The sequence below is a fragment of the Endozoicomonas sp. ALC020 genome (genome assembly GCF_049275935.1).
Taxonomy (GTDB): domain Bacteria; phylum Pseudomonadota; class Gammaproteobacteria; order Pseudomonadales; family Endozoicomonadaceae; genus Endozoicomonas_A.
Genome location: NZ_CP184830.1, coordinates 4,312,672 through 4,368,431, shown reverse-complemented (window position 1 = coordinate 4,368,431; position 55,760 = coordinate 4,312,672). Strand labels below are relative to the sequence as shown.

Genomic DNA, 55,760 nt, shown 5'->3' with positions numbered 1-55,760 from the left:
TGGGCATTTTGCCATTACTGGCCCTGTATTACCGCTAAAGGGAGTCATGCTGCACTGGAAGGCATGGCCCTGATCCACAAAGCCATATCTTCCAGAACCCGGTGATGACTCAGATGACCTGACTCAGAAAAGCCTGCAGGCGTTCACTGTCAGGACTCCCAAAAAAGCTATCAGGAACACTGTCTTCCAACAGCTCACCGGACTCCATAAACAGAACCCGGTCGGCCACTTCACGGGCAAAGCCCATTTCGTGAGTGACCACAACCATCGTCATACCTGAGCGAGCCAGTTGTTTCATCACCTCCAGAACCTCACCGACCATTTCCGGGTCCAGTGCTGAAGTCGGCTCATCAAACAACATGATCTTCGGCTGCATGGCCAGTGCCCGGGCTATGGCTACACGCTGCTGCTGACCACCCGATAATTGAGGTGGAAAACTCCTGGCTTTGTCAGACAAACCGACTTTGGCCAACAATGCTAAGGCCCTGTCTTCAGCGTCGCTTCTGGAGATACCACGCACTTTCATCGGTGCAAGACAGATGTTGTCCAGTACGCTCAGGTGAGGAAACAGGTTGAAGGACTGGAACACCATGCCCACTTCTTCCCTCAACTTATTGACATCACCGGGCGTGGTCAGGGAGATTCCGTCCACGACAATTTCACCGGCATTGATAGTTTCCAGCTGATTCAGGGTACGCAGAAAAGTCGACTTGCCCGAGCCACTGGGCCCAACCACAACCACCACCTCTCCTTCCCTGATGGTCTGACTGACATTTTTCAGGGCATGAACCCCATTGGGGTAGACCTTGTGAATGCTCGTCACGGAAATGATAGCGTCAGTTTCTTGCAGCATACTTCACCTCCATTCTTCTGACGACAAACGACAGGATACCGGTCAGTACCAGGTAAAGTACCGCAACCGTGAACCAGACTTCAAAGGGACTGAAGGTACTGCTCACCGTTTCCCGACCGGCTTTGGTCAGATCGGTCAGGGAAATCACCGAAACCAGTGAAGAGTCCTTGATCAGGTTAATAAACTGACCAGCCAGCGGTGGCAGAACACGTTTAAAAGCCTGGGGCAGAATGATATAGCGCAGGGTTGCACCACGACTCATTCCAAGACTGCGCCCAGCCTCCATCTGACCTTTGTGAATCGACTCAATACCGGCTCGAATAATCTCTGCAATGTAGGCGCCGGTGAAGATCGACAGTGCTGCAACACCGGCTGTAAAGCGATCCAGATGAAGAACCGTACCAATAAAGAAATAAACAATGAAAATCTGCACCAGCAACGGGGTGCCACGAATCACCTCGATATAGAGTATCGAGAGATTTCTCAACGCCGGATTGGGAGAAATTCTCGCCAACCCTGAAATCACTCCCAGGAGAATGGCAAAGACAATAGAGACCAGCGACAGCTTTATGGTCATCACCAAACCATTGGCTATGGGTCCGGCCTTCCATTCATAATTGACAGCCAGCAAATCCCCTTCAAAGACCAGATCACCGTCATAAACCTGAACGTCGGCAAAGCCTTTAATGACCGTCTGCTCTGAGTCATCAAAGTCATTCACCAGAACAAGTTGTCCACTGTCGTTGGTTTTAACAGTGCCGTCGTATTCAGCCCTGAGTGGATTTTCTGCCTTGAAGAAAACGTACTGAGGAATGCGCTCCCAGCGCCAGATATACTCAATCGATTGGCTTGACTTATAGATACCCACGCCCATCAGCAGCAATAACGCACCGAAAACCAGGTTCCACAAAACCTGGTTCGGTTGTTTTTCCATTTGCAGCGGACGGCCGGTCAAGGGTTTACTGCTCAGCACTTAGTTCAGAGTCTTCTGCCATTCGGAGCTTTGGAACCACTTGGCATAAATCTTATCGTAGGTGCCATCGGCCTTGATCTGACTCATAAAGTTATTCAGCCAGTTTTCAAAATCAGGATCACCTTTACGAATACCCCAGGCCAGAGGCTCATGAGTGAAGGCGGTGTCCAGATGAGTCAGCTTTCCTTCGTTCTGGCTGGAGTAAATCGCATTGAAAGGAAAGTCATAAACGAAAGCATCTGCCTTGCCGTTAGCAACTTCCAGAGCACCATCGGCTTCTGTTTCAAACAGGCGAATATTGGCTTTACTCAGGTAACGTTTGGTCGCCTGTTCACCGGTAGTACCCAATTTGGTAGCAACAGTGTACTTCTTGTTATTCAGATCCTTGTAGCTCTTGATTTCACCTTCCAGCCCCTTGCGCAGCAGGATACTTTGACCGACGACAATGTAAGGCTGGGCAAAGTTGATCTGCAGGTTACGCTGAGGAGTCAGGGTCATGCCGGACATAATAATATCAAACTTGCCGGTCAGCAGGGCAGGAATGATTCCATCCCAAGCAGTGTTGACCAGTTCCAGCTCAACACCCATGGCTTTGGCCATCTGACGGGCAATGTCTACATCAAAGCCGACAATATCACCGCGTTTATTGGTCATTTCAAAAGGCATGTAGCCCGCTTCCATGCCAACACGGAGGGTTTTGCGCTCAATGATTTCATTCAGGGTAGACTCTTGCCAAAGCTCTGTGTCAGAAGCAAAAAGGCTGGTGCTAAAGGCCAGCATAAACGTCAGAAATACCATTATTTTTTGCATTATGTTTCACTCCAGGGTCCCGGTTTGGCCGGAACTCAGTCACTACCAGTTTTTTATAATGTGAAATATGCTGTCAGAGACAGCACAGTATCTCGCTTATTTGTCGTTTTGTTTGGCCTTCAACAGAAGGTCAAATGCGCACAAGACCAGGGTATTCTACATAGACATGTCGATTTGAACAGTACTTTAGTACTATTCAATACTGAACCAAAGCATTTCGCTAAAGAGGATGTCGCAAAACTCTGGTTCACATCTTCAGAGGGTGTCGCAAAACTCTCTCCAGCGTCGGAACGATTTGACTCCCGTCATTCCCGGCTTCATTCTCGTCATTTCCGGCTTCATTCTCGTCATTCCCGGCTTCATTCTCGTCATTCCCGGCTTCATTCTCGTCATTCCCGGCTTCATTCTCGTCATTCCCGCGAAGGCGGGAATCCACACTGACTCACCACCAGAACCATACTGCCCGGTGCCCCTGGCCTTGTCATCCCCGAGAAGGCAGAGATCCACTGTTGGCGCTGGATTCCCGCCTTCGCGGGAATGACGACCTAAGAGCATGGGAACGAGCTGTTGGAGTTTTGCGACACCCTCCTTCAGCGTGGGAACGATAAATTCAGGACTAAGTACCTGGCCAGTTGGTTTCGCATATTCTGGCGAGTGGATTTTTTCATCCTTCAAGGCGCAACGACGGGCGCGTAGCCATAGCTACGCAACCAGAGTTGGAACGCAGAAGGATGGAAAAAGCCGCCGTCCAGAATATGCGAAACCAACTGGTTAGGTACTTACCACCTGTTTTTCTGTCTTTGACTTCAGGATGGTGTAAAGTGCACAAGCCATTGATGCCATCTGGAGAACATTTGCCATGCTGAGCCTGATTTTATACTTCCTGATCAATGGTCTGGCTGTTTTTATCACCGCCAGAATCCTTAAAGGCGTAGAGATTGAAAACTACGGAAGTGCGATATTAGTATCTATCCTGCTGGCTGTGGTGAATACCTTTGTCAAACCGATTCTGTTTTTCCTGACCCTGCCCATCACCATCCTGACTCTGGGTTTATTTATCCTGATACTCAATGCCTTTATGTTGATGATCGTTAATTACTTTATGGACAGTTTTCATGTGAAAAATTTTGGCTGGGCACTGATCATGAGTATTGTACTTTCTATCATCAATTCAGCGCTGTTCCTAGTGATACCCGGCGTAATGATTCCTTAGCATCATGCCGACTGTTCAAATTGGAGAGGATGTCAAGTTTTAAACCTTACAGTCGAGACATATTTGCAGAGACTCTGACGAAAGGAACACTGATGAAAAGGATCACTCTGGTACTGGCCAGCCTCTGCGTCCTGCTTATTTCGCCAATGACCCAGGCCAGCGCCCAGGAAGCGGCCCTGAACTTTTATTTTCAAAAAGATCCGGGCACCAGGGGGTACGCTGTCACGCTGCCACTGATGCTGAGTCCTACTTCCAGAGATCAGCCCATGGAAATCAATGAATTCCCAGCTTTCAAAGTGTCTGTTCAGCAGGGTATACGGGGGCTGGACATCCTCTTCTTCGACAAACTTTCCGGCAAGTTACTGGCCAAGATGCGCTACCCAATGTTGAATCGTCTGAAGAATACTTTTCAGACACAGGGATTTACCGGGCTTCAATATATCCATCACCCCAATGGAGCTGTGCTCCAGTTTATTGGAATGGTGAAATAGACAACAGTGACTGAATATCACTCTGGACTATCCCCATCCTCAAACTCGTAATCAGTATTTAAGCCTCCCCGATTCTGATCTGACCCGGAGAGACGCTCAACTCTTGAACAGGTATTATCAATATGCTCCTGGACGACCACACTATCACAACCCTGCAGTGCCCGAGAGCATATCGGACAACTGATCTGACAATGGAAAAACGCCCAGTGATTAACCACTGCCATTTCTGACATCAGTGGCAGATCAACCGTATAATCCGCATTGTCGAACTGTTGCAGATGACCTCCCATCAGAAGCACTCGAAGCAGGGACTCAGCCCCCTCATCACCCTGGCATGAACCACAACGGTATGACTCGATATGACGGGGCAGATGAGCTTGCAGGACTTGCTGGTTGTTGAAAGTTACAGCACAAAAACAACAGCTGTATTGCAAATGGCTATTCATGTGGAAAGCGGAAGGCTGGTGAATGCGCCCGAACTGATTAAGAGTGCAGCCTGATACCGGACATTCCGCCTGCCCCTGATGTGAGGACTCAAAATGAGCAGTGTTGTCTGTTTCTGCTGTTAAAACACTCTCACATCGGGGAAAAATACAGGCGGTAAAACAGTGTTGCAGCAAAGCATTCATGAGCTGTTGCCGGGGAAGATTTAATTCCAGGTTCTCGCTACAATGCCGACACATTTCATGGACTCTTCCTCTGGACCACTGTTGCAAATGCTCCGAAAAAAAATGAGCCCTGCCCCCCCCCTGATCAAGTACAATAGTTCTATGCTCAGGAGGGCAAAGATTACAGTGAACCCTGGGCCTTCTGCTCTTGCCACAGCATGGACACCTGGCAGGTGAGGCTCCAAAGAACCGATAGCAGTCTTCACAAAGACATTTGCCACAACAGGAGTATTTCCAGCGAATCGCCTTTTTCTGGCAATACCAGCACAGATGAGAAATCTTTTTATCTCCAGGTCCCGAGCTTCGTCCATCGCTATTATCCTCCTTGTGATCCTCCCCCCCGGTCGCAACAAGCCTATCTGGCTCAGACGACGCCTCTTTCGTACCTGTGCCTTTTCTGTTACCCCCCCCGCTATTCTCATCAGTTGAGCTCTTATCACTGCACCGGCTCACATCGGCGCCGAACTGCAGAATTCCGTTCAAGGCACCATAAAAAGAGTTCAGATTACTGGCCGCCTCAAAAACCCTATCCTGAGAGCTGCCGCCTATCGCCCGGATCGTATTTGGCATCAGGCCGTTATAAACAGGAATATGGGCGCTAAACAAGGGAGTCAGAAAAATCAGCAACAAGGCTTCATGACAAAAAGCCACTCCCGGCTGTCCTTCCCCTGAAGCTTGAGCAGGGCCCCACCAGACCAGAAAAACCAGCGGCAGAAATATCAATATCTTCAAGACTCTTCGTGCCATCAAAAAGGTGAATGGTTTTAATAGGACAGTCAGTTTCAGTCGGCCAATAAAACCTTTTGCAAAATAATGATTTTTATCAGCCTTATTTCTGCCTGCTACCTATACTCCTCTGTTGAATAAAAAGCGCTGTCCAGTAAAAACGATATTACCTGGTTGAGATTAAACCAGTAGTCCTGACAGGGCATGAATGATTGTCTGTAGAAAACGCTTTTACTCTACGAGCAATGTTGTCTAACGAGGAAACGATGAAGCTTTTACTGTCTCTTGGCATTCTCGCTCTTATAACGGTCCTGTCTGCTGAATCTTGTCCGGCTTTGCCGACAATACCAACAAGTCAAACCACTGCCGCAACAAGTGAACTTAGGCTTTACGAGCTCTGCTCAGGAAATATCGAGAATCAGGAACTGCTCAGCACTGTGGCCATGAAAAGGGCAACGGTAAAGGCTCTGGAACAGGTCCTGGCCAGGTCTACACAGCCCATCGACCGTTGTGTTATCGAGACCCCGACCAAGGGAAACTATCTTGATGAAAACATCAATGGATTCAATACCAACAAATCAAGAGAAGACACCGCCAATACCGCTTTCCTGCTGGTAGGTGTCGGCATAAAATCAGAACCTGTCAGAGCAGCAGAGGACTGCGCTTCGACGAAACCGGTCATTGCCGGAAAACAGAAGGGGCAGCCTTCGGTTTTACCCAGGGACTGGCTTGAACAGTTTCAGCTCAGAAAAACCATTTATTTAAAACCGGGACAGATGCTGATCGGGGTGCCACTGGACCGCAGCAACGGTGCATTTGCAAAGGGTTATTTTGCAGGTCTAAAGAGAAAAATTGACCCGGCAAATAACTGCTCCAAACACTTATACAACCTCAGAAGTCTTTTTTACAAAGGGGAGATGATTCATTTTAGTGGTACAAACATCCTGATTACTGGTTTAACCACGTTACCATCATTCACTGGTACTTATCAGGCTGACCTCCAAACAAAAACTCTTTGCGATCGGGATTGGCTTAATACACTTAGAGCCGCTCCAGGCCACGAAATGCACACTGAAATACTGAAAGGAGAGCTGGACCTGAAATCGCCGGAAGTTCCGGATGAAGGCGACATAGTCAATATTTTCGGGAATGAGCTCTTTCAAATCCTTCAGCCCGCCGTTAGCATTTCTCTGGCGGATGAATCCCGAGACGTAGATTCAAGGTTATTTAACAACAGAACCCTGATTGATTTTTCGAACAATCAGGTCTATTCCTGCTACCCGGGGCAGGTTGAAACGGCCGTGAATATTAACATTGCCTATCAGAATGCCTCACCAGAGTCCGGGGTCATTCAGGCTCTGGAATTTAATGACAATCACATCCTGGGAAATGCAGCGCAAGCCATAAACCTTGTGCTTCCGGAACAGGTTAAAGCCAGCATTATCAACAATCTTTTTGTGACGACAAAAGTCAGTGACAAGGATACAAAAGGTATCAGTATCAATGGCCCGGACCAGAGCAGCAAAAACTGGCAAGCCTCATTAACCCTTAATGTAACCGGAAAACTTATAAAAGGTTATCAGGCTGCATTGTCTCTGGCAGGTCATCAAAAGCGGGGGTTGTATCCTGATCCATCATCCAGCAGTAAATCAACCCCCGCTTTACTCAGCGCCGTGACTGAAATACAGGCAGCATTCAGCGATGCAACAGAGAGCACTTATTTTCAGTTCTCTGCTTATACAGAAAGTAACAACCCGGAAGACTCCAACGCCTGGCCACTCACAGCAATGGTCATTGGCGGAGTTTCGATTGCGACCCTGGGTGTTATTGGCGGATACCTTAAGTACAAAATAAGAAACTATTACTTGGCGAGATTTGGTTCTGAAATGGCACTATCAGGACCAAAATCCAAGTTCTGAGCAATGCAAACAGGTCACCGGAATACCCTGCCTCCAGTCAAATCATGAGGCAGGATACAGGCGAGGTTTCGCTGTAAATCACTCACCCCTGAAGAAAATGTTTTTGCGCCAGTATTTCGATCAATTCTCAAAAAAACCTACCAATGGATAACACCGTCTATACTCCCTTAGCAAATAAAAACATTATCTAACAAAAACAACAGTACCTGCTTGATATTGAGCAGCCATTTTTCGGCATGAATGATTGCCTGTACTAACCGTTTTTGTTTTACGACACTTATTGTGTAATGAGGACGCCATGAAATACTTACTGTCTCTCTGCATTATTATTTTTATAACGGCCTTATTGGCTGAATCTTCCCCAGCTTTCCCCACCACTGCAACAACCGCAAGCCCCACTTACAGTGCCAGCCAACCTCAAACCACTGTCGCAACAGGCAGACTGGAACTTTCCGGGTTGTGCTCAGGGAGAGTCGTGAACCTCGACCTGCTCACCTCAGAAGCCATGAAACAGGCAACTGTAAAAGCACTCCGGCAAGTCTCTGCCAGGACCAGACAATCCTTTGACCGATGTGTTATCTACACCCCGACCGAAAAAAGCTATCTCGACGAAAGCAAAATCAACTATCTCGACGAAAGCATTGATGAGTTCAATTCTGACAGACCATGGGAAGAGACCACCAACACCGCATTTCTTCTGGTGGGTGTCGGCATGAAGTCAGAACCTGTTTCCGCTGGTGAAGACTGCGCTTCGAAACGGCCGGTCATTGCCGGTAGCCACGACGATCTGCCTTCGGTCCTACCCAGTAACTGGCTTGAACACTTTCAGGTCAGAAAAACCATCAATTTAAAAGCAGGGCAGATGCTCATCGGGGTGCCACTGGACCGCAGTGACGGTTCATTGGCAGACGGCTATTTTGCTGCCCTGAAGAGAAAAATTGAGTACAAACATTATTGCAGCGATGGCTGGTACGGTGGACGCAGCCACACTCATAGCCACAAAAGTTTTTTCAAAGATGAGCTGATTCATTTTAACGGTGCAGGCATCCTGATCACGGGTTTGACCACGTTACCTGCACTGGACGCCTTTAAGGAAGATGCTGGCAAACATTGCGAAGCTGATTCGAAGATTGTCACTACTGCCAGCCACGAAGTGTACACTGAGATGCTGAAAGGAGAGTTGAACCTGAAGTCCCTGGAAGTCCCGGACAATGGCTACATGGCCAATATTTTCAGGAATGAGTTCTTTCAGATCCTGAAACCGGCTATCAGCCTTTCTCTTGCCGATGAATCGGAAAACGTCTATTCAGCACTTTTCAGGAACAGAACCCTGATTGGCTTTTCGAACAATCAGGTCTATTCCTGCTACAACAAAGGAAATCTCAATCCCGTTGAAACAGCTGTGGATATTGACCTTACCTACCGGGATGCCACACCCAAACCTGAATTTATTCGGGCTCTGGAATTCAAAGATAATTACATCCTCGGGAATGCGCCAAAGGCTATGAACCTGGCTCTTCCCGAACACGTTAAAGTCAGCATTAGCAACAGTGAGTTTGTGACAACAGAAGAGGATGAGGTGAATACAAGAGGCATCAGCATTGATGGCCCGAACCAGAGCAGCGAAGAATGGCAAGCCCCGTTGACCGTCGATATGACGGGCAATCTTATCGAGGGTTATCAGGCAGCACTGTCTTTGACCGGCTATCAAAAGCTGGTGTTGAAATCAAACCGGCTTCTTGGCAAGCGGGTGTCCATAGAACGTCGGAGCGATCTGACACTGCCTGTCACACTCTCAGGCGACAGAAACAACCAGTTTAATACCTTAGGTAATGATCCCTGCCACCAGCTTGAACATACTACCATCATCGGTGGCTTTGTATTTTCTGACGGGACGACTTCCTGCCCGGGAGGGTTTGTCATTCCAACAACAGGACTCCCCCCGTCTGAGCTGTCAGACTCCGACAAGCGCAGGAATCACTTTCCTGGAACACCCTCTTCAGACAGCCGTCGCTTTTCAGAAAAGCCTACAGAAACAAGCTATGAGAGCAGTTTCAGAGAGTCTGCAACGCATTCTGTCACAACACCCGATCTGAGCTCCCGGGCAGAGAAACCAGTGACCTCTGGCTTATCCCTCAGAAGTAAATCTGATTTAGAGTCGATAACGGCAAGTTCACACAAAAATTTCAATGGCACATCACCGCCGACTTCGCCAACCCCACTAAAGTCTACCGATAAACGCAGCAACAGTAGCAAGGATAAAATTTCCGAACATATAAATACCAGGGGTAACAGCACCAGAGAACATCCAGATTCATCACCAGCCAGCAGCCTGCCCACCCATTCACAAAGCCTCGTGACACAAATACAGCCAACCAACAACAATTCAACTCCGGCAGGTCTTGAGTTTTCGGACGACAGGAAAAGACTCGACTCGTCAGGTATGCATGACTGGCAAACCGCTCTGATAACCACTGGCGTAGTTGCCATTGTCGGTGCGGGCATTGTTATCAGCTACGTCAGGTACAAAAGCAGACGTTCTCTCCAAAGGGAGCCTCTTATCAAAATGAATGCTATTGCAGAAGATCCTCTACCCGAGTAACTTGCAAACAGTTCGCCAGAACCCCACCCCACGTCAAACGATGAGCAGGGCGGGGGGGGGGCATAAAATATCTTATGCACAAAAGCACAATCTCAGTTAAACTGCCGGGATATTTCCTGGTATAAGAGCGCTGAGATTCAAACGACTCGAGTGTCCGCAAGCACCGGGACTAGCGCACAAGTAGCGGGCAAAGCGAAGCACTTTTGCGACAGTCTTGCACCCTGACGGCAATCTTCACTCAATACAGCCTTCAGCAGGATAACCCTTTCCGGGCTTTACTGCGAATGAGCAAAAGCCTTTCGATTTTATGTTGACCTGAGACAAGCATGAAGCTTTCCACATTTGGCACGAAATTTACCAGTCATTCGGGCATTCTCCAACTTATGGATGACCTGGGAAATGCACTGGCCGGCGGCCAGGATATGATCATGATGGGTGGAGGCAATCCGGCCCATATTCCTGAAGTGGAAGAGGCTTTTCGTCAGCGACTTCGGAAAATTCTGGATAGTCAATCTGAGTTCACCCGTCTGATCGGGACCTATGACCCCCCCCAGGGAGAAAAAGAATTTATTCATGAGACGGCTCGCTTTCTGAACCGTCAGTTTGGCTGGCAGCTGGGGCCGGAAAACATTGCTCTGAGCAACGGCAGTCAGGCGGCATTTTTCATGCTCTTCAATATGTTTGCTGGTGATTATGATGATGGCAGTCATCGTTGTATTCAGTTACCACTGGCGCCTGAATATATTGGTTACGGTGATGCAGGTCTGAGTGAAAATTTCTTCATCGCTAACAAGCCTGAAATCAGGATCATTGATAAATACATGTTCAAATACCATGTTGATTTCAGCAGCCTGAAAGTCGATGAACGGACCGGTGCACTCTGCGCTTCCCGCCCGACCAACCCAACCGGCAATGTCCTGACCGACTCGGAAGTCAGTCGGCTGGACGAAATAGCCAGAGCCCATAACATTCCTCTGATCATTGACGGCGCCTACGGCACCCCGTTCCCGAATCTGATCTTCAGTAATGCCAACCCGGAATGGAATGAGAACACCATTCTCTGCCTTAGCCTTTCCAAGCTTGGGCTGCCCGCTGCCAGAACCGGCATCGTCATTGCCAACGAACAGGTTATCAAAGCATTGTCTGGTATTAACGCCATCATGAATCTGGCTCCCAACAGCTTTGGTAGCCTGATTGTGCTGGATATGATCCGTGATGACAGCATCATAGATCTTAGTAAAAATGTGATTCGTCCTTACTATGAAGACAAGGTCAGATTTGCCGTTTCTCTATTACATAAGTATCTCAATGGCGTGAACTGGAAAATACACAAACCGGAAGGTGCCATGTTCCTGTGGCTCTGGTTTGAAGGACTACCCATTAGCAGTCAGGAACTTTACGAGCGACTGAAAAAACGTAACGTTCTGGTCGTCTCCGGCCACTATTTCTTCCCGGGCATGGATGATGACTGGCAACACAAGCATGAATGTCTGAGGATGACTTACTCACGCGATAATGAAACGGTAGAGCGTGGTATCCATGTTATTGCCGAAGAAGTCCGCAAAGCTTATCAAGATTGACTCTGCTCGCCCTGTCAAGGCTGTCGCAAAACACGGACTCCCATAAGCTGTCTTTGTTATCAAAGTCCGGTTCCCGGCCCTTATGCGCTCTCACGCGGAGCGAAGGGACGAGTTGTTAGAGTTTTGGACAGCCTTTATCGGGCGATGGTCAGTTAATATTGGAGAAGACTCAGGCTTGCATTCCAACCATTCAAATCTACATTAACAGCTAGTATATGGCTTCAATGAGTTTGACTGAAAACAAAACCATTCAGCCGGAAGCCTGTCGGAAAGATGTAAATTCATAATTCGGTTTTATGTTCCAGTTTGCATAAGACCTCTTCTGCGGCTTCGCATCTGCAATATAAAACGCAGGTACTGTGTTATGTACAGACAATTCCTGTCCTGTTTCTCTCGAGCCTTGATCCTGTCACTGATCATGTCGTTATTATTAGTGACTGACGGCAAGGCCGAATCGCCAACACCTGTGGAAGCTAACCACCTGTGGCCATTGGAACAGATCATCATTCAGATTCGAAAGAAGTACGGTGAGGTCATCATTCAGAGTGTACGTATGACTGAAGAAGACAAACGTAAGGTCAGGGTCATAGACTTCACTGACAGTATGAACAGAAACCAGCGTGCAGTGGTTGATGCCCGATCAGGCAGGATCATTGAAGTTGCTCAATTACAGTCGCCCATGCCGCTGCAAAAAATCATAGCCAAAGTCAAAAGTAAACATTCTGTTGTAGCCATACTGAAAACAAGGACCGACATGCAAAATGGCCAGCTGGTTCAAATCGTTGACTTTATAGACAAGAAACACAAGCGCTGGTCTACGACGCTTGATGCCTATACTGGCATGATCATTGACGAATACAACTACACAATGAAACCTCAGGGTAAACTGCTGTCCCTGAATCAGGTCATAACAAAGGCCAGGGATACTCACAAGAGCATGGTGATCCTGAAAACCCGTCTGGCTCGCTGGAAAAAACAGCCAGTCCGGGAAATTTATTATCTGGACGAAAGCCGCTATAAGAAAAGATTGGTCGTAAATGCCTCTACCGGAGATATCATTGAAGACCGCCTCTACCCATCGCCGCTGTAACCGTCTCTATTGAAAGCCTGGTGTTACCGGCTTCTCAACAAAATAATAGGACACCCTGAAAAAAAATAATAGGGACACCCTGAAAAAAAAAAATAATAGGACACCCTTATATTTGACAAAAAAATCAGTTCGTCTATCTTTTTCGTTGCTGAGTTTTAGTTCCGGCAGGAGAGGTTATGACCCGTGCACGAAGTTCTTTGATCGACCCAGGTTCCACGCCTTATTATCACTGCATAGCTCGATGCGTACGCAGAGCGTATTTGTGTGGAGAGGATTATTTAACAGGCAAAAACTACGAGCACCGTCGGCAGTGGATTGTAGATAAACTCAGAGAACTGGTTTCAATCTTTTCTATAGAAGTCTGCGCCTATGCTGTCATGTCGAATCACTATCATGTGGTTTTGCATATTAATCAAAAACCTGCCAGAGAGTGGACAAGAGACGAAATTTTGAGTCGATGGACAAGGCTTTTCACAGGGCCGCTTCTGGTTCAGAGGTATCTTGCTGCTAACCAGCTGAGTCATTCGGAACTGGCTCGCGTGGACGAATTTGTTGAAGAGTATCGAAATCGTTTAACGAACATCAGCTGGTTCATGCGTTGCCTGAACGAATATCTTGCCCGTGAGGCTAACCAGGAAGATGGCTGTAAAGGTCGCTTCTGGGAAGGGCGGTTTAAAAGTCAGGCGTTGTTGGATGAGGCAGCGTTGTTGACCTGCATGGCCTATGTTGACCTGAATCCGCTCCGTGCTGAAATGGCGGAAACTCCAGAAGGATCAGACTACACGTCGATACAAGAACGAATAGAAAATTTGGAAGGTTCTGATACCCGAAAGCAGCCAATCACCCTCATGCCTTTTCGATCACGGGGGCAAAATCCGGATAAGGCATTACCTTATATTCTTCACGATTATCTTGAGCTGCTTGACTGGAGTGGCCGTGCAGTCCGATCTGATAAGAAAGGTTCAATCCCTTCAGATATCCCGCCCATTCTGACCCGATTGGAAATTGATTCAAATGAATGGCTCAAAACCATGAGATGGAATAATCGCTTCTATCGGGCATTGGGCAGGCTGGAAGCCATGAAAACTTTTGCTCGGGAAATGGGGCAGCAATGGGTAAAGGGATTGTTTACCTGTAGTCGTTTATTTCGTTGCATAAGTTGATTGCCTAATTTTCCCGTTGTTATTTGCTTCTCCTGTCATCTGGGGAGCTCTGCTATTTCTGACTTCCCCCCCCCCTTTTGAGTGATTCGCTTGTTGTTTGTTATGATAAACGATTAATATCCTCTTTTGAGTGGCTGTCAGGGCTTAATGGACTTCTGGGCTCTCGGTTTTTGAACCGTATTTATTAGTTTATATTTTATATGGATTTATATGGATGTCCTTTTCTTTCTTCTTTTTTCTTTCTTTTCTTTTTCTCCCCAGGGATGAGGAGGCGAATAAAAGAAGCCTCCGTTGCCGACATCGGGAAAATCGGCGTTGCCAGCGGGCTTGCCTCTCGTCAATGTCAGGGTGCTATTGCGTGTTCTCCCATCATTGATTTCAATCCGAACCCTGTGACCATCGGGATGATGACGATCAATAAGGGTTGAGGAATAGCATAAGGGCACAACCATCATAGCCAGCATTGAAAGAACAAAAATACCAACCATGCCCTTCTCAATCATTCTTCCATAGTTCAGTAATCTTCACAATGCTGGCGGGACCATCAGATACTGGCAACAAACTTTGGGTCAGCACAAAGCGGCTATCGGCACTGAAGCTGGCTGAGGGGATTGCAAAGGGGTGGCGGATAGTGAATTGGATAGCGCCCTTCAGGTAATTGATTTTCGCGGTACCATCAACACCAAAGGTCATCACAAAGCGGCCATCGGCACTAAAGATGGCTGAAGCAACCCAACCCGTATGACGGATAGTGCGCCCTTCTTCCCATGATCCATCATTCTTGTGGCTATGGATTTTTGCCGTTCCATCATAACTGCTGGTTACTGCATGTTGGCTATCGGGACTGAAGGTGGCTGAGCTGACCCAATGATTGTGGTGGATAGTGATTTCTTCTTCCCATAATACATCGGTCTTTTCGCCGTAGATTTTTGCCTCTTTGTCGTAACTGGCGGTCACCACATGGCGGCTATCGGGACTGAAGGTGGCTGTGTTGATGCCATCACTATGGGAAATGATGGCTTTTTCCAGCCATGATCCATCGGCCCACTTGCCAACGATTTTAACAAGGTTATCCTTGCCGACAGTCAGCACATGTCGGCTATCGGGGCTGAAGGCGGCTGATGCGATCGGGCCATCGGTGCTAATGTGACCCATGGTAAATTCTTCTTCCCATAACTTGTCGTCTTTCTGGCCAATGATTTTTGCCATGCCATCGTTACTGGCGGTCAACACATAGCGGTTATCGGGGCTAAAGATGGCTGAGTTGACAGAGCCCTCATGGTGAACGATAAGTTTTACTTGCCATGATCCATTGGCGGATTTGCCTGTGATTTTTACCAGGTTATCTTTGTCGGCAGTTACCACATGGCTACCATCAGCACTGAAGCTGGCTAAGTGGATCAGACCATCATGGTTGATGGTCACTTCTTCTTCCCATGATCCTCCCTCCTTTTGAACATGGATTTTTGCTGTCCCATCGTCACTGGCGGTCAACGCGCGGCTGCTATCGGTGCTGAAGCTGGCTGAATTAATGGGCCCGTCGTGGCGGATAGTGATTTCTTCTTGCCATGATCCATCCTCCTTCTGAACATAGATTTTTGCTGTCCCATCGTCACTGCCGGTCAACACACGGCGACTATCGGCGCTGAAGCTGGCTAATTTGACCGGACCATCGTGGCGGACAGTGAGTTCTTCCTTCCATGATCCATCGGACTGATAAACATAGATTTTCGCAGTGCCATCGTCACTGGCGGTCACCACACGGTGGTTATTGGCGCTGAAGGTGGCTGAGTTGGCCTCACCTTTATGGTAAATCTTGGCTTTTGTCACGGGATGAAGGATGCGTCGCAAGAGTTTTACAAACTGTGAATCATCAGATGCCCTGCTGCTATGTCGGCAAAACTGGACAAAATGGTATAGGGTTTCATAACTTGTTTTTGCTTTATTCCATTCCTCAACTGCTCTTTCTGCAATAGCTAAAGAATGACAGCCGTCGTATTTTCTTAATAGTTCGTTAAATTCGGAAAGGTTTTTAGTTAAGGCATTTAATTCTGTCCGACATGAAGGACAATTTCTAATTGAACAATCGTGCTTCCTTTTTTTCAGCCACTGATTTAAACAACCTGCGTGATAAAGATGATTGCAGGGCGTTTTTACTATAACCATATTTGATGATCGTACAAACTGCTCCTGACATACCGTGCACTCTGCATCAATAATGTCTGCAGGTTCTTCTTTATCCACACGCAGTGCATTATCGTCGAAAGAATTGACAGCGATGTAATTATTTTGTATACGCAGTTCATTTGATAAGCACATTAATTCATGGAACGATGAGTGCTGGTTAAATTGTTTCAAGGTATCCAGAAAAGAGGTGGGGAGTGTTAATGATTGTGCATTATTTATAATCTCATTCTTTATGGCTAAATCCGATATTTTTTCTAACAGATTGCGAATACGCTCAACCGGGTTTGAATGAAGCAGGAACAATTGAATAAAGTAATCAGTAAAGCAACATTTTTCAAAATCCCCTATCTGTGGTTGTTGGTCGGATTGGTTGAGCTTGTGGATTATGTCCAGAACAATCTCAGACAAAATTATCTGGCGGTTGTTGCCAGCGGCTTCTATCAGCTGCCCGATAAATCGGTTGCGTGTTGAGTGTTCATGGGAAGAACGCGGCAGTGCCAATATCGCCTCTAGAGGAGTAACGGTATTGCCGCTGATGTTTGTGCCTTTTGTTTCCAGAACCTGCAAACGCTGAGGCATGTCCAGCTTCTCTAACATTTCCCTGAATTTAAAAGCGGCATTGGGTTCGTCGCTTTCAATGATGGCTAAAAGCTGGCTGGCAAGTAGCTCAAGGTCCTGAGGCGAAGCATTATTTTTACTCTGCTCTCCATTGTCGTCTTTTCTGTTATTGCCATCCCCGCTGCTACCATTAGCTTCTCCCGGTGATGTGTTCTCCCGATTTTCAGGTGCTTCTCTTTTTTCCTGTTGATGGTGTTGGTTAGTTGCGTCATTTGATCCCACATTGGGTTTGTTGCCAGAGGGTTGGCCATCCTCCGGGCAAGTCGTGGCGGCACCAGAATCCTTACCTATGGACATCAGCCAGTTGATGACGGGTTGCAGAATAGTCAGGTCAATTTCGAATAATCCCGATGGCCTGCCGCCTCCACCTCCCCAGGGAGGAGGAGGCGAATAAAAAAAAATCCGCTGGCGACACCGGGAAAATCGGCATTGCCAGCGCGCTGGCCTCCTGTCACTGTCAGTGTGCTATTGCGTGTTTTCCCATCGTTGATTTCAATCCGAAACTTGCGCCCATCGGGATGATGACGGTCAATAAGGGTTGAGGAATAGCATAACGGCACAACTAGCATAGCCAGCAGGGAAAAAACAAAAATACCCATCTCGCCCTTCTTGTTTGTCAGAAAATGCCAGAACAATCCGTGTTGGATGTTTGTTTTGGAAAAATAAAGGAACGCCATGGGTGAATCTCATTATTGGTAGTGCATCAGAGAATAGCCAAGAATTTCCGGGGTGCTACTGGAGTTACTCTTCTTTCCATAGTTCAATGATTTTCGCAATGTTTTCGGTACCTCTATCAAGTGACACTAAACCGGTGGTCACCACAAAGCGGCTATTGGCGCTGAAGGTGGCTGAGGATATCGGACCAGAGTTGAAGATAAAGAGTTCTTTTTTCCGTGCATTGTCCAGGATATTGATTTTCGCCGTAAGATATTCACCAAAGGTCATCAAATAGAAGTTATCGGCACTTAAGGTGGCTAAAGTGAAACCACCACCATGATGAAGGACAGTGATTCCTTCTTTCCATGATCCATCATTCTGGTGGCTATGGGTTTTTGCCGTTCCATCCAGACTGGTGGTTACTACACGTCGGCTATTGGCACTGAAGATGGCTGAGGAGACCCTATGATTGTGGTGGATCGTGATTTCTTCTTCCCATAATACATCGGTTTTTTCGCCGTAGATTTTTGCCTGTTTGTCGAAACTGGCGGTCACCACATGGCGGCTATTGGGACTGAAAGTGGCTGTGCTGATAAGATCACTATGGGAAATGATGACTTTTTCCAGCCATGATCCATCGGCCTGTTCGCCAATGATTTTAACCAGGTTATCCTTGCCGATAGTCAGCACATGTCGGCTATCGGGGCTGAAGGTGGCTGATAGGATCGAACCACCGGTACTCATGTGGTTAATGGTGAATTCTTCTTCCCATGATTCGTCGTCTTTCCGGCCAATGATTTTTGCCGTGCCATCGTTACTGGCGGTCACGACATAGCAGTTATTGGGGCTAAAGATGGCTGAGTTAACATGGTTCCTGTGGAGAACGATAAATTTTACTTGCCATGATCCATCGGCGGATTTGCCCTTGATTTTCACCACGTTATCTTTGCCAACAGTCACCACATGGCTACCATCAGGACTGAAGCTGGCTAAATGGATCGGATCATCATGGTTGATGCTCCCTTCTTCTTCCCATGATCCACTCTCCTTCAGAACATAAATTTTTGCTGCACCGTCACTGGCGGTCAAAACACGGCAATTATCGGCGCTGAAGCTGGCTGAATGAATGGACCCACGGTGGCGGATAGTGATTTCTTCTTGCCATGATCCATCCTCCTTCCACACATGGATTTTTGCTGTCCCATCGTCACTGGCAGTCAACACACGGCGACTATCGGCGCTGAAGCTGGCTGATTTGACCGGACCATCGTGACGAATAGTGAATTCTTCCTTCCAGGATCCATCGGACTGAAAGACATAGATTTTGGCAGTGCCACCGTCACTGGCAGTCACCACACGTTGGTTATTGGCGCTGAAGGTGGCTGAGTTGACTTTACCGTCATGGCGGATCTCGACTTTTACCTCGGGACGAATGAAACTTCGCAAGATAGTTAGAAACTTTGAATCATCAGATGCCTGGCTGCTATGTCGGCAATATTGGATAAAATGGTAAAAGGTTGCAAAATTTGTTTCTTCTGTATTTAATTCATTCGCTGCCCTTCTTGCAGTAGCTAAAGAATGATAACCGTCGTATTTTCTCAATAGTTTGTTAAAGTGGTAAAGTTTTGTTGTTAAGCCAATTATTCGTGTTCGACATGTAGGACAATCTTGAATTGCACGACTCTGATACCTATTTTGGAGCCACTGACTTAAACAATCAACGTGATAAAGGTGATTACAGGGCGTTTTCACTATATTTGACGAGCGTTCAAACTGCTCCTTACATACCGCGCACTCCGCACCAATAATTTGACTGGATTCATGTTTATCCAGAAACAGTACATTATTGCCCGAAGCAGTGATCGCTATGTAATCATTTTGCATACGCAATTCATTTGATAAGCGTATTAATTCATGGAACGATGAGTGCTGGTTAAATTGTTTCAAGGTATCCAGAAAAGAGGTGGGGAATGTCAATGATTGCGCATTATTTATAATCTCATTCCTTATGGCTAAATCTGATATTTTTTCTAATAGATTGCGAATACGCTCAACCGGGTTTGAATGAAGCAGGAACAATTGAATAAAGTAATCAGTAAAGCAACATTTTTCAAAATCCCCTATCTGTGGTTGTTGGTCGGATTGGTTGAGCTTGTGGATTATATCCAGAACAATCTCAGACAAAATCATCTGGCGGTTGTTGCCAGCGGCTTCTATCAGCTGCCCGATAAATCGGTTGCGTGTTGAGTGCTCATGGGAAGAACGCGGCATTGCCAATATCGCCTCAAGAGGAGTAACGTTATTGCCCCTGATGTTTGTGCCTTTTGTTTCCAGAACCTGCAAACGCTGAGGCATGTCCAGCTTCTCTAACATTTCCCTGAATTTAAAAACGGCGTTGGGATCGTCGCTTTCAATGATGGCTAAAAGCTGGTTGGCAAGTAGCTCAAGGTCCTGAGTCGAAGCATTATTTTTACTCTGCTCTCCATTGTCGTCTTTTCTGTTATTGCCATCGCCGCTGCTACCATTACCTTCTCCCGGTGATTTGTTCTCCCGATTTTCAGGTGCTTCTCTTTTTTCCTGTTGATGGTGTTGGTTAGTTGCGTCATTTGATCCCGCGTTAGGTTTGTTGCCAGAGGGTTGGCCATCCTCCGGGCAAGTCGTGGCGGCACCAGAATCCTTACCTATGGACATCAGCCAGTTGATGACGGGTTGCAGAATAGTCAGGTCAATTTCGAATAATCCCGATGGTCTTCCACCTCCCCAGGGAGGAGGAGGCAAATAAAAGAAGCCTCCGCTCCCGACACCGGGAAAGTCGGCGTTGCCAGCGGGCTGGCCTCCTGTCAATGTCAGTGTGTTATTACGTGTTCTCCAATCATTGATCTCAATCCGAACCTTGCGCCCATCGGGATAATGACGATCAATAAGCGTTGAGGAATAGCATAACGGCACAACCATCATAGCCAGCAGGGAAAGAACCAAAATATCAATCACGCCCTTCTTGTTTGCCAGAAAATAACAAGACAATCCGTGTTGAATGTCTGTTCTGGAAAAATAAAGGAACGACATAGGTGAATCTCATTATTGGTGGTGCATCAGAGAATAGCCCAGAATTTCCAGAACGCTGGTGGGGTTACTCTTCCTTCCATAGTTCAATGATTTTCGCAATGTTTTCGGTACCTCTATCAAGTGACACTAAACCGGTGGTCACCACAAAGCGGCTATTGGCGCTGAAGGTGGCTGAGGATATCGGACCAGAGTTGTGGATAAGGAGTTCTTTTTTCCGTGAATTGCCCAGGATATTGATTTTCGCCGTAGGATCTTCACCAAAGGTCATCAAAAGGCAGTTATCGGCACTGAAGGTGGCCGAAGTGAAACCACCATGATGAAGGATAGTGAATCCTTCTTCCCCATTCTTACGGCTACGGGTTTTTGCCGTTCCATCCAGACTGGTGCTTACTGCTCTTAGGCTATTGGGACTGAAGGTAGCTGAGGAGACCCTATGATTGTGGTGGTTAGTGATTTCTTCTTCCCATAATACATCGGTCTTTTTGCTGTAGATTTTTGCCTGTTTGTCGAAACTGGCGGTTATCACATGGTGGCTATTGGGACTGAAAGTGGCTGAGTTGATATGATCACTATGGGAAATGATGGCTTTTTCCAGCCATGATCCATCGGCCTGTTTGCCAATGATTTTAACCAGATTATCCTTGCCAACAGTCAGCACATGTCGGCTATTGGGGCTGAAGGCGGCTGATAGGATCGAACCATTGGTACCAATGTGGCTAATGGTGAATTCTTCTTCCCAAGACTGATCGCCTTTCTGGCCAATGATTTTTGCCGTGCCATCGTTACTGGCGGTCACCACATAGCGGTTATTGGGGCTAAAGATGGCTGAGTTGACATGGTCCCTATGGAGAAAGATAAATTTTACTTGCCATGATCCATTAGCTGATTTGCCTGTGATTTTTACCAGGTTATCTTTGCCGACAGTTAACACATGGCTACCATCAGGACTGAAGCTGGCTAAATGGATCGAACCATCATGGTGGGTGGTTCCTTCTTCTTCCCATGATCCACTCTCCTTCAGAACATAAATTTTTGCTGCCCCATCGTCACTGGCGGTCAACACACGGCTACCATCGGCGCTGCAGCTGGCTGAATTAATGGGCCCAGGGTGTTGGATAGTGAGTTCTTCTTGCCATGATCCACCCTCCTTCAGAACATGGATTTTTGCTGTCCCGTCTTCACTGGCGGTCAACACACGGTTACTATCGGCGCTGAAGCTGGCCAATTTGACCGGACCATCGTGACGAATAGTGAATTCTTCCTTCCAGGATCCATCGGACTGAAAGACATAGATTTTCGCAGTGCCATCGTCACTGGCGGTCACCACACGGTGGTTATTGGCGCTGAAGGTGGCTGAGTTGACTTTACCGTCATGGTGGATCTCGGCTTTTATCACGGGACGAATGAAGCTTCGCAAGATATTTTTAAACTTTGAATCATCAGATGTCTGGCTGCTATGTCGGCAATATTGGAGAAAATGGTAAAAGGTTGCAAAACTTGTTTCTGCTATATTCAATTCCTTAAATGCTCTTTTTGCAGTAGCTAAAGAATGACAACCGTCGTATTTTCTCAATAGTTTGTTAAAGTCGTTAAGTTTTTTTCTTAAGCCATATAATTGTGTACGACATGTAGGGCAATCTTGAATTGCACGATCCTGCTTCCTTTTTTTGAGCCACTGATTTAAACAATCGACGTGATAAAGGTGATTACAGGGCGTTTTCACTATATTTGACGAGCGTTCAAACTGCTCCTTACATATCGCGCACTCTGCATCAATAATGTGTCTGGATTCATGTTTATCCACACGCAGTGCATTATTGACCGAAGTAGTGATCGCTATGTAATCATTTTGCATACGCAGTTCATTTGACAAGCGCATTAATTCATGGAACGATGAGTGCTGGTTAAATTGTTTCAAGGTATCCAGAAAAGAGGTGGGGAGTGTTAATGATTGTGCATTATTTATAATCTCATTCCTTATGGCTAAATCTGATATTTCTTCTAATAGATTGCGAATACGCTCAACCGGGTTTGAATGAAGCAGGAACAATTGAATAAAGTACTCAGTAAAGCAACCTTTTTCAAAATCCCCTATCTGTGGTTGTTGGTGAGATTGATTGACCTTGTGGATTATGTCCAAAACAATATCAGACAAAATCATCTGGCGTTTGTTGCCAGCGGCTTCTATCAGCTGCCCGATAAATCGGTTGCGTGTTGAGTGTTCATGGGAAGAACGCGGCAGTGCCAATATCGCCTCTAGAGGAGTAACGGTATTGCCGCTGATGTTTGTGCCTTTTGTTTCCAGAACCTTCAAACGCTGAGGCATGTCCAGCTTCTCTAACATTTCCCTGAATTTAAAAGCGGCGTTGGGTTCGTCGCTTTCAATGATGGCTAAAAGCTGGTTGGCAAGTAGCTCAAGGTCCTGAGTCGAAGCATTATTTTTACCCTCCTCTCCATTGTCGTCTTTTCTGTTATTGCCATCGCCGCTGCTACCATTACCTTCTCCCGGTGATTTGTTCTCCCGATTTTCAGGTGCTTCTCTTTTTTCCTGTTGATGGTGTTGGTTAGTTGCGTCATTTGATCCCGCGTTAAGTTTGTTGCCAGAGGGTTGACCATCCTCCGGGCAAGTCGTGGCGGCACCAGAATCCTTACCTATGGACATCAGCCAGTTGATGACGGGTTGCAGAATAGTCAGGTCAATTTCGAATAATCCCGATGGCCTGCCGCCTCCACCTCCCCAGGGAGGAGGCGAATAAAAAAAAACTCCGCTGGCGACACCGGGAAAATCGGCATTGCCAGCACGCTGGCCTCCTGTCACTGTCAGTGTGCTATTGCGTGTTTTCCCATCGTTGATTTCAATCCGAAACTTGCGCCCATCGGGATGATGACGGTCAATAAGGGTTGAGGAATAGCATAACGGCACAACTAGCATAGCCAGCAGGGAAAGAACCAAAATACCCATCACGCCCTTCTTGTTTGCCAGAAAATAACAAGACAATCCGTGTTGAATGTCTGTTCTGGAAAAATAAAGGAACGACATAGGTGAATCTCATTATTGGTGGTGCATCAGAGAATAGCCCAGAATTTCCTGAACCTGGTGGGGTTACTCTTCCTTCCATAGCTCAATGATTTTTGCAATGTTTTCGGTACCTCTATCAAGTGACACTAAACCGGTGGTCACCACATAGCGGCTATTCAAAGCGGCCTTAAAACATGACAAATGATTTTTGATAATTTCCTGAAAACAGGTTTTGTCGTTTACATTACCACTGGCAGGAGCCATAAACACAGGGACACCATAGGCTCAAAAGAGCTGGTTTGCTGGTTATGGGGGAGTATGGGTTTAACGAGCTTGATTCAGAGGTATTGCAGGCTCTGTTAAGGCGGAATCATCCATCGGAGCGGATTTTCTTTGTTCGCAACCAGTTTGGCGAACCATTGAAAAAAAGACTTCAACGAGAAGCGCCAATTGAGGTGGGCACCCCTGAAGCGCTAGACTGTGAAAAGAAACTAAAAGATGAGCTTCAGCAAAGCCATAAAAAAATCCTGAAAATCTATAAAATTCCTGAAGCCTACCAACACCCACTTTTATTCACTACAGCGAAAGATATCCGCAACCTGCAAGGTCACCCAGAGCTGTTTTTAGAAATCCACTTACTCTGGTGGTCTTGGTGGTATAGAAAGCCGACCGAGAGTAGCGCAACCAGCCCCCCAGAAACTTTCTAAAATCTCAAGATGAGTAACCGCCTTCCACCACCCCGGTTGATATTTACCTAAAATCTGTTGTCAAAGAAATGGTGACTTGGGCTTTAAGGGACAGACACTGTACATGTACCCTGAGTTTTTTGATGGTAAGCCGACTGACCGCCTTATCAGGAAAGTTATATAAGCCGACCACTTGAACGACAAGGTACTTGGTCGGACTCTCGATAGTCTGCACGACGCTGGTTTTAATGACTTGTATCGCAATCTGGCCGTCAAGGTCGTCATTATCTGAAACTTCCTTGCAAGGCATTAAATCTGGATGGCACGAGCTTTCATGTGGATGGAGTCTATGAAAGTCATGACAATCCAGACGACTTGAACTGTATTCATATTGGGTTGTTTTATCCTTAGCACCAATGAACTGGATCAAGATAGTTTGAATGCCACTGGGCTGCTGTCTACCTATAAGTCACAACAACAGGTTGGAGGTAGCTTTCGGTTCCTGAAGAGCCCGGACTTTCTGGTCACTTCACTCTATCTGAAGAAAGCGGAACTTGAATCCCTGTTAATGGTGATGACTCTGTGCCTGATGGTCTACACTGCTATCCAGCACAGAGTAAGGCAGGAACTGAAAAAGCAGAGTCGTGTATTACCAGAGCAGAAAAAAAGCCCTGCCAGAATCCAACAGCGAGACAGGTATTCTTCTGTTTCCAGGGGATTAGTGTATTAACGGTCAATAATCAGGAGAAACATGTGGTTAGCTTGAAGGAAAGGCAGTGGACGATCATTCAAATTTTGGGCATTTTTTACGAGTTTATGTATTCCTGACGGTGGTGAAAGGCGCCACCAATCTACTGTTCAGAACAGTTGGTGACAACCTGGCTTCTCAGGGCGGTCAGCTGAGCCAACAAACCCTGATTATGAACCTGGCCATCACCTCAGCGATCAGCGTCGTCACCACGATCTATACGGCATACACCATGACCAAACTAATTATCCAGATCACCAACAAATGTGAAGCCGAAGAATTTGAATTGGCCGCCAAACGGGAGATGAAAACCTGCCATCAAGTCGGCAGTTACAGGAAAAGCAAGTTTTTGGGATTGAGCAGCATGGAGTACAACAGCTATTGCTGTTTCAGTTTACGCCTCTTCCGCATCTTGTAAGTACAGATCAGGAAGCTGCCGAACACTGGATGTGGCTCTGCCGAACACTCCGATTGCCAGGGTATAACGCCTGAAACTCTGCAAGCTGTGAACTGGAACCAGATTGACCTTAGCGAGTGGCTGGCATTGTTAAAATTGCAAAACAAACTGCCAGAGTTGAATGCTGATACATTGAAACAGTTGAATCTGGAAACTCTGACGGGCAAAGGGTCAAGGCTGGATTTCGACCAGCAGCGGGAGGACAGTCGAAAACGATTGGAAACCCGATTTCATGGGTTTCGACCTGAACAACTCAACTTGTATCAAGAACAAAAAACCAGCTCTAACCGCCACTCAAAACCATAGATTGATTTATAAATATCATGAAATGGTATATATTTACCACATATTGGTAACATAATATATTACATCATGTTCATTTTGAAAGGCATTCTACGAGCGGAAAGTCAGGAAAAAATCCTGATATATCTAATGCTTCGCAGCTCCGGTTATGGCAAGGCCATTGCCGAATTTTACGGAATTTCCTCAAACTCCGTGCAAAAGCAGCTTGCCCGGCTCGAAGAAGATGGTGTTTTGGTGAGCTACCTGATTGGCAAGCTCAGAGAATATCAGTTTAACCCCCGATATCCTTTCCTGTCGCCATTGAAAGAACTGCTTAAGTCGGCCCTGTCGGCCTATCCGGACTCCATGATCCAGAACCTCACCATGACCAGAACCCGTCCCAGAGCAGCAGGCAAACCAACTATTGCTATCCAACCAAGGGATCATTAATTTCAGAATTAAATCATGACAGATTTTAGTAGCACGCCCATTGTTGAACTGGCAGCCATTGTCGCCAATCATCTTAAGCAGCATGGCATTCGGGTGGTTTTGGTGGGTGGTTTAGCCGTTGAAATTTACAGTGAAAACCTATACCTGACCAAAGATATTGATATGGTTAACACCAGCTACGACGCCTCAGAATCGCTGAAAACCGCAATGGCTGAATTAGGATTTTTTAAACAAGGCCGCGTGTTTGTCAATGAGTCAACGCAGATTTGTGTTGAGTTTCCTTCTGCACCTCTCGCTATTGGAAACCAGATTATTGAAGAAACCACTGTCGCTCATTCAAAACAAGGCGACATACCCATTTTGCATGCCTCCGATGTAATTAAAGGTCGACTTCTGGCTTATTTTCACTGGCAAGACCGCCCCTCTCTGGTACAGGCACTGGCCATTATAATTAACTATGAAATTATTCCGGATGAACTCAAAGTTTTCTGTGACGCAGAAGGTGAGCCGGATCAATATGAAGTTATTGTCTAGCTTCATGAAACTGCCAAAAAGCAACAATTAAGCTCCATGCTGGAACTGGAATCTCTGGTGCAAGAGGAATTCCTGAAGCACCTGTAGCACAAGACCTTTCCCAATCCTGACAGGAAGAACCAGATGGAAATCCCCTGCACCATCAACGACCCCATCCAGTTCCTGTTCTGGTCTCTGGATGAAATCTACCCCGTAGCCATGGGCCTGATTTGGGGTATCTGGTTTGACCAGCTGCTTCTGGGCTGGATGGCGATTCGTGTTTATCGACGGTTTCGGGATCGTCACCCTGACGGTCACCTGAGCCATCGACTTTACTGGCTGGGCTTTTATTTTGTAGAAGCCAGAACCTTGCCCAACCCTTATGTTCGGGTCTTTACCCTTCCCGAAAATGACCATTCAAGACTCTCTGCGTCGTTTGAAGCAATAGCGTCAGCAGCTCTGTGTGGACAGGCTGATGCTGCTGGTACTGGTGCTGACGAATGCACTGCTGCTGATCGACTGCCTGAGTCGCAAACCGGCTGTTGAAGACTGGTCTTGGCAGAAAAACCATAGGAGAAGAGGTCCAGTGCCACAGCCTTATCATTCCCTGGTTCCTCAAAAGCGAGTATAAAATGAGCATGTTCTGGCCTGAGCCGGAAAAGCAGAAAGCACACTGGATCGGAGCTTCAGCCGCAGCATGGGGAATGCATCGTCACCCATTGGCTAAAGACGACGCTATGTATCTGCTTTGGTAGTATCGGGATTGTTGCCAGACCGTCAGCCAATGACAATACGTGCCTGCTACAAGCTGCTGGGTCGATTGTTAGCTTTCTGCTTTCACACTGCAATGGCAGAAACCAACTCAGGAAGCCATTCGCATATTTGAGCAACATACCCGCTCAACCTGGCTCCATCAGATCGACCAGCAATATGATGCTATAACACGAAACCCTCAATCTGTTACCAACCAGCTACCAAATCTGATGATGGAAAAACCTTCAGATGCTCCGATTTAGGCAAAAGCTGGGACAAGCTCACAGAAAAGCTATGGTCGACACCGGCTGAAGTTCACACTCAGACTGCCACTGCCAGACCCATCACCGGTGAGCTGTCACAGGAAGCGCGCTCTTTATCTCAGGACACGATGCTCGGAAATATGCAGCAACAACTGATGCAAAAAATGACGGAAGTCGTCTATAAAATTCTGGGCGAGGATGCCATCAATCTACTGTTCCGAACGGTTGGTGACAACCTGGCTTCTCAGGACGGTCAGCTGAGCCAACAAACCCTGATTATGAACCCGGCCATCACCTCAGCGATCAGCGTCGTCACCATAACCTACACAGCTTACACCATGACCAAACTGATTATTCAGATCACCAATAAATGTGAAACCGAAGAATTTGAATTGGCCATTAAAAGTGAGATGAAAACCTGCCATAAAGTCGGCATTTACAGGGAAAGCAAGTTCCTGGGATTGAGCAGCATGGAGTACAACAGCTATTGCTGTTTCAGTTCACCCCTTTCCCGCATCATGCAAGTACAGATCAGAAAGCAGCTGAACACTGGATGGGGCTCTGCCAAACATCCCGATTGCTCGGGTATAACGCCTGAAACTCTGCATTCAGTGGACTGGAACCAGATTGATCTTAGCGAGTGGCTGGCATTGTTAAAATTGCAAAACAAACTGCCAGAGTTGAATGCTGACACATTGAAACAGTTGAATCTGGAAACTCTGACGGGCAAAGGGTCAAGGCTGGATTTCGACCAGCACCAGGAGGACAGTCGAAAACGATTGGAAGCCCGATACGACAGTATTACCCCATCAGAACTCAACCACTATCAAAACACCAAAACTATAAATCTTCGACAACAGTGAGCATTTCCCAGGATCGATCAGTACTTTTGTGATTGAAAATCCATCGATTGGTGAAGCACTCTGATAATTAATACGCCATTCACCGTTTCTCTGAAGAAAACGATATGAGCCTTCACAGGGTATGATTTGAGCCCTTTTCTGAGGTCATCCCGGCATCGAGCAAAGCCCGGTGTTTCAGCCAGTCGTTGAAAGGTATCAAAAAGATTTCGGATATACAGATCAGCCTGCTCTTCTCCAAACTCACTCACGGTATAGTCATATATGCCCTCCAAATCCTGTCGTGCACGGGGCTTGAACAAGTACTGCTTGGATGGGGGCATAAGGGTTACCGTTTTTTCATTTGGGAAAGGAACTTTTCAACTTCAAGATCAACCGGTTCACCACTGTTGTCACCTTCGTCAATCATTGCCCTCAATTGCTCCAGGCTTGAGGAAGCTTTCTGTTCTCTCAGGTTTCTTAACGCCTCACGCACCACTTCACTGACGGATGAGTATGCACCGGAATCGACCAGCTGTTGAGCATAGCCCTGAAGTTCATCTCCAAGGCTGATGGTTAATGTTCGAGCCATATTGCACCTCCTGTAAGAATATGTCTTACAGAGTATAGACGGTAAATGAGTCGAAAGCATCATGGAAACCCCCCGCACCATCAACGACCCCATCCAGTTCCTGTTCTGGTCTCTGGATGAAATCTACCCCGTAGCCGTGGGCCTGATCTGGGGTATCTGGTTTGACCAGCTGCTACTGGGCATGTTTCTGGGCTGGATGGCGATCCGTGTCTATCGACGGTTCCGGGACCGTCACCCTGACGGCCACCTGAGCCACCGGCTTTACTGGCTGGGCTTTTATTTTGTGAAAGCCAGAACCTTGCCCAACCCTTATGTTCGGGTCTTTTACCCTTCCCGAAAATGACCATTCAAGACTATCTGGGTCGTTTGAAGCAATGCCGTCAGCAGCTCTGTGTGGACAGGCTGATGTTGCTGGTACTGGTGCTGACGAATGCACTGCTGCTGATCCACTGCCTGAGTCGCAAACCGGCTGTTGAGTTGAGCTTGCCGTTTATGGATGGACAGGTTGGAATTTAGTCCAGAGCAGCTTCTCGGGTTTATTACGAGTGGTGGGGGCTGTCTCTGGCTGAATTGCTAGGCGCTCAAAAAGGACAACCGGGTAATGCATTTACCCAGTTCATCCTGAATCACATGGTCGCAGGAATAGTTGAAATTGATTCACCCTCAATGCCACATAGCCAGACTGTCATTACTCTGCTCAGAGCCCTGCAAAAAGAGTTGCGCAAAAAATATCTGTTGAATATTGCCAGCTATCTTATTCTGCTTGTCCCAAAGGGAACAGCAAAGCTAAAGACTCAGGTTATCCACTGCGGTGACTGTCGTCTGGGTACCCGGCATGATGATGGAAACATTATCTGGCAAACCAGTGTGCATACTGATGCCAACTCTGAAGGTCTCTGGTTTTCAGAAAGTAGCTGTTCAAAACCCGAACGACATATCCTGACTCGTAGTCTGAATGCACGACACTTTCACACGCCTGAGATGATGCAAGCTGTCTTGAAATTTCAAAGCAGATAAACTTTTCTACGCAGAACAGTGATTGTCAAAACCTTTGGGTTATGTGAAAGCTATAAACCCATCTGGCTCCAATGTACTGATCACTCCCACAGTGCTGGCTCCATCAGTAATCTTGTGAGTTTACTGTTTTCCTCTTACAGAACGAGCTTCATTGACTCTAGCCAGGTGACCGTTTCCGGCAACCTTTGCTTTCTTAGCCTGCTCAGATATTCATCAACCGTCAATGATGGTTTTTTTAAAGCACCTCTCGCCGAGCGGATCACGCCAATGACTTCTGCCGGATGCAGATCAATCAGATCATGAATAAAGCTGTCAGGATGAATAGCCTGAAGTTCATATGGGGTAAGGGCTTCATCAGGAAAGTCTTTCAGGTTATAAGTCACTATGACATCGGCATTAGCGACAATTGCCGCTGCAACAACATGCCGGTCATCCTGATCTGGTAGTTGAACTGAATCAATCAAGTGCTCAAAACCTTCAACCACTGCATCCCGGACATGAGCGTTCATCAGCTGTCGGGTTTTATTGAGGTAATTCTCATCAATGTCTGGACGATTGGCTTTCAGATTGCGAGTCCACTCATCATGAATTTTGTCTGTCCACTTGGCGCGAAAAGTGTCTGTTATCGCCAACCTTAACAACACGTCTCTTAACACCGAAGGATAAAGAACACAGGCATCAAAAACAGCAGTAAATTGAGAAGCCATTAATACTCCGGATCGTTCATCTGGGAGAGGGATGACAACTCATCCAAAGCTGAGAGTCGTTTAGCATCTATAGCTGCTTTGTAATCCATTAAATCCTGATACCGGACTCTGCGATGCCGACCAACCTTGTGGTGAGGGATTTCCCCCTCATCCAGCATTCTGACCAGATAAGGCCGGGAAACATTGAGAATATCAGCGGCTTCCTGAGTGGTCAGTTCCGCATGGATCGGGATGATTTTTACCGCATTGCCCTGTCCAAGTTGCGCCAGAATATCAACCAGCAGGCTCAACGCTCTGGTTGGAATCGACAACGCATGCTTTTCCCCATCCTTAGAGCTGATATCAATTTGCTGAGATTTAGCACCCGTCTCAAGAAAGGCTGAAATTTCCCGGCTGCACTCTTGTGCAATCGCAATCTCTTCAGCAGTAGGCAGAGTCAGTTTGTCTTTTGTAGTCATAGGTATTCCCTGATCGAATATTTACTAAGTTTTTTCCTTAACTGCAGTTTAATCGAAATAAACGAAATAGCAATAAACGAAATATTCGAACAAACCCGAACATTCTGAGAGACATCATGGAAATCCCCCGCACCATCAACGACCCCATCCAGTTCCTGTTCTGGTCTCTGGATGAAATCTACCCCGTAGCCGTGGGTCTCATCTGGGGTATCTGGTTTGACCAGCTGCTTCTGGGCATGCTCCTGGGCTGGATGGCGATTCGTGTCTATCGACGGTTTCGGGACCGTCACCCTGACGGCCACCTGAGCCACCGGCTTTACTGGCTGGGCTTTTATTTTGTAAAAGCCAGAACCTTGCCCAACCCTTATGTTCGGGTCTTTTACCCTTCCCGAAAATGACCATTCAAAACTATCTGCGTCGTCTGAAGCAATGGCGTCAGCAGCTCTGTATGGACAGGCTGATGTTGCTGGTACTGGTGCTGACGAATGCACTACTGCTTTTCCACTGCCTGAGTCGCAAACCGGCTGTTGAGTTGAGCTTGCCGTTTATGGATGGACAGGTTGGAATTCAGTCTGGTGGAGCATCACGGGTCTATTACGAATGGTGGGGGCTGTCTCTGGCTGAATTGCTGGGCAATCTCAATCCGCAGAATCTGTCGTTTGTTGAGTCCAGGCTGCAAAGTCTGCTTTCACCCAATCTGCACCGGCAAGTCCATGAAATATTGAATCGGCAGTTCCACCAGTTACGGGAAGACAATGTTTCCCTGAGCTTTGAGCCATTGCAGCTTGACTTTGATGAAAACACTCATGAGGTCAGAGTGACGGGGAACAGTGCTCTCTCATCGGGCCATCAACGCCTGTCTGGGCAGAAAACCTTTACCTTTCAGTTCAGTCTGACCCGTTATCGCCCTGTGCTTGCTGTTATTCAGATTGAATCTGATCTCAAGTAACCCTTCCTTTATTCAGAGATTCCTCGATGAACAAAACGCTTTTTGTTGCTGTCTGTTTTTACTGTTCATTGACTCTGGCAGCTGCACCAGTCAAGTTGCAGGTATCACCGGGTCAACAGCAACCCATAACCCTGAGTCGTCTACACCTGAATCGAATTGTCACGCCTTTTTCCGCTCCCCAGATTCGAACCATTGATCAGGCTGATATTCGGATTGAAGGTTCAGTGATTTATCTCTCTTCGCAGCAAGAAGAACCTTTTGTCGTGTATATCACTCCTCATGACAATGAGTCTCATGCCCTTTCTTTGCTGGTAACACCACTGGATGTTCCTCCCAAAGAAATCCAACTGTCACTATCAAAACCATGGCAGCAAAAAATCAACCACAACAAGGCATTAGCAAAACGATTTGAAGAAGCCTCGGACTATCAGCAGGCTATCACGGAAGTGCTTGCTGCGCTGGTGAATATTGCAGTGGAATCATTACAGTCAATCACCAACAACCCAATACAACGAAACTGATTACTATGACACACCTCCTCAACCACCCAGACCTATCCGGGTATTAGGAACTACCAACCCTCAGGCAGTCACCCTAAATTCAAAACCAGAGGATAAACCAAAGCTTTTGCGCTTACCGGCCGGAAGTCTGCTATCCGGCCAGTTAATCACCGGGCTGGATGTTCCGACAGGGCAAGGGGCAAGACGTGAACCTTATCCTGTCCTAATCCGCATCAAAGCTTCTGCCATTTTGCCCAATCGCTATCGCACTAACGTCAGGGAATGCTTTGTTCTGGCATCGGGTTACGGCGACCTGAGTTCCGAGCGGGCTTATCTTCGCAGTGAAACACTGTCGTGCATCCTCAAATACAACGATAAGGAAGAAGTGATTGAACGACCTCTAGAAGGTTATATCGCCGAAGAAGATGGCAAAGCCGGATTACGTGGCAGGCTGGTCAGTAAACAGGGGCAGGTTATGGCCAAGGCCGCTATGGCAGGCTTTCTCAGCGGTATCAGTGAGGCCTTTGATACCAAACCCGTCCCAGTCTTGTCTGTAATCCCCAACCAGAACGGCCAGATTCAGTCTCCTTTTCAGTCTGGCTTAAAGGGCAGCCAAGCTCTGCAAAGCTCTTTGATTAAGGGCAGTAACAAAGCATTGGAAAAGCTGGCAGATTTTTACCTGCAGCTGGCTGACCAGATGGTGCCCGTCATTGAAATCAGCTCCGAACGTAAGGTGGACCTGATTCTCACCCGTGGTCTTAAGAACTAATCTTACGAGGCTTTTTCTATGTCTAAACACGATACCAGAGCCTTGCTTCTGATGGTTTCGCTGGTACCTGTTATTCAGGGCTGCTCACTGTTTGGTGTTGGTGAAGCTGAGTATGCCTGCCCGGAACCCGGCAAAGGCGCATGTAAATCGGCAAGACAGGTCTATCAGGATACCGGTTCAACGTCTGCTGAAAACCTGTTTTCTTCAGCTCCCAAAAACTATTCAGAACCCGATCTTCGTTTTGTAACGCCCGAAGCGATACCCAACCGCACACCCGCTCAAATCCTGAAAATCTGGATTGCACCCTGGGTTGACAAGCAGGGCAACTGGCACAGCGGCGGAGTTGTGATGACCGATATCGCACCAAGAGACTGGCAGTCTGCCATTCCCGTCTATTTACCGTCTAATGATTAATGGAGTCACTGAATATGTATGTACTGCTTGCTGATAGACCACAACTTGTTATGAAGCTGCAGAAACTGATGGTGTCGCTGGCACCTCTGATCATTCTTTCTCTACTGCCACAGGAGCTGCAAGCGGCCAATCCTGTCAATGTGACAGGTTCCACTGACTTTGCAGAAATTTATGGTCGTTTGGTGGGTTGGATCAAGGGAGACCTGGGGCGAACACTGTCTATCTCTTTTGTCCTGATCGGACTGGCCTACGGCATGGCTCGAAACTCATTAATCGGTTTTGCTACCGGAGTGGGGGCCGCTGTCGGATTGCAGGTCACTCCCACCATTATTAATTCCATTTTCGGGCTTTAACCATGTTCACCTCAAAGGCTTTAGCCATTATCAATCACTGGTTACACCCGCATCACGCTGATGAAAAAATCCTATTACCAATCAATCTTCCAGAAGCTGATCAGCCTATACAACCAGGTTCAGGTTGCGCTGGGTATCAGGTAGGCACAGGAACTATCCTGCATCAGCAACAACAGCTTGTGGAACAGGTAAACGAGCAGCTGAATTTGCCAGCAGGCCTTCAGCGCTTGTTTGACCAGACACTGGATAATCTCACCCACTGGCTCCATCTCTTACCTGCTCACCCTCAGCACCACTGTGAACCAGCAGGTGCGATACGCCATGCTCTGGAAACGGCCTTCTGGTCCGTCACAGCCATACAGCAGATACACAGAGACCACGAATTGTATCCAGATCAACGCAGAGCGAGGGAACCGCTATGGCGGTTAATGGCAGGCGTCGCCGGGCTTTTATTTGACAGTGGACGAATGACCTCCTGTCTTGTTGTTCAAACATCATCAGCAGAGCAATCAGCAGAGCAATGGCAGGCGTTCCAGCAACCTCTTGGAAGCTGGTTGCAACAACACCGCATTAGCCATTACTCACCCCATTGGAAACAGTGTGATACCGATCCCAGGAAACCATTAGGACCAGAATATACGGCCATCAATCTGTTACTTTTGCCGCTACTGACTCCTCAGGCATTCCGCAATGACCTGCAACCCGACAACAGTAATGGTGCTCTCTGGCAGACTTTTATCGGTGCGCTTACCGGACAAAAAAGCGGCCATGGCGTATCGCAAATCATCGATGCCGTTGAGCTGGCACGTCTGAAAAGCATCAAATTGCATTTCGAAAATGGGAAGGCGCTTAACCAGATCACAAAACCGTCCAAAACTGAGGATCAGCCAACAGAGGAAAAGGATAATGAACTCGGTTGGCTTGAGCTGGTTATAGGTAACCTCCACGCAGAGGATATCAAATGGCCGAAAGACAGCCTTCTGCTGCCTTGGCCTGATGCGGTCAAATCCAGGGAAACTCCAGAACCAGATATCCTCCTCAAACAATGGAACCAGAGAGGTTGGATCAGACCTGTTGGCAATCAGATTATTTTTCGACGTAATGGCCGACTGGTCATTGCTCTGCAACCTGTCATTTCCGAACAGTGCAAACAATGGTTGCCAACAAAAAACATCACGGGGACACAGCATGATCAGTGATCGCCCATATCTGCAAAACTGGCGACCCATTTATGAGTTGAGTTCTTCTGCCGTATGGTTTTCCGCCATGATTACAGCCTATACATTGTCGTTTTACAGTTCACTGCCACAGATTGGTTTTGTTCTGACCTCTTCTTTCTGTGGCGGCATGATAGTGATCCGGCTGGTACAAGCTCTGCCAAGATGGCAGCAACACCAACGACTGAAAGGGAAGAAGCTGGCTCTGTTAAAACTGACCTCGAAACAATGCCAGTTACTGCAAACAAAGAGTCAGGAACAGAGTGTCTGGTTAGGCTGGGGCTTTGAATGGCAACGACACCACGGGCAACGAGCCTGGGACTTATTACGAAGTGATAACCTGCCAACCAAATCAGAAAAAAACATGGGTGCGGGCTGGATTCACGGTATGGAAGAACATGAGGAGCCGTTATATCAGCCTCTTGAGCAGACTCAGATGCATACCATGGTGATCGGTGTCCCGGGCAGTGGTAAAACCCGACTCTTTGATTTGTTGGTGACACAGGCCGTATTGCGCAATGAACCCGTTATTATCGTCGACCCCAAAGGCGACCATGATCTTGCCAGCCATACCCTCAGAAGTTGCGAGCTTGCAGGCAATCAATACCGGTTTATAAAGTTCCATCCGGGCTTTCCTGCCAATTCCATTCGTATCAACCTGCTACAGAATTTCAACCGTTCCAGCGAGCTGGCTAGCCGGATTTCTGGATTGATGCCTTCCGGTGGTGATAATGCACCCTTTCAGGCTTTTGCCCAATTAGAAGAAACCGGAGACTTGTTTCCGCTGCAACTGCTTGGTGAGCTGCCCAATCTGGAATACGTTGCACGATTGGGCGGCGGACGTTTATTGAAAGGCAGAATCCCGATTCTTTGCTCGCCAAAATCCTGAACATCCGATTCCATCTTTCTTATGACAACATCTCAAAAACAAGCCAGTCCATTCGCAATCTGGTGTTTCGGGCTTGGCCTGATATTGCTCTGGCTTGCTTTTTCTGGCCAAAAGATGAACCAGTATCTGTACAAAGAGCAGCAACAATATGCCCAGAGGCTGGGGCGAGAGAATGCTCTATGGATTATGCGAACAGGCGACCAATTATATGCGACAACCATTGTAAAATCCGGCATTCAGCACTTTCTTATGGAACACACGACTACAGATCGAAGCTCGGGTGAAGGGTTGGCAAAGGCCATGGAGCTCTTTCAGGGTGTGGTTAAGAACTTCCTTAGTCTGATACGACAGCTGTTTTATCGGATCTCCGTATTGCTGGCCTGCCTGCCATTCTGGGGCGTGATGTTTATTGCAGTCATTATCGACGGCCTTTTGATCCGAAAAATCCGTTATCACGATTTTCACTATACCAGTCCATTGCAAAACCTCTGGAGCCGACGGGCATCAAAATGGATTCCAGGTTTATTTCTTTATCTAATCATCATCCCTTTGCCGGTTCCAGTATTGCTGATTCCTGCCGCCGCCTGGCTGGCTGCACTATGTCTGGGATGGTGGACAGCCAACTGGCAGAAGAAAGTCTGATGCCCTTTGTTTTGCTATTAGTCGGAATATGTTCAGCGACTGTTTCAGCTGAACAACAATGGTTTAGCCGCCACTCTGAAGGCTGGTTCTGGTATGAGCAGATTGCCGAGCCAGAAACCGACGAAAATGAAGCCAACGATCCAAACGAAAGACACCAGCCACTCACAACCGCATGGATCAGAAATAACATCGGTCTATACCTGGACAAAGCCATCGACCTTCCGAGCAAAGAAAACGTGAGTAACTACCTCTATCTCGACAGGCTGATAAAAGAAAAAGCAGAACGGTTTGCCTATGTTGGTAAACAAATCATCGAAAGCGACCCCATGCTGGATGAAAATGTCCGTCGACCAATCTCTCCGGCAGCGGCAAAAATCAAAGATGATATGGCTCATAAGGCCAGGGAAATTATTTTGAGAAAAGTTGCCCGGATAGCCGGCCTGGTTTTCTACTACCAGGGCAGCTGCAGACTCTGCCATATTCAGGCCAGGACAGTGCAGCTCCTGAGCATGGAATACGACTTTGAACTGATCGCCATCTCTACCGATGGACAGTTGATACCAGCATTCCCAAACAGTCGAATAGAAAGGTCGCCACCTGCATCTCTGAATATTGCCACATACCCTGCCCTGTTTCTTATGCAGCCTCCCGACAACATCGTTCTTATACGACAAGGCTCCACATCTTTGACTGCCCTGACGGAACGTATTGTTGATGTTGCCTATCAACAAGGCTGGATCAATGAAAGCGAGTACCAGAAAACCAGAATCACCAATGAAGTCTGGAGTGGCAGTTTGCTACCTGAAAATATAAACCTGTTCAATAAAGGTAAAACTCAATGAACCACCATACCGTTAAAGAACTCTCACCTGCCGTCTTGAATACAGCACAAGCAGCAAAATACATCGGCCTGTCAAAATCTGAATTGGATAGAGCAAGGATTTCAGGAGAACTTTGCGGGGAACCTCCCCCAAAATTTTTCAGGGTGGGCAAAAAATAAGTCAGGTATCGGGTAGAGGATCTGGATAGCTGGCTAAACAATCAAAAAAGCTATGAAAGTCTGGCTCAGCAATATTCTGACAATGTGTAATGCATCCGACCTATTGACGACCCATCGCAAGGATAAAAAAGGCTCAAAATCTGGAGCCTTTACTCTATCTGGCGCTCCCTGGAGGATTCGAACCTCCGACCTGCCCCTTAGGAGGGGGCCGCGCTATCCAGCTGTGCCAAGGGAGCATAGAAAAGCCAGCGGGCAGATCGTTCCGGCTGGCTGACTTTCATTTTAACGAATCGATGAAATTTTTCCAAGAATTAAAGTCGTTCTGAGCACTGTCTTAAGATAAATCCCTGTCGGCGAAATCAGTCAGTTGCTTTTGTCGTTCAGATGACTCTGGTCACTCAGTGCTGATTCAAGTTTACTCTCGAAAGCGAGCAGTTTATCTGCCACTCTGGCACTGTCCACCCTTAGCTCACCCGCAAGGTAAGCTTTTCTCAGAGCCAGTAACCGTGCCTCATTACGACAATTGGGTAAACTGCTGCGAGTCTCGGTTTCGTTCTTTCGGCTATCGTCCATGATTCCTCCTGATTGCTAAGCACCTGATAGTCTCACAAGATATTTTCAGCTTCCAGTGCCAAAACATGGCTTTTTTACCATTCAGGTTTCATGCCAGATTCATTTACTTATGCATCGTCAGATACTTACCAGAATCAAGCCGAAAACGATGAATCCGGTGCCCCACCATTTTTGTGTCGACCCCCTCTCTCCTAGCAGAAAAACACCCATCAAAACACCTACAGGAATGCTGGTTTGTCGCAAAGCCACAATCAGACTGACATTGTCAGCAAATGCCATGGCGGCCAGTACAATGCTGTAAGTAGAGAACATCGCCACTCCTGTAAAAAACAGAGTGCCCCGATGAGATGCAAACAACTGTGCGATTTCCCTTCGCTGCTTCTGAAAAGGAAATGTGAAAAGCACCAGCCAGAGGCAGGTTGTGATGGCCTGAAGAATCAAATAGAGCAGAGCACTTTTGAAGGCCACCCCTTCGACGGGCCACAGTACTCTCATCAACATAAGAGCCTGACTGTCGACCACAGAATATCCCGTAATACCTACAGCAGCCATTACTGCAAAGGCCGTTGCAGAATTGAGGTAATGAGACCAGCTTATATCACTCCAGTGCCACAATGGCAGGATGATACAGCCTGAAACAATCAGGCTGAATGCCAGCCATTTATCCGATGAGAACTCCGCTCCCCAACCTAATAAACCGATAACCGGTGGAACCAGAAGAACAGGCAGGGCTCGGGAGACCGGATACATCAACGACATATCACCAAAACGGTATGATTGGCCCAAACCCAGGTAGTAGATGGCCTGAAACAGACCACTCAGAATCAACAAATGCCAAATTTCCCGGGAAATTTCTCCCAACCAGTCGATATAGAAAAGCAACAGAGGCACAAAAGCCAGCATCCCCATTATTACGGACAGGGTAAAGCTGGCTCCTGAAGGCCTGACTTTTTTGCCAAGACAATTCCAGCCGGCGTGCATGAAAGATGAAACGAGTACGAGAATAATTGCCAGGTTGTCCAAACGTATACTCCTTAGCTGGCATGGTCAGAAAATATCCTTAACGGACACCGTAAAATAGGTGCAGGCTCGCGGTTTTGGCAGATTCACAGGAAGATTGAGAGATTTTTATACATTTTTCAGATTTTTGAATCCTTAAAAGATCAATATCCGTATGAATTATTTCACTCATCTGTGAAATGATTCAAACTATAACTCTACACACAATGATTTGGGCTAGTTTCTAACAACAAGGAAAGCGAGGACAGGAACGTGAGACGCGCACTGGCTGCAAACCTGAAAAATACTCTAAAAAATATGGTTAAATTAATACCCACTCTGCTACTGGCAGGGTATATCTCGACTGCCGGTGCTGCTGTTGTCTCCTACGACGACCCTTGGGAGCGAGCGAATCGTGCAATCTTTTCATTCAATCATACGCTGGACGACTATACCCTGAGGCCAGTGGCCAGAGGGTATGATGCAGTGACTCCCAAACCTATTCAGCAGCTGGTCACTAACTTCTTCTCAAACCTCGGCGAGATCCGTAATGCTGCCAATGCTTTGTTACAGTTTAAAGGCGGTGAGGCATTGGCTTCAGTTGGTCGCTTCGGCATTAACTCTACGATAGGTATGCTGGGACTGGTTGATGTCGCCACCCCACTGGGGATTGAACAGCAATATGAAGACTTTGGCCTGACGCTTGCTCACTGGGGCAGTCCGTCGGGCCCTTATATTGTACTGCCGTTTCTCGGGCCCAGAACACTCAGATCCGGTATCGGCTTATTGCCAGACTCCATGTTGAACCTTCAGGGACAATTTGAGCCAGAACGGAATCAATGGGTTGTAAGAGGAGTGGACATTGTCAGCACCCGTTCCTCCCTGCTCAGCGCTGAAGATTTGATTGTGGGTGATAGCTATACCTTTGTTCGGGATGCCTATCTGCAACGCCGTGAATACCTGATTACAGGTCAGCTGCCAGAAGACGACTTCTGACAGGTAGTACCTCTTCAAATGCCTTGAATCAGGCTCCTAACCCACTGATTCGAGGCATAATTGGCCAATTCTGCCTCGATATAATCCGACGATCAGACCAGAAAAAACGGAACCTCAGCTCCGGATAGATTTCCTTGCTTTACCTTCCCTCAGCTTGCAGCAAGGCCGGGTTGAGAGTATGTTTCATCACAGACAAATCAATAATGGTTTAAGGTCAGATGCACTCTGTTTTCCTTGACGTAGATTTTCCTGACAAAGGTTTGGACAGATCTCTCCAGCAGGCAGGATTATAAATATGACCAGCAGGACCATCCTGGTCATTGATGATGACACAATTGTCAGAGAAAGCATCGTAGCCTATCTCGAAGACAGCGGATTCAATATTCTTCAGGCAGAAAATGGTGAGCAGGGGCTGGCTGTATTCAAAGAGACCTCCCCGGATCTGATTCTCTGTGACCTTCGGATGCCGAAGATGGATGGACTGGCAGTGCTTCGAAACGTCCGGGAGATGTCTCCGGATACACCCTTTATTGTGGTTTCCGGTGCCGGTGTCATGACCGATGTCGTTCAGGCATTACGCCTGGGTGCCAGTGATTACATCATCAAGCCTATCGTCGATCTGGAAGTTCTTGAGTACGCCATTAACCGTGCTCTTGAAAATGCTCAGCTGATACTTGAAAACCGCCGCTACCGTGAAAGCCTTGAAGAGGCCATTCACTCACTGGAAAACAACCTGCACCTGCTGCAGGAGGACCAGAAGGCCGGTCGCCAGGTTCAGATGAAGATGCTGCCTCAGGAACCCCTGATTTTTGAAAATTTCAAGGTCGACCACCGGATCATCCCGTCTCTCTACCTCAGTGGCGACTTTGTTGACTACTTCGTCCTGAACGAGCACAGTTTTGCCTTCTACCTGGCTGATGTCTCCGGCCATGGTGCTTCTTCGGCCTTTATCACGGTATTACTGAAACACATGTCCATGAACCTGCTCAAGGAATATCAGTCTCATGGTGGACGGGTCAGGGTCAAACCTTCCCATGTGCTCAACTTCCTCAACCGTAGCCTTCTCGAAACCGGCCTGGGTAAACATGTTGCGGTCTTTGGCGGTGTTGTCGACACCCGTGATAAAAAGCTGACTTATGCCTTTGGCGGTCACTACCCTCTGCCCATTCTTTCCACGCCGGAAGAGACCCGCTGTATTGAAGGCCGGGGGTTGCCCGTAGGGCTATTTGAAGACGCTACTTTTGAAGATGTCACCATTGACTTGCCCGAGCAATTTACCTTGACTATCCTGTCCGACGGTATTCTGGAGGTACTGCCACAGCAGACACTTCAGGAGAAGGAAGACTACTTGTTGTCTGTTATTAAAGAGGGAGCCGTCACCGTATCGGCGCTGACAGAAAAGCTGGGGCTAGAAACCATGAAAGCCATTCCAGATGACGTTGCCCTGCTGATCCTGGCTCGAGACTGAATGACTACTGGAAAGATACTGTTCGCAAAAAGCGATGGCACTTATATTCTGAAACTGGTGGGAGAAGTACGGCTAACCCTCTGTGCTTCTCTTGAAAAGATGCTTAGCAAGCCTGATTTCACCTCTGTCATTATTGACCTGACCGACACTGACACCATCGACAGCACCTCTCTGGGCCTCCTGGCCAAATTGTCGATTCAAACCAAAAAAAATCTGGGGCTGGTGCCAGTTATTATTTCTACTAAAGATGACATCACCCGAATTCTCCTGAGTATGGGGTTTGACAGAGTGTTTGTGATAGTCAGGGAGCTGGAAGGCTATGAAAAACTGAACCTGAATCTGAACATGCATGACATTGCCTGCGATGGAAATCTGGAGCAGTCCAGTCAGGCCAGGAAAGTTCTGGACGCCCATAAGGTATTAATGAGTCTGAGCGAAGAAAACCGGGAAACCTTCAGTGGACTGGTGAAGCAGCTTGAGCAGATTCAAACCAATGGCCCTGATGAAGACAAAAATCAAGACGAAAATAAACATCGAGATAAAAACAAAAATCAAGATGATGAAGATGAACAGGAAGACAAAAACAGGAGCTGAAGATCAATTCCAGAGAGAAGGTTTCAGCTCAACGTCGCTTACCACTGGGAGTTTTTACTATCTCAGGCCGCATCCTGTGCTCTTTCCCTCAGACTTTCAACCTGCTTGACTGCTTCAAGCAGCACCTCTGGCCCCGCGCCATTTTTATGAGCATTTTCGCTGATATAACGACGGAACTTACGAGCTCCAGGCTGCCCCTGGTAAAGACCCAGCATATGACGGGTTATGTGACTCAGGAACGCGCCCTTTGCCAGCTCGGATTCAATGTAGGGCAGCATTCTCTCAACAACCTGATGACGCTCGATCACCGGTTTGCCGGTACCATATAGACGATTATCGACTTCAGCCATCAGATAGGGATTATGATAAGCCTCCCTGCCCAACATAACACCATCCACATGCTCCATATGCTGTTCAATCTCGGCAAAGGTTCCTATGCCGCCATTGATGGTAATTTCCAGTTGCGGGAAATCTTTTTTCAGCTGATAAACCAACTCAGGCTTTAGAGGAGGAATATCACGATTTTCCTTGGGAGACAGACCCTCAAGAATTGCGATACGCGCGTGCACAATAAATGTTTCGCAACCGGCTTCAGCCACTTTTCCGACAAAATCCACCAGCTCCTCGTAAGAATCACGACCGTTTATGCCAACCCTGTGCTTCACTGTTACCGGAATATCCACCGCCTGTTTCATGGCTTTGACCCCTTCCGCAACTGTCTCGGGTTCTGCCATGAGGCAGGCACCAATGCGACCATTCTGAACCCTGTCACTGGGACAACCCACGTTCAGGTTGATCTCCTGGTATCCGGACTGTTCTGCGTACTGGGCTGACCGGGCAAGATGTTGAGGGTCATGACCACCCACCTGAAGGGCCAGTGGATACTCTTCAGGATTGTGCCTGAGAAAACGGTCTTTATCGCCAAATACCAGAGCCCCGGTGGTCACCATTTCGGTATAAAGCAGAGAGTGCTCCGACAGCAAACGGTGAAAGTAACGGCAATGTCTGTCCGTTAATGCCATCATGGGGGCAACGGAAAACTTACGGTCCAGGGGTTTGGGCTGAGTCACTGGCATAATGATTTTCAAAATTAGAGAACGGATAATGATATAACAGAAAGCCCATTTCGGCAGTAAAGATCACTCACTATCGACTGTGGGATAGCATCACCCGCATAAGTAATTTGCCCCGCTCATTCCAGAGCATCCCCATTTTCAACTGAATTTGTCAGCGTTAACCGCGAGAGCCTGCATCCAGATGATGCCGTCAAAAAAATACCACACGTCAAAAGAGTGACAGTCGAAAAGAAATCCGATACCTTAGTCTTTACAGCTGAAGAACACAGACAGAATGTTTCAGGGCTGCAAATCTCAATAGCTTTAAGGCTTAACAGGAATACTTTCAGATCGGAGAAAATAAAAATACTGCGTTCATCGACAACTGATTAAACAATTTACCGCTTTAAATCTTTCCCGTTTTAAAGTCTTAAAAAACAGCATCGTAAAGGAAGACGATCATGTATAATCCAGGACTCGACAACAAACGGTTATTTGAGGACGCTACCCACCCTGGTGGCGAAATAGACGACATCCGTTATCCGGAATACCTTATCTCCCTCCAATCAGACAGCAATCAGGAACCTCTGGCCTGTAATGGCTACACCTCCGATCCCCTCTACCAGGCAAATAAGTACCTGCCGCAGGTTTGACAACGCGAAATACTCTGGAAAACGAGGCAGTATCGTTTTCCAGAGATGCACGAAAAAATCAACCTTCTACTCTTCCAATTCGACAAAACCGGCCTGGACAAGAAACTGAAAGCTTTGGGTTATACCGGTAGCTCAAGTGTCGATACATATACTGAGAAAATCGCCAAACGCCGGGCTCAGGCCTTTAATATCGAGTTGCTGAAGGATTGAAATTGCCAGGGAAGGCAGGATGCACATTTTAAGCAGCGTTTATCATGGATTGTCCGGATTTGCCCGAACGGTCAAGGATAATGTGGTTTCCCGTTTCCGGGGAAAAAAGACCGAAGTAGTCAAACATCCTGTTCGTAAAATGACCGGAAAAAAAACCAGTGGCTCTGATTACCGGCAACGCCCTGTTATCAGTAAAGGCTACCTTCTGGCCAAAAAGCTTTCCGATCAGTCACTGCCTGCCCACATGGTCTCCGGTGTTGAACTCCCTCCCCGCTTTCCATACGTTGAAACACCGAAAGAAAACCAAACTTTTCCTGAACCTTCGTCACGAGCCAGAAGAATCCTGACAGCCCTTATGCCGGGCAATAACGCAGTGCCAGAAGACTCAAACATATCTTTCAAGCAAGCCAAAAGGTGGCAAATCCGAGGGTTGCGTAAGGGTCTGCAAACCATTAGAAGAGAAACCGGGATGGATGTCTCAATTCGCGACTTTGATCATCAGGCAGCCAAGCTCACAGATTTTCTAACAGGTAATGGCGCCACTCCAGATTATCAAGACATAAAATTCTTCTGCGACACTGTCATAAGCGTCATGGAAAAAGCAGACTCACTGCCTCATCTTATCAAACTGGCGGTGACCGAATACATGTTTGTGCTTTCAGATCTGGGACAGGCTGCTCAGCTCAAGACACTGGAAAAAAGGCAGCAACTGGCTAAGCGATTCTTACCAGGCCAGGATGGCTTCAGAGCTCACTGTCTGCGGCGAAACGTAGATCCGGACTCGGTCCTGAACCTGCACGACCTCAAACAGTTTCAGGGAAAACTGATGGGTTGGCAGGAACCGCTGGGGCACCGGCATCAGGGGCTGGTTGAAAGTCTGGAACTCAGTAGCATGGAAGCATTGACCGAGAGACTGAAAGCGGAACTGGAGATTTTCATCGATAAGATTGAGGGTGTTGCTCCCGAACCCGAAAAAACAGCAACGAAATTCAACCATGATCAGATGCAGGCAGAAGTCATGAGACTTTATGCCCAACACGGTGTCGGGGATTTACCCGACCGACAACCAAACCCTATGTTGACATCTGCAGCTGAGCAACATCCTGTTTTGCAAAGTGCGACCCAATATCAGGTTCAACCTTCCGGAAAACTTCAAAACCATTCTGTGACGCCACTTGAAAAAGCCCGGTTACATCATTGGGTATTTGAGCAGCAATTAGCCGATGTAAGAGCCAACCATGAGCTGGATACACCGGAGCAGGTGTTCAATATCCCCACCTATCCTCTGCCGACACTGGTATTGAGAAACAGCAGGGGAGCACGAATAGACTCAGACTTTATGAAAAAGCCTGAGCTTGATGAAACAGCCTTTACAATGCATGTCGTTCATTGTGAAACGGAGGATGTCAGACAAATCGATCAGGCTCTTCTGAATACTCCGGGATTTGCAAGCAAAGAAGTTCTGGATCGGTTCAAGGAAACGATGAATAGCTTCACACGCCAGTGCTATCAATATGCCATTGGTACCTCACTACCGAGTAAAGTCTTCTCGGAAAATGACACGCATCTCATCAATGACTCCCGTCAGCGCATCAACAGTGCCATGGAAACTCTACTGGCAAACCCCGAGGCCGACACGACAACTGCCTTTCACTACCTGAGGATGCAGGAAGCGGTTCTGGAAAACTTCCTTAAGATGAACGGCGTGAGCTGACGCTGTTAAATCTTCATGGCGTAAAGCAGATTGCCGTGATATAAGACGCGTTTCAGCCGCCTGAGCCAGCATCCACTAAAGCGACTTGACACCCTATGTCTTCACAAATAAAAGCCTGCCTTTATGCTCTGGCCACTGCCCTGATGTGGTCCACCGTTGCTACCGCCTTCAAGCTCACTCTCGACCATCTTGATCCATGGCAAATGGTATTCTGGTCGGTGTTAACTTCGACCCTGCTTCTGGGTGGTTTTGTCATTGCCCAGGGCAAGTGGCCCCAACTGATCCAACAGGGCAGAGAGCACTTTGGACTTTACATCCTGCTAGGTTTTCTTAACCCTTTCCTCTACCACATCGTCCTGTTTGGCGGCTATGACCTGTTGCCCGCCCAGCAGGCTCAGGCACTGAATTACAGCTGGCCTCTGGCGCTTACATTGCTGGCTGTGCCGCTGCTGGGTAACAAGCTGAGTTTCAAGGATGGCATCTGTTGTCTCTTAGCCTATCTTGGCGTATTAATTATCAGCACCCGGGGTGAGCTGGAAAATCTCAACTTTGGTAACCCAGAGGGCGTAATTCTGATGCTTTCCAGCACCCTGATCTGGGCCTTGTACTGGATTTTAAACGCCAGAAATAAGGGTGACTCACAGGTTGGCCTGCTGTTGTGCTTTCTGTTCGGATTACCCTGGATCACGGTGGCTGTTTTCTGGCAGTCCAGTGTCTGGCCTATTCCTGTGGAAGGTCTCAGCGGGGCTTTGTATATAGGACTGGTCGAGATGGGATTTGCCTATATTTTCTGGCTCAAAGCCCTCAAGCTGGCAAAAAACACCTCAGTCATCAGCAACATCAGCTATCTCAGCCCTTTCCTTTCACTGATATTCATCGCCAATGTTCTGGATGAGAGCATTCATATTTCCACCTATGTGGGGCTGCTGATGATTGTTTCAGCCGTTGTATTTCAACAAAGAAAATCAGAGCCTGAAAAGCCTTCAGAAGCTCCGGTAGCGAGCAACTATTGATGGCCAGAAACAGTTATTTTCAATTCAAGCAGTTCAGGGTAGAACAGGGCCAGACTGCCATGAAAATCACCACCGACGCCTGCATTCTTGGCGCCAGAGCAGAGGTGGAAAACAGTCAATCCATTCTTGATATTGGTGCCGGAACCGGCCTGCTCAGCTTAATGGCAGCCCAAAGATCCACAGCCTGCATTGATGCGGTTGAACTGGACGATCAGGCGGCTATTCAATCCCGGGAAAATTTCTCAGCCAGCCCATGGAAGAGTCGTCTGAAGTTACATCACTGCTCCATTCAATCGTTTGTGCCTGAAAAACGCTATGACTGTATACTCAGCAACCCTCCCTTCTTTGAAAATGCCTCTAAAGCCCCCTGCGACAGACGATCACTGGCACGTCACACAGACAGTTTGAGTTTTCTGGAACTGGCTGAAAATATTGACAGACTGATGTCTGAGGATGGCAAAGCCTGGATTCTGTTGCCGACTGAATCGAGCCCAGTGTTTTTGGAAGCGCTCCACCAAGCCACCCCCTTGAAGCTGGAGCGAACTCTGGCTATTCGCTCTTCTGACACTCATAAAAATCATCGCCACCTGCTGGTTTTGGGGCATTCCGGATCAAGACATAAGCTTGAGCAGATCACCATATACAGCGAACACCCAGCGTACACAACTGAGACTATAGATCTTCTCAGGCCCTATTATTTAAAGCTTTAACTGCTTACTTCCTGCCGCGTCTGCAACAATATACAAACACTAGGAGCCTGACAGAGAATAGACTGCCCTACTGCGGCGGCAGCAAATTGGTCTGAAAATCCGCTTTTGTTCGTCAAATAGCTCGCTATTCTCCTCACAAAACCGAATTTCCATCCTCAATTTTCTGCCGTCCTCGCTACGGGCGCTATTCTCTGTCAGGCTCCTAGAGAGAAGGGCTTCGTCCCTCCGGAGTTTTGAAATGGCTGAAATATTGAATCACGAAGGAAAACCAGCTTTCGTTGTTATGCCTTACAATGAATATCTGGCGATGTTAGAAGGGATGAAAGACATCGAAGACTCTGAAGCCTTCAGAGAGGCGAAAGCAGATCTCCTCAACGGAGAGGATGAGATTTTGCCTGATCAGGTCACAAACAGGCTCATGAACGGTGACAACCCCGTTACCGTCTGGAGGGAGTACAGAGAGCTTAGCCAGAAAGGGCTACATGAAAAGTCAGGCGTATCGGCTTCCATGATCAGTCAGATCGAGAGTGGACAAAAAACCGGGTCTATAAAAACTATAAGGAAGCTATCAGAGGCTTTAAATATCGATGTAGACGACATTGTCGCTTATCAGAAAATGGATAAACAATCCTGAAAAAAACGACACCTATAGGTCAGGTGCCGTTTTTTTTGTTTGTTCTTTGAACAGGGCTAGAAAGTATTTCTATTGTTTTGGGAATCTTTTTCAGAGCTCTGGGATGGATCCTCTGATTCACTCGTATCTGGCTCTCCAAAGGCTTCCCATTTATTACCAAAGCCTGGTGGCGGTGGCACTGGACTGGATACAGGTGATCCCGTATCAGTCGGCCACGGAGCCAATTTAAACACCGCTGAAGGAGCCTGTTGTTCTTGTAAATCCGAAAGAAATGGGTCAGTAGATGGTATTGAAGCGACTCCCGTAAAACGGTTATTCACTGCCGGTTGTATAAGGGGAGGAGTCTGACCAAAAGGAGGAATGGGCATATACTCCGAGTGCTCAGCCGTACCTTTTTCTGTTCTGGTCACTGATTCTTCCAGTTGCTTAAAGCTATTGACACCGTATCTGGCCTGGGCCTCTTTCGTCAACACATCCAGGTTGTAGCCCGGGTGTTCACCCAGTCCCAACTCTTCACCATAACTGGAGAGGAAATCGACCACCCGGCTTGTGCTGTCAGCATCCTTGGTTGCAAACCTTCTCAGTTTTGACAGTGTTTCCTGGAAACTTCTCAGGTGGTGATATTCCCACATTTTTTCTGAATCAAAACTGCCAACGCCATTTTCTTTATCGATATCAACCCTGATTTTATCAATCTCAGACTGAACGTCACCGGCAAACAGAGACCAGTCATTGTGCATGAGTCGAACAGCTTCCAGTACCAGGCGGTCTTTATAGACGGGCTCACCCTGTGGCCAGTTTTCTTTGGCTGCACACATATAATAATCCAACCCTGGTAAACGCTTGGAGTAACCCGCTTCTGCTGTGGCAAATTGAAGCTTGTCAGTACCCCAGATCATCTGTCTGTTACGCTGGGCTCTGACCAGGGTATTGTGTTCTGAATGCTCATCAGGATTATCAACAAAGGCAATAATGTCTTTGTAAACTCTGTTTCTGTACTTATCACTGATCTCTCTGATCCGGGAATCAATATCCAGACGATCCTGAATCACACTGGCGATATTATTGGTGACACCCTGAACAAGATTGGAGGCATTACTTTTCTGCAAGCCCTGAGTTTTCACGTGAACCCTGATGGCATCGCGAAGGGCAGCCTCAGTATCAAACTGGCCACCCAGCTCCTTATACTTGAGCTCTGTAGCCATGTGTCTGAGGTAAGCCAGACGGGATTGCGAGTCATCCAGGTTCTTCTGCAGTTGATTGACTTCATTGATCTCTTCCTGAGTCACCTCGGTAGGGCGTTTCTTCATTTTGGCTTCAAACGCAACTCTTGCCTTGGCAAAAGCTTCAAGATCGATTTCAAACTGTTTATCAGCTTCTTTCAGTGCGCTTGATTTAACCTTAACCAGGAAATCAACAGTTGTTTTGCTACCTTCAGAGCCAACCTCTCGAGACTTCACCTCAAAGCCAGCGTGCTTCTTGAGAAATTCTGACTGATCAGAGCTTAGAGGAATACCTTCTTTACTCTTTGCCTTGATACGGTTACCCATCAAGGCTTCCTCAGCCCTGATCTGGACAACCCTTCTGGCAGTAATACGAACTCTGGGGATACGATCTGAGATACCGTGGGCAAGACGTTTGGCATGGAAGGCCGCTATTTTCATTCCCTGAACGAAACGGCCCCAGTTTTTAACCAGCACTTTTTTAGGGTGCAATGCCTTGACTTGCTGTGACACTTCACTCTTGAAATGTGCAAGCCGGGGTACCAAGGACTCTATACGTGTTCTTAAACTCATCCTGACCTCTCCATGGTCAAACGCGGTCATAACTTTTCGTTAGTATAGGAAAAAATTAGAATGAATAACGCCGATATTAGTAGAAGTCAGAATAACAACATTATAAATTCAGAATCACCGCAGAAGAGAGGCGGGTGCCGTAGATTCGGCATCCGCAAAACAGAACAACTAAATGTATGCTCGATTGAGTCTTGCTTCAGCCCACTTCTGGAGCCAGGTGCATACTAACACCACTCCCCAGTAAATCAGCGCAACACTGAGGTAACTTTCGAAAAAGCGGAAGCTACTGGCGGCCTCCATCTGGGCACGGGCCATGATCTCAACAACCCCCAGAGTAAAGGCAAGTGATGTGCTCTTGAGCAGATCAATCCCATTGTTCATCAATCCGGGAAAAGCCACCCTTGCCGCCTGAGGAATAACAATTCTTCTCATGCCCTCGGCCCGGGTCATACCGACACTCAAAGCAGCTTCCATCTGCCCTGCATGGATACTAATAATCGCTGCCCTCATGCTTTCTGACATATAGGCGGCAAAATGCAGACCCAGACCGATGATCACAGCCACTATGGCAGGCATACCTGCAAGAGCAGGTAACAACTGTGGCAGGCCATAGTAGAACAGGAAGAGCTGAACCAGCAGCGGCGATCCCCTGAAAAAAGAGATATACAGGTCAGCCAGATGGTGAAGATAAAAGGGCCGGGCAATTTTTACCAGAGCCAGAACAAGACCCAGAGACAGGGATAACACCAGACCACCCAGTGTCATATACAACGTCGTATCCAGATTCACGGCAACTGTCGGAAGCATTCCGACAGTGTATTCAAAATCCATCATTCAAATGCCTGTAGCTGACTTCGGAACAAACGGGCCAGTATTACAGAGAACAGTAATGGATGAAAGGTTTACCCTGCAGGTTTAGCAGTAATGTCTCCACCGAACCATTTACCGGAAATAGAAGCCAGAGTTCCGTCTTCAGCCATGGCAGCCAGAGCAGAGTTCACTTGATCCCTCAGAGCCAGACCCTCTTGATCATTGACGAAGGGCATAGCATTTTTCAGGATCTCAATCGGCTCACCGGCTAACTTCAGAGGCAAATCAGACTTATCAATCAGGGCCATTACGCTGACACGATCCATAACAAAAGCATCAGAACGTTTAAGCACAACATCTTGCTCAATGCCGGTATCGTAGGTTACCACATTGATTTTGTTCTCTGGATCATTCTGACGCAGGATCGCTTCAAAGTTAGAGCCCAGATTCACAGCAACTCTCTTGCCTGCCAGATCATCAACTGACTTAATATCATTGTTGTCTTCGTGGACTGCTATCTGGGCACCGTCGTAAACATAAGGCTCGGAGAAAGCATAACGTTCGGCGCGGGCTTCAGTCAGCGTAATCTGGTTGGAAATAGTGTCCAGCTGACCTGCTTCCAGCATGCCAAACAGACCAGAGAATGGTGCCGTAACAAACTCAACATCTTTATTCAGGCGACTAGCGATCTCCTTCCAGAGATCAACTTCAAAGCCTTTCAGTTCACCCTGCTCCATAAAAGTGAACGGGTAATAGGTGCCAGACATACCGACTCTAACGACAGAAGACTTAACTTCATCATTGCCTGCCTGTGTCTGTGCAGACTGATCATCAGAGCAGCCAGCCAGCACCACAGACATAGCCAGAGTGACGGTGGTTATAGCTTTTTTAAATGTAAGACCGAACATGAGTGTCTCCCTAAGAACAGCTGTGGGCAATGTGCTCAACCACTCATTTAATCTAATGAAATGTGGTCCTGAAGGCTGCTTGCCCATAATCAGGAGCGCAGATTATCAGCGTCACCAATTATAACTGAAATAACATTTTCATCAGTTTTTATGTGAAAATGTTATATAAATATTTTTGCGATCAGCGCTTGAAAGCCTGATAGATTGAGAAACCCTTTTTTACGACAAGTGTTTTACAATCTCCGAAAGCCTGTTTGATGATCGGCTCATAGCGGAGGAAGCTGTTCGCCACAATTCTCAGCTCCCCTCCTTTCTTTAGCAGGTCAACAGACCGGGCAAGAAACTGTTCCGTTACTGCATAATGAGTCTTGACACCCTGATGAAATGGAGGATTGGAAACGATCAGGTCAAACTCACCAGTGATTTCAGATAAACCGTCGCTGGCGATCACGTTAAAGTGCCTTACGTTATTTTCCTGCAGGGTACGGGTTGAACTTTCCAGAGCCAGAGCATCGGAGTCTACCAGAGTATAATGTCCGTCGGGGTTCAATTGCCCCAGAAAGCCGGCTACCACTCCGGCACCACAGCCAAAATCGAGAACACGTTCGGCCGCGCAGTGATCAAAGGTATCCAGAAGTGCTGCAGTACCCACATCAACACGTCCATGACTGAATACACCAGGTAGAGAGAATAACGGCATAAATGTATCACGAACTTTAAGTTCATAGGCACTGTAATAATCCGGCCTGGAGAATTCAACGCCATTGTGCAGATAGCCTGAAGCTTCAATTAAACTGCAATGACGGGCATTATCCATGTTTTTGACTTCAGAAAAGTTCTGCCTGAGTCGCTTGCGCCAGGATTTTATGCCTTCACTGTTTTCGCCCGTCAGCCAGACGACAGCGTCTTCTTTTAACAAAGGTGCAATCATCGCCAGCCAGAAATCCATCAGAGGTTTGCTTTTCTGCAGAAAAATCAGCACGCCATCAAAGTGGCCTGCTGTCGATTCGACCACAGAGCCATAGTGAAGAGTCATCTGACTGCTTGCAGACCAGTCCTCTTTAACGGCCCTGTAGACTGAAAAGTCTCGAGCCAGCCCGTAAACTTCTTCTGCAATGCCTTCCTGAAGAATTTCTCTTCCCAGACCATCAGCAGGCATACCCAGCACGAGCATCTTATCGCAGCTCAGCCATTCACTGTTACGAACCACCAACTGGCTTGGGTTAGAGAGAACTCGAGCGTTCATAGCATCCTTCAATCAAGCAAATAAAATCACAGCACAGAATAATATTCTATTAATGAGAAAACGTCATAAAAACTATGACTTATTGATGGGCCATCAACTGGCCAAGAGGCTGGCTTTCCAGACTTGATTGACTTGTGCACGTACATTTTCTGAAACTACCGATTTACATGATCTTCTGTGGCTTTTAGCATTTGAGCCAGATTTTTTTGTGCTCACTGGAGACCCCTAATGCCCGAGCCACAGGGAGAGCTTATGCTCAGAACCCTCGCCATGCCTGCAGACACCAACCCCAACGGCGACATTTTCGGTGGCTGGCTAATGTCACAAATGGATATTGCCGGTGGTATCGCTGCCAATCAGAGAAGTCACAGCCGAATTTCTACTGTAGCCGTTGAATCTATGTCATTTCACCATCCGGTCAATGTCGGTGATGTAGTCTGTTGTTATGCTGAGGTCATTCACGTTGGCACCACTTCTATGCGGATCAAGCTGGAGGTCTGGATCACGAATATGCCTTTTCATCAGCAACGCATCAAGGTGACGGAAGGCGTCTTTACTTTTGTAGCCATTGATGAACAGGGTCGCCCTCAACCTGTGGATAGAGAAAAATAACGGAATATAAATGCTAAAACAAAAAACCATTCTGGTCGGCGTTGCCGGTGCCTCTGCTTCCGGTAAAAGTCTGCTGGCCAGCACTCTGGTCGAAGAACTACAGTCTCAGCACGTTTGTGTCATCTCCGAAGATTCTTACTACAAGGATCAGACGCACATGGCCATGAAGCAGAGGGTTCAGACTAACTATGACCATCCCGAGTCCATGGACCATGACTTGATGCTGGAGCATATGAAGCTACTAATAGAAGGTCAGACAGTGGATGTGCCGCTATACGATTACACAGAGCACAACCGTAAAAAGGAAACCCGCACAGTCCCTCCTGCCCGGGTGGTTCTGATTGAAGGCATTCTGTTGTTTACCCGTCCGGATATCCGTGAAACCTTTGATCTTCGTTTCTACATGGACACGCCACTGGACATCTGTCTGATAAGACGACTGAAGCGAGATATTCTCGAACGGGGCCGTGATGTTGATTCGGTCATCAGACAATATCTGGAAACGGTTCGCCCGATGTTCCTGCAATTCATTGAGCCTGCCCGCCAGCATGCTGACCTGATCATTCCCCACGGTGGCAAGAACAGAATTGCCATTGACCTTATCAAAACCAAGATTCAGGATCTGATTGATTAATTCATGCCTGTCTACACTCTGTTTTCAGGTCTGCTATTTTATAAGTCAGATCCTGATTTCAGGCAGGGCATAGCCCTTCTGCCGACACTCGTGGGCGAGACCGTCCAGGCGGTAAACCAGCCATGAGCGAAAAAAAACGTTTCGCAAATTCAACCTTTGACCTGAGTACCTGTTTTTGTATAATCGACCGGTATAGGCGTAGAAAGTGCGCGCGCTTTCCGGGTCACCGGTATCTCCTCATAGGTAGCCTCCAAAATCCTGCCGCTTGTACACTCTCCCTTGTCATCAATCTGTCGAAGACTAAATCCTTAACCGTAAATTAGTCTTTAACCTGTAAAAAGGTCTAACGGGAAAGTTATGCGTGTTGAAGCTGATATCAAGCTGGGTTTTAAAGATGTTCTGTTCAGACCCAAGCGTTCAACCCTGAAGAGCCGCTCCCAGGTAAGCCTGGAACGCACCTTCAAATTTGTTCACACCACCCGGGAATGGACTGGTGTCCCTGTCATTGCTGCCAATATGGACACAGTCGGCACTTTCTCCATTGCCCTCGCTCTGGCCGAACACAAGATGCTGACTGCAGTGCACAAGCATTACACCATTGAAGAATGGGGTGCATTTCTGGACAATGCACCCGCAGGTATTGAAAACCATATCATGGTAAGCAGTGGCACATCCGATGCCGACTTCACCAAACTCAACGATATCCTGGCGCTGAACGACAATCTTCGTTTTATCTGTATTGATGTTGCCAATGGCTACTCCGAACACTTTGTTCAATATGTTTCCAAGGTTCGTAACCAGCACCCTGATAAGGTCATCATTGCCGGTAACGTAGTCACCGGTGAAATGGTCGAAGAGCTGATTCTCAAGGGTGCAGACATTGTCAAGGTAGGCATCGGACCAGGCTCTGTATGCACTACCCGTGTCAAAACTGGCGTGGGCTACCCACAACTGTCTGCAACGATAGAATGCGCTGATGCAGCTCACGGTGTTGGTGGTCAG

General features: G+C 47.3%; 65 protein-coding genes, 1 tRNA gene and 1 pseudogene (2 of these 67 only partly in view). 45 read left to right on the top strand and 22 right to left on the bottom strand.

What is annotated here, in order from left to right; genetic code table 11:
* Positions 1-38, top strand: the final stretch of a protein-coding gene (locus ACOJUO_RS16690) for a hypothetical protein (protein ID WP_422133130.1). The gene continues 1,729 nt to the left of window position 1, outside the view; the window shows 38 of its 1,767 coding nt (coding positions 1,730-1,767); the start codon falls outside the window, past its left edge; its stop codon occupies positions 36-38.
* 71 nt (positions 39-109) lie between these two features.
* Here the strand turns inward: ACOJUO_RS16690 and ACOJUO_RS16685 are convergent, their stop codons facing one another.
* Genes ACOJUO_RS16685 through ACOJUO_RS16675 form a run of 3 tightly spaced genes read right to left on the bottom strand, consistent with a single transcriptional unit; the run spans position 110 to position 2,636 of the window.
* On the bottom strand, positions 110-832 hold the full coding sequence (locus ACOJUO_RS16685) for an amino acid ABC transporter ATP-binding protein (protein ID WP_422137086.1): 723 nt from the start codon (positions 830-832) through the stop codon (positions 110-112).
* Positions 833-836: 4 nt separating this feature from the next.
* Positions 837-1,808, bottom strand: coding sequence for an amino acid ABC transporter permease (locus ACOJUO_RS16680; protein ID WP_422137554.1), 972 nt, complete (start codon positions 1,806-1,808; stop codon positions 837-839).
* Between the two features lie 18 nt (positions 1,809-1,826).
* A complete protein-coding gene (locus ACOJUO_RS16675; RefSeq protein ID WP_422133128.1) occupies positions 1,827-2,636 on the bottom strand; it encodes a transporter substrate-binding domain-containing protein in 810 nt (269 codons plus the stop codon).
* Positions 2,637-2,865: 229 nt separating this feature from the next.
* Here ACOJUO_RS16675 and ACOJUO_RS16670 point away from each other — a divergent pair, with 229 nt between their 5' ends.
* The 3 genes from ACOJUO_RS16670 to ACOJUO_RS16660 all read left to right on the top strand — a co-directional run bounded on the left by ACOJUO_RS16670 (position 2,866) and on the right by ACOJUO_RS16660 (position 4,340).
* Complete coding sequence (locus tag ACOJUO_RS16670) at positions 2,866-3,177, top strand: FxsA family protein (RefSeq protein WP_422137553.1); 312 nt, start codon at positions 2,866-2,868, stop codon at positions 3,175-3,177.
* A 318-nt stretch (positions 3,178-3,495) separates the two neighbouring features.
* Complete coding sequence (locus ACOJUO_RS16665) at positions 3,496-3,849, top strand: phage holin family protein (protein ID WP_422137552.1); 354 nt, start codon at positions 3,496-3,498, stop codon at positions 3,847-3,849.
* A 92-nt stretch (positions 3,850-3,941) separates the two neighbouring features.
* Positions 3,942-4,340, top strand: coding sequence for a hypothetical protein (locus ACOJUO_RS16660; RefSeq protein ID WP_422133125.1), 399 nt, complete (start codon positions 3,942-3,944; stop codon positions 4,338-4,340).
* Between the two features lie 17 nt (positions 4,341-4,357).
* On the opposite strand, the gene ACOJUO_RS16655 is transcribed toward ACOJUO_RS16660, so the two are convergent.
* Entirely contained in the window at positions 4,358-5,731 is a 1,374-nt protein-coding gene (locus tag ACOJUO_RS16655) for a hypothetical protein (RefSeq protein WP_422137551.1), read from the bottom strand.
* A gap of 269 nt (positions 5,732-6,000) precedes the next feature.
* Between ACOJUO_RS16655 and ACOJUO_RS16650 the strand changes: the two genes are divergently transcribed.
* The 5 genes from ACOJUO_RS16650 (at position 6,001) to ACOJUO_RS16630 (ending at position 14,088) form a co-directional block, all read left to right on the top strand.
* Entirely contained in the window at positions 6,001-7,653 is a 1,653-nt protein-coding gene (locus ACOJUO_RS16650) for a hypothetical protein (protein ID WP_422137550.1), read from the top strand.
* Between the two features lie 298 nt (positions 7,654-7,951).
* Positions 7,952-10,255 (top strand): hypothetical protein, encoded by a 2,304-nt coding sequence (locus ACOJUO_RS16645; protein WP_422137549.1) that lies wholly within the window; start codon positions 7,952-7,954, stop codon positions 10,253-10,255.
* Between the two features lie 326 nt (positions 10,256-10,581).
* Entirely contained in the window at positions 10,582-11,835 is a 1,254-nt protein-coding gene (locus ACOJUO_RS16640; RefSeq protein WP_422133121.1) for a valine--pyruvate transaminase, read from the top strand.
* Positions 11,836-12,199: 364 nt separating this feature from the next.
* Positions 12,200-12,925: a hypothetical protein gene (locus tag ACOJUO_RS16635; RefSeq protein ID WP_422137548.1), complete on the top strand. Its 726-nt coding sequence runs from the start codon at positions 12,200-12,202 to the stop codon at positions 12,923-12,925.
* A gap of 176 nt (positions 12,926-13,101) precedes the next feature.
* Positions 13,102-14,088: a transposase gene (locus tag ACOJUO_RS16630; RefSeq protein ID WP_422133119.1), complete on the top strand. Its 987-nt coding sequence runs from the start codon at positions 13,102-13,104 to the stop codon at positions 14,086-14,088.
* A gap of 206 nt (positions 14,089-14,294) precedes the next feature.
* Here ACOJUO_RS16630 and ACOJUO_RS16625 read toward each other — a convergent pair whose 3' ends face one another.
* The 6 genes from ACOJUO_RS16625 to ACOJUO_RS16600 all read right to left on the bottom strand — a co-directional run bounded on the left by ACOJUO_RS16625 (position 14,295) and on the right by ACOJUO_RS16600 (position 23,899).
* On the bottom strand, positions 14,295-14,576 hold the full coding sequence (locus tag ACOJUO_RS16625) for a hypothetical protein (RefSeq protein ID WP_422137547.1): 282 nt from the start codon (positions 14,574-14,576) through the stop codon (positions 14,295-14,297).
* Positions 14,577-14,583: 7 nt separating this feature from the next.
* Positions 14,584-17,190 (bottom strand): RING finger domain-containing protein, encoded by a 2,607-nt coding sequence (locus ACOJUO_RS16620; RefSeq protein ID WP_422137546.1) that lies wholly within the window; start codon positions 17,188-17,190, stop codon positions 14,584-14,586.
* Positions 17,191-17,219: 29 nt separating this feature from the next.
* Positions 17,220-17,570 carry a hypothetical protein gene (locus ACOJUO_RS16615; RefSeq protein WP_422133116.1) on the bottom strand — a complete coding sequence of 117 codons (351 nt, stop codon included), beginning with the start codon at positions 17,568-17,570 and terminating at the stop codon, positions 17,220-17,222.
* Positions 17,571-17,634: 64 nt separating this feature from the next.
* Positions 17,635-20,616, bottom strand: a complete 2,982-nt coding sequence (locus tag ACOJUO_RS16610; RefSeq protein WP_422137545.1) for an RING finger domain-containing protein — start codon at positions 20,614-20,616, stop codon at positions 17,635-17,637.
* 64 nt (positions 20,617-20,680) lie between these two features.
* Positions 20,681-23,656: an RING finger domain-containing protein gene (locus tag ACOJUO_RS16605; protein WP_422137544.1), complete on the bottom strand. Its 2,976-nt coding sequence runs from the start codon at positions 23,654-23,656 to the stop codon at positions 20,681-20,683.
* A 63-nt stretch (positions 23,657-23,719) separates the two neighbouring features.
* Positions 23,720-23,899, bottom strand: coding sequence for a hypothetical protein (locus ACOJUO_RS16600; protein ID WP_422133113.1), 180 nt, complete (start codon positions 23,897-23,899; stop codon positions 23,720-23,722).
* Between the two features lie 155 nt (positions 23,900-24,054).
* Here ACOJUO_RS16600 and ACOJUO_RS16595 point away from each other — a divergent pair, with 155 nt between their 5' ends.
* The 11 genes and pseudogenes from ACOJUO_RS16595 to traN (ACOJUO_RS16545) all read left to right on the top strand — a co-directional run bounded on the left by ACOJUO_RS16595 (position 24,055) and on the right by traN (ACOJUO_RS16545) (position 28,650).
* On the top strand, positions 24,055-24,342 hold the full coding sequence (locus ACOJUO_RS16595) for a hypothetical protein (RefSeq protein ID WP_422133112.1): 288 nt from the start codon (positions 24,055-24,057) through the stop codon (positions 24,340-24,342).
* 103 nt (positions 24,343-24,445) lie between these two features.
* Complete coding sequence (locus tag ACOJUO_RS16590) at positions 24,446-24,505, top strand: hypothetical protein (RefSeq protein WP_422137085.1); 60 nt, start codon at positions 24,446-24,448, stop codon at positions 24,503-24,505.
* A gap of 9 nt (positions 24,506-24,514) precedes the next feature.
* A complete protein-coding gene (locus tag ACOJUO_RS16585) occupies positions 24,515-24,613 on the top strand; it encodes a DUF4277 domain-containing protein (protein ID WP_422133111.1) in 99 nt (32 codons plus the stop codon).
* Positions 24,614-24,712: 99 nt separating this feature from the next.
* Positions 24,713-25,149 (top strand): annotated as a pseudogene (locus tag ACOJUO_RS16580) (IS1634 family transposase); the annotation flags it as partial.
* Entirely contained in the window at positions 25,098-25,487 is a 390-nt protein-coding gene (gene traN / locus ACOJUO_RS16575; RefSeq protein WP_422137543.1) for a conjugal transfer protein TraN, read from the top strand. The pseudogene ACOJUO_RS16580 and the gene traN (ACOJUO_RS16575), both read left to right, overlap by 52 nt.
* A gap of 87 nt (positions 25,488-25,574) precedes the next feature.
* Entirely contained in the window at positions 25,575-25,832 is a 258-nt protein-coding gene (locus ACOJUO_RS16570; protein WP_422133109.1) for a hypothetical protein, read from the top strand.
* 126 nt (positions 25,833-25,958) lie between these two features.
* Positions 25,959-26,258: a winged helix-turn-helix domain-containing protein gene (locus tag ACOJUO_RS16565; RefSeq protein ID WP_422137542.1), complete on the top strand. Its 300-nt coding sequence runs from the start codon at positions 25,959-25,961 to the stop codon at positions 26,256-26,258.
* Between the two features lie 15 nt (positions 26,259-26,273).
* The gene (locus ACOJUO_RS16560; protein ID WP_422137541.1) at positions 26,274-26,792 is read left to right on the top strand and encodes a hypothetical protein; all 519 of its coding nucleotides are present in this window, start codon (positions 26,274-26,276) and stop codon (positions 26,790-26,792) included.
* A 123-nt stretch (positions 26,793-26,915) separates the two neighbouring features.
* The gene (locus ACOJUO_RS16555) at positions 26,916-27,317 is read left to right on the top strand and encodes a type IV conjugative transfer system protein TraL (RefSeq protein WP_422137540.1); all 402 of its coding nucleotides are present in this window, start codon (positions 26,916-26,918) and stop codon (positions 27,315-27,317) included.
* On the top strand, positions 27,314-27,526 hold the full coding sequence (locus ACOJUO_RS16550; RefSeq protein WP_422133105.1) for a TraU family protein: 213 nt from the start codon (positions 27,314-27,316) through the stop codon (positions 27,524-27,526). The genes ACOJUO_RS16555 and ACOJUO_RS16550 overlap by 4 nt, the downstream gene beginning before the upstream one ends.
* A gap of 416 nt (positions 27,527-27,942) precedes the next feature.
* Positions 27,943-28,650, top strand: a complete 708-nt coding sequence (traN, locus tag ACOJUO_RS16545; RefSeq protein WP_422137539.1) for a conjugal transfer protein TraN — start codon at positions 27,943-27,945, stop codon at positions 28,648-28,650.
* A gap of 17 nt (positions 28,651-28,667) precedes the next feature.
* On the opposite strand, the gene ACOJUO_RS16540 is transcribed toward traN (ACOJUO_RS16545), so the two are convergent.
* Complete coding sequence (locus tag ACOJUO_RS16540; protein WP_422137538.1) at positions 28,668-28,970, bottom strand: type II toxin-antitoxin system RelE/ParE family toxin; 303 nt, start codon at positions 28,968-28,970, stop codon at positions 28,668-28,670.
* A gap of 5 nt (positions 28,971-28,975) precedes the next feature.
* Entirely contained in the window at positions 28,976-29,218 is a 243-nt protein-coding gene (locus ACOJUO_RS16535; RefSeq protein WP_422133102.1) for a type II toxin-antitoxin system ParD family antitoxin, read from the bottom strand.
* A gap of 61 nt (positions 29,219-29,279) precedes the next feature.
* On the opposite strand from ACOJUO_RS16535, the gene traL (ACOJUO_RS16530) reads away from it, so the two are divergent.
* From traL (ACOJUO_RS16530) to ACOJUO_RS16520, 3 genes are read left to right on the top strand one after another with little or no spacing between them, the layout of a single operon-like run.
* Positions 29,280-29,561, top strand: coding sequence for a type IV conjugative transfer system protein TraL (gene traL / locus ACOJUO_RS16530; protein WP_422137537.1), 282 nt, complete (start codon positions 29,280-29,282; stop codon positions 29,559-29,561).
* Positions 29,558-29,734, top strand: a complete 177-nt coding sequence (locus ACOJUO_RS16525; protein WP_422133100.1) for a hypothetical protein — start codon at positions 29,558-29,560, stop codon at positions 29,732-29,734. The genes traL (ACOJUO_RS16530) and ACOJUO_RS16525 overlap by 4 nt, the downstream gene beginning before the upstream one ends.
* 54 nt (positions 29,735-29,788) lie before the next feature.
* Positions 29,789-30,235 (top strand): hypothetical protein, encoded by a 447-nt coding sequence (locus ACOJUO_RS16520; protein ID WP_422137536.1) that lies wholly within the window; start codon positions 29,789-29,791, stop codon positions 30,233-30,235.
* Positions 30,236-30,369: 134 nt separating this feature from the next.
* Here the strand turns inward: ACOJUO_RS16520 and ACOJUO_RS16515 are convergent, their stop codons facing one another.
* On the bottom strand, positions 30,370-30,942 hold the full coding sequence (locus ACOJUO_RS16515) for a PIN domain-containing protein (protein ID WP_422137535.1): 573 nt from the start codon (positions 30,940-30,942) through the stop codon (positions 30,370-30,372).
* The gene (locus ACOJUO_RS16510) at positions 30,942-31,400 is read right to left on the bottom strand and encodes a helix-turn-helix domain-containing protein (RefSeq protein WP_257279627.1); all 459 of its coding nucleotides are present in this window, start codon (positions 31,398-31,400) and stop codon (positions 30,942-30,944) included. The genes ACOJUO_RS16515 and ACOJUO_RS16510 overlap by 1 nt, the downstream gene beginning before the upstream one ends.
* Before the next feature lie 116 nt (positions 31,401-31,516).
* Between ACOJUO_RS16510 and traL (ACOJUO_RS16505) the strand changes: the two genes are divergently transcribed.
* From traL (ACOJUO_RS16505) to traF, 10 genes are all read left to right on the top strand, one after another.
* Complete coding sequence (traL, locus tag ACOJUO_RS16505; protein ID WP_422137534.1) at positions 31,517-31,798, top strand: type IV conjugative transfer system protein TraL; 282 nt, start codon at positions 31,517-31,519, stop codon at positions 31,796-31,798.
* A complete protein-coding gene (locus tag ACOJUO_RS16500; protein WP_422137533.1) occupies positions 31,795-32,349 on the top strand; it encodes a TraE/TraK family type IV conjugative transfer system protein in 555 nt (184 codons plus the stop codon). The genes traL (ACOJUO_RS16505) and ACOJUO_RS16500 overlap by 4 nt, the downstream gene beginning before the upstream one ends.
* A 26-nt stretch (positions 32,350-32,375) precedes the next feature.
* A complete protein-coding gene (locus tag ACOJUO_RS16495; RefSeq protein ID WP_422137532.1) occupies positions 32,376-32,870 on the top strand; it encodes a hypothetical protein in 495 nt (164 codons plus the stop codon).
* Positions 32,818-33,618: a TraB/VirB10 family protein gene (locus ACOJUO_RS16490; protein ID WP_422137531.1), complete on the top strand. Its 801-nt coding sequence runs from the start codon at positions 32,818-32,820 to the stop codon at positions 33,616-33,618. Before ACOJUO_RS16495 ends, ACOJUO_RS16490 begins: the two co-directional genes overlap by 53 nt.
* Before the next feature lie 18 nt (positions 33,619-33,636).
* A complete protein-coding gene (locus ACOJUO_RS16485) occupies positions 33,637-34,032 on the top strand; it encodes a TraV family lipoprotein (protein WP_422137530.1) in 396 nt (131 codons plus the stop codon).
* Positions 34,033-34,046: 14 nt separating this feature from the next.
* Positions 34,047-34,385 (top strand): TraA family conjugative transfer protein, encoded by a 339-nt coding sequence (gene traA, locus ACOJUO_RS16480; RefSeq protein ID WP_422137529.1) that lies wholly within the window; start codon positions 34,047-34,049, stop codon positions 34,383-34,385.
* A gap of 2 nt (positions 34,386-34,387) precedes the next feature.
* Positions 34,388-35,584, top strand: coding sequence for a TraI domain-containing protein (locus ACOJUO_RS16475; protein ID WP_422137528.1), 1,197 nt, complete (start codon positions 34,388-34,390; stop codon positions 35,582-35,584).
* A complete protein-coding gene (locus tag ACOJUO_RS16470) occupies positions 35,574-36,491 on the top strand; it encodes a helicase HerA domain-containing protein (RefSeq protein ID WP_422137527.1) in 918 nt (305 codons plus the stop codon). The genes ACOJUO_RS16475 and ACOJUO_RS16470 overlap by 11 nt, the downstream gene beginning before the upstream one ends.
* 114 nt (positions 36,492-36,605) lie before the next feature.
* Positions 36,606-37,133, top strand: a complete 528-nt coding sequence (locus ACOJUO_RS16465; RefSeq protein WP_422137526.1) for a DUF4400 domain-containing protein — start codon at positions 36,606-36,608, stop codon at positions 37,131-37,133.
* Positions 37,091-37,975, top strand: coding sequence for a conjugal transfer protein TraF (traF, locus tag ACOJUO_RS16460; protein WP_422137525.1), 885 nt, complete (start codon positions 37,091-37,093; stop codon positions 37,973-37,975). Before ACOJUO_RS16465 ends, traF begins: the two co-directional genes overlap by 43 nt.
* A 317-nt stretch (positions 37,976-38,292) precedes the next feature.
* On the opposite strand, the gene ACOJUO_RS16455 is transcribed toward traF, so the two are convergent.
* From ACOJUO_RS16455 to ACOJUO_RS16445, 3 genes are all read right to left on the bottom strand, one after another.
* Positions 38,293-38,369: transfer RNA gene (locus ACOJUO_RS16455), tRNA-Arg, on the bottom strand.
* 127 nt (positions 38,370-38,496) lie between these two features.
* The gene (locus ACOJUO_RS16450) at positions 38,497-38,706 is read right to left on the bottom strand and encodes a hypothetical protein (protein WP_422133087.1); all 210 of its coding nucleotides are present in this window, start codon (positions 38,704-38,706) and stop codon (positions 38,497-38,499) included.
* Between the two features lie 117 nt (positions 38,707-38,823).
* Positions 38,824-39,729: a multidrug DMT transporter permease gene (locus tag ACOJUO_RS16445; protein ID WP_422133086.1), complete on the bottom strand. Its 906-nt coding sequence runs from the start codon at positions 39,727-39,729 to the stop codon at positions 38,824-38,826.
* A gap of 249 nt (positions 39,730-39,978) precedes the next feature.
* Here ACOJUO_RS16445 and ACOJUO_RS16440 point away from each other — a divergent pair, with 249 nt between their 5' ends.
* From ACOJUO_RS16440 to ACOJUO_RS16430, 3 genes are all read left to right on the top strand, one after another.
* Positions 39,979-40,701, top strand: a complete 723-nt coding sequence (locus ACOJUO_RS16440) for an MlaA family lipoprotein (RefSeq protein WP_422133085.1) — start codon at positions 39,979-39,981, stop codon at positions 40,699-40,701.
* A 295-nt stretch (positions 40,702-40,996) separates the two neighbouring features.
* Positions 40,997-42,169, top strand: coding sequence for a response regulator (locus tag ACOJUO_RS16435; protein WP_422133084.1), 1,173 nt, complete (start codon positions 40,997-40,999; stop codon positions 42,167-42,169).
* Positions 42,170-42,763, top strand: a complete 594-nt coding sequence (locus ACOJUO_RS16430) for an STAS domain-containing protein (protein ID WP_422133083.1) — start codon at positions 42,170-42,172, stop codon at positions 42,761-42,763. It begins immediately after the preceding gene.
* A 62-nt stretch (positions 42,764-42,825) separates the two neighbouring features.
* Here the strand turns inward: ACOJUO_RS16430 and dusA are convergent, their stop codons facing one another.
* Entirely contained in the window at positions 42,826-43,839 is a 1,014-nt protein-coding gene (gene dusA, locus ACOJUO_RS16425; RefSeq protein ID WP_422133082.1) for a tRNA dihydrouridine(20/20a) synthase DusA, read from the bottom strand.
* Between the two features lie 440 nt (positions 43,840-44,279).
* Here dusA and ACOJUO_RS16420 point away from each other — a divergent pair, with 440 nt between their 5' ends.
* From ACOJUO_RS16420 to ACOJUO_RS16395, 6 genes are all read left to right on the top strand, one after another.
* Positions 44,280-44,471 carry a hypothetical protein gene (locus ACOJUO_RS16420; RefSeq protein ID WP_422137524.1) on the top strand — a complete coding sequence of 64 codons (192 nt, stop codon included), beginning with the start codon at positions 44,280-44,282 and terminating at the stop codon, positions 44,469-44,471.
* A 45-nt stretch (positions 44,472-44,516) separates the two neighbouring features.
* A complete protein-coding gene (locus ACOJUO_RS16415) occupies positions 44,517-44,681 on the top strand; it encodes a hypothetical protein (protein ID WP_422137523.1) in 165 nt (54 codons plus the stop codon).
* A gap of 19 nt (positions 44,682-44,700) precedes the next feature.
* The gene (locus ACOJUO_RS16410) at positions 44,701-46,395 is read left to right on the top strand and encodes a hypothetical protein (RefSeq protein ID WP_422137522.1); all 1,695 of its coding nucleotides are present in this window, start codon (positions 44,701-44,703) and stop codon (positions 46,393-46,395) included.
* Between the two features lie 95 nt (positions 46,396-46,490).
* Positions 46,491-47,408 (top strand): DMT family transporter, encoded by a 918-nt coding sequence (locus tag ACOJUO_RS16405; RefSeq protein WP_422137521.1) that lies wholly within the window; start codon positions 46,491-46,493, stop codon positions 47,406-47,408.
* On the top strand, positions 47,408-48,118 hold the full coding sequence (locus tag ACOJUO_RS16400) for a tRNA1(Val) (adenine(37)-N6)-methyltransferase (protein ID WP_422137520.1): 711 nt from the start codon (positions 47,408-47,410) through the stop codon (positions 48,116-48,118). The genes ACOJUO_RS16405 and ACOJUO_RS16400 overlap by 1 nt, the downstream gene beginning before the upstream one ends.
* Before the next feature lie 238 nt (positions 48,119-48,356).
* Positions 48,357-48,752 carry a helix-turn-helix domain-containing protein gene (locus ACOJUO_RS16395; RefSeq protein ID WP_422133077.1) on the top strand — a complete coding sequence of 132 codons (396 nt, stop codon included), beginning with the start codon at positions 48,357-48,359 and terminating at the stop codon, positions 48,750-48,752.
* 56 nt (positions 48,753-48,808) lie between these two features.
* Here ACOJUO_RS16395 and ACOJUO_RS16390 read toward each other — a convergent pair whose 3' ends face one another.
* From ACOJUO_RS16390 to ACOJUO_RS16375, 4 genes are all read right to left on the bottom strand, one after another.
* Positions 48,809-50,548 (bottom strand): hypothetical protein, encoded by a 1,740-nt coding sequence (locus ACOJUO_RS16390; RefSeq protein WP_422137519.1) that lies wholly within the window; start codon positions 50,546-50,548, stop codon positions 48,809-48,811.
* Between the two features lie 168 nt (positions 50,549-50,716).
* Complete coding sequence (locus ACOJUO_RS16385) at positions 50,717-51,382, bottom strand: amino acid ABC transporter permease (protein WP_422137518.1); 666 nt, start codon at positions 51,380-51,382, stop codon at positions 50,717-50,719.
* A 68-nt stretch (positions 51,383-51,450) separates the two neighbouring features.
* A complete protein-coding gene (locus ACOJUO_RS16380; protein WP_422137517.1) occupies positions 51,451-52,266 on the bottom strand; it encodes an amino acid ABC transporter substrate-binding protein in 816 nt (271 codons plus the stop codon).
* 181 nt (positions 52,267-52,447) lie between these two features.
* On the bottom strand, positions 52,448-53,512 hold the full coding sequence (locus tag ACOJUO_RS16375) for a methyltransferase (RefSeq protein WP_422133073.1): 1,065 nt from the start codon (positions 53,510-53,512) through the stop codon (positions 52,448-52,450).
* Positions 53,513-53,740: 228 nt separating this feature from the next.
* Here ACOJUO_RS16375 and yciA point away from each other — a divergent pair, with 228 nt between their 5' ends.
* From yciA to ACOJUO_RS16360, 3 genes are all read left to right on the top strand, one after another.
* Positions 53,741-54,124, top strand: a complete 384-nt coding sequence (gene yciA / locus ACOJUO_RS16370; RefSeq protein WP_422133072.1) for an acyl-CoA thioester hydrolase YciA — start codon at positions 53,741-53,743, stop codon at positions 54,122-54,124.
* A 10-nt stretch (positions 54,125-54,134) separates the two neighbouring features.
* Complete coding sequence (gene udk, locus ACOJUO_RS16365; protein WP_422133071.1) at positions 54,135-54,758, top strand: uridine kinase; 624 nt, start codon at positions 54,135-54,137, stop codon at positions 54,756-54,758.
* 357 nt (positions 54,759-55,115) lie between these two features.
* Positions 55,116-55,760, top strand: the 5' portion of a protein-coding gene (locus ACOJUO_RS16360) for a GMP reductase (protein ID WP_422133070.1). The gene runs 393 nt beyond the window's last position; the window shows 645 of its 1,038 coding nt (coding positions 1-645); its start codon is at positions 55,116-55,118; its stop codon lies off the right edge, out of view.

Coding starts and splice junctions, on each gene's coding strand:
- ACOJUO_RS16435 (WP_422133084.1), top strand. CDS start 40,997: ATGACCAGCAGGACCATCCTGGTCATTGATGATGACACAATTGTCAGA.
- ACOJUO_RS16510 (WP_257279627.1), bottom strand. CDS start 31,400: ATGACTACAAAAGACAAACTGACTCTGCCTACTGCTGAAGAGATTGCG.
- ACOJUO_RS16535 (WP_422133102.1), bottom strand. CDS start 29,218: ATGGCTCGAACATTAACCATCAGCCTTGGAGATGAACTTCAGGGCTAT.
- ACOJUO_RS16610 (WP_422137545.1), bottom strand. CDS start 20,616: ATGTCGTTCCTTTATTTTTCCAGAACAGACATTCAACACGGATTGTCT.
- ACOJUO_RS16540 (WP_422137538.1), bottom strand. CDS start 28,970: ATGCCCCCATCCAAGCAGTACTTGTTCAAGCCCCGTGCACGACAGGAT.
- ACOJUO_RS16470 (WP_422137527.1), top strand. CDS start 35,574: ATGATCAGTGATCGCCCATATCTGCAAAACTGGCGACCCATTTATGAG.
- traA (WP_422137529.1), top strand. CDS start 34,047: ATGTATGTACTGCTTGCTGATAGACCACAACTTGTTATGAAGCTGCAG.
- ACOJUO_RS16485 (WP_422137530.1), top strand. CDS start 33,637: ATGTCTAAACACGATACCAGAGCCTTGCTTCTGATGGTTTCGCTGGTA.
- ACOJUO_RS16560 (WP_422137541.1), top strand. CDS start 26,274: ATGACAGATTTTAGTAGCACGCCCATTGTTGAACTGGCAGCCATTGTC.
- traN (WP_422137539.1), top strand. CDS start 27,943: ATGCAAAAAATGACGGAAGTCGTCTATAAAATTCTGGGCGAGGATGCC.
- dusA (WP_422133082.1), bottom strand. CDS start 43,839: ATGCCAGTGACTCAGCCCAAACCCCTGGACCGTAAGTTTTCCGTTGCC.
- traL (WP_422137537.1), top strand. CDS start 29,280: ATGGAAACCCCCCGCACCATCAACGACCCCATCCAGTTCCTGTTCTGG.
- ACOJUO_RS16375 (WP_422133073.1), bottom strand. CDS start 53,512: ATGAACGCTCGAGTTCTCTCTAACCCAAGCCAGTTGGTGGTTCGTAAC.
- ACOJUO_RS16640 (WP_422133121.1), top strand. CDS start 10,582: ATGAAGCTTTCCACATTTGGCACGAAATTTACCAGTCATTCGGGCATT.
- ACOJUO_RS16395 (WP_422133077.1), top strand. CDS start 48,357: ATGGCTGAAATATTGAATCACGAAGGAAAACCAGCTTTCGTTGTTATG.
- ACOJUO_RS16420 (WP_422137524.1), top strand. CDS start 44,280: ATGTATAATCCAGGACTCGACAACAAACGGTTATTTGAGGACGCTACC.
- ACOJUO_RS16615 (WP_422133116.1), bottom strand. CDS start 17,570: ATGGCGTTCCTTTATTTTTCCAAAACAAACATCCAACACGGATTGTTC.
- ACOJUO_RS16450 (WP_422133087.1), bottom strand. CDS start 38,706: ATGGACGATAGCCGAAAGAACGAAACCGAGACTCGCAGCAGTTTACCC.
- ACOJUO_RS16635 (WP_422137548.1), top strand. CDS start 12,200: ATGTACAGACAATTCCTGTCCTGTTTCTCTCGAGCCTTGATCCTGTCA.
- ACOJUO_RS16600 (WP_422133113.1), bottom strand. CDS start 23,899: ATGGCTCCTGCCAGTGGTAATGTAAACGACAAAACCTGTTTTCAGGAA.
- ACOJUO_RS16430 (WP_422133083.1), top strand. CDS start 42,170: ATGACTACTGGAAAGATACTGTTCGCAAAAAGCGATGGCACTTATATT.
- ACOJUO_RS16670 (WP_422137553.1), top strand. CDS start 2,866: ATGTCGCAAAACTCTGGTTCACATCTTCAGAGGGTGTCGCAAAACTCT.
- ACOJUO_RS16645 (WP_422137549.1), top strand. CDS start 7,952: ATGAAATACTTACTGTCTCTCTGCATTATTATTTTTATAACGGCCTTA.
- ACOJUO_RS16630 (WP_422133119.1), top strand. CDS start 13,102: ATGACCCGTGCACGAAGTTCTTTGATCGACCCAGGTTCCACGCCTTAT.
- ACOJUO_RS16465 (WP_422137526.1), top strand. CDS start 36,606: ATGAACCAGTATCTGTACAAAGAGCAGCAACAATATGCCCAGAGGCTG.
- ACOJUO_RS16605 (WP_422137544.1), bottom strand. CDS start 23,656: ATGTCGTTCCTTTATTTTTCCAGAACAGACATTCAACACGGATTGTCT.
- udk (WP_422133071.1), top strand. CDS start 54,135: ATGCTAAAACAAAAAACCATTCTGGTCGGCGTTGCCGGTGCCTCTGCT.
- ACOJUO_RS16515 (WP_422137535.1), bottom strand. CDS start 30,942: ATGGCTTCTCAATTTACTGCTGTTTTTGATGCCTGTGTTCTTTATCCT.
- ACOJUO_RS16400 (WP_422137520.1), top strand. CDS start 47,408: ATGGCCAGAAACAGTTATTTTCAATTCAAGCAGTTCAGGGTAGAACAG.
- ACOJUO_RS16660 (WP_422133125.1), top strand. CDS start 3,942: ATGAAAAGGATCACTCTGGTACTGGCCAGCCTCTGCGTCCTGCTTATT.
- yciA (WP_422133072.1), top strand. CDS start 53,741: ATGCCCGAGCCACAGGGAGAGCTTATGCTCAGAACCCTCGCCATGCCT.
- ACOJUO_RS16565 (WP_422137542.1), top strand. CDS start 25,959: ATGCTTCGCAGCTCCGGTTATGGCAAGGCCATTGCCGAATTTTACGGA.
- traF (WP_422137525.1), top strand. CDS start 37,091: ATGTCTGGGATGGTGGACAGCCAACTGGCAGAAGAAAGTCTGATGCCC.
- ACOJUO_RS16495 (WP_422137532.1), top strand. CDS start 32,376: ATGAACAAAACGCTTTTTGTTGCTGTCTGTTTTTACTGTTCATTGACT.
- ACOJUO_RS16380 (WP_422137517.1), bottom strand. CDS start 52,266: ATGTTCGGTCTTACATTTAAAAAAGCTATAACCACCGTCACTCTGGCT.
- ACOJUO_RS16620 (WP_422137546.1), bottom strand. CDS start 17,190: ATGTCCATAGGTAAGGATTCTGGTGCCGCCACGACTTGCCCGGAGGAT.
- ACOJUO_RS16555 (WP_422137540.1), top strand. CDS start 26,916: ATGGAAATCCCCTGCACCATCAACGACCCCATCCAGTTCCTGTTCTGG.
- ACOJUO_RS16475 (WP_422137528.1), top strand. CDS start 34,388: ATGTTCACCTCAAAGGCTTTAGCCATTATCAATCACTGGTTACACCCG.
- ACOJUO_RS16665 (WP_422137552.1), top strand. CDS start 3,496: ATGCTGAGCCTGATTTTATACTTCCTGATCAATGGTCTGGCTGTTTTT.
- traL (WP_422137534.1), top strand. CDS start 31,517: ATGGAAATCCCCCGCACCATCAACGACCCCATCCAGTTCCTGTTCTGG.
- ACOJUO_RS16385 (WP_422137518.1), bottom strand. CDS start 51,382: ATGATGGATTTTGAATACACTGTCGGAATGCTTCCGACAGTTGCCGTG.
- ACOJUO_RS16415 (WP_422137523.1), top strand. CDS start 44,517: ATGCACGAAAAAATCAACCTTCTACTCTTCCAATTCGACAAAACCGGC.
- ACOJUO_RS16675 (WP_422133128.1), bottom strand. CDS start 2,636: ATGCAAAAAATAATGGTATTTCTGACGTTTATGCTGGCCTTTAGCACC.
- ACOJUO_RS16405 (WP_422137521.1), top strand. CDS start 46,491: ATGTCTTCACAAATAAAAGCCTGCCTTTATGCTCTGGCCACTGCCCTG.
- ACOJUO_RS16410 (WP_422137522.1), top strand. CDS start 44,701: ATGCACATTTTAAGCAGCGTTTATCATGGATTGTCCGGATTTGCCCGA.
- ACOJUO_RS16525 (WP_422133100.1), top strand. CDS start 29,558: ATGACCATTCAAGACTATCTGGGTCGTTTGAAGCAATGCCGTCAGCAG.
- ACOJUO_RS16390 (WP_422137519.1), bottom strand. CDS start 50,548: ATGAGTTTAAGAACACGTATAGAGTCCTTGGTACCCCGGCTTGCACAT.
- ACOJUO_RS16500 (WP_422137533.1), top strand. CDS start 31,795: ATGACCATTCAAAACTATCTGCGTCGTCTGAAGCAATGGCGTCAGCAG.
- ACOJUO_RS16625 (WP_422137547.1), bottom strand. CDS start 14,576: ATGGTTGGTATTTTTGTTCTTTCAATGCTGGCTATGATGGTTGTGCCC.
- ACOJUO_RS16650 (WP_422137550.1), top strand. CDS start 6,001: ATGAAGCTTTTACTGTCTCTTGGCATTCTCGCTCTTATAACGGTCCTG.